Source organism: Mesorhizobium sp. M0058, from assembly GCF_040323095.1.
GTDB lineage: Bacteria > Pseudomonadota > Alphaproteobacteria > Rhizobiales > Rhizobiaceae > Mesorhizobium.
This window is the reverse complement of record NZ_JAMYUQ010000029.1, coordinates 1-55,820: the sequence shown is the minus strand read 5'-3', so window position 1 is coordinate 55,820 and position 55,820 is coordinate 1. Positions and strand designations below refer to the sequence as shown.

At 62.6% G+C, this 55,820-nt stretch carries 56 protein-coding genes; 32 read left to right on the top strand and 24 right to left on the bottom strand.

The window, feature by feature from the left end; all coding sequences use genetic code 11:
* The first annotated feature begins 229 nt into the window (after positions 1-229).
* The 3 genes from NKJ75_RS31145 to NKJ75_RS31135 all read left to right on the top strand — a co-directional run bounded on the left by NKJ75_RS31145 (position 230) and on the right by NKJ75_RS31135 (position 4,159).
* Complete coding sequence (locus NKJ75_RS31145) at positions 230-1,546, top strand: sugar ABC transporter permease (RefSeq protein ID WP_023835000.1); 1,317 nt, start codon at positions 230-232, stop codon at positions 1,544-1,546.
* Positions 1,547-1,558: 12 nt separating this feature from the next.
* The gene (locus tag NKJ75_RS31140) at positions 1,559-2,356 is read left to right on the top strand and encodes an ATP-binding cassette domain-containing protein (protein WP_023693682.1); all 798 of its coding nucleotides are present in this window, start codon (positions 1,559-1,561) and stop codon (positions 2,354-2,356) included.
* A gap of 156 nt (positions 2,357-2,512) precedes the next feature.
* Positions 2,513-4,159, top strand: a complete 1,647-nt coding sequence (locus NKJ75_RS31135; RefSeq protein WP_023670103.1) for a CHASE domain-containing protein — start codon at positions 2,513-2,515, stop codon at positions 4,157-4,159.
* 39 nt (positions 4,160-4,198) lie between these two features.
* On the opposite strand, the gene NKJ75_RS31130 is transcribed toward NKJ75_RS31135, so the two are convergent.
* From NKJ75_RS31130 to NKJ75_RS31105, 6 genes are all read right to left on the bottom strand, one after another.
* A complete protein-coding gene (locus NKJ75_RS31130; RefSeq protein WP_023670102.1) occupies positions 4,199-4,441 on the bottom strand; it encodes a YMGG-like glycine zipper-containing protein in 243 nt (80 codons plus the stop codon).
* Positions 4,442-4,524: 83 nt separating this feature from the next.
* A complete protein-coding gene (locus tag NKJ75_RS31125; RefSeq protein ID WP_023670101.1) occupies positions 4,525-4,851 on the bottom strand; it encodes a hypothetical protein in 327 nt (108 codons plus the stop codon).
* A 142-nt stretch (positions 4,852-4,993) separates the two neighbouring features.
* Complete coding sequence (locus NKJ75_RS31120) at positions 4,994-5,170, bottom strand: hypothetical protein (RefSeq protein WP_023690108.1); 177 nt, start codon at positions 5,168-5,170, stop codon at positions 4,994-4,996.
* A 128-nt stretch (positions 5,171-5,298) separates the two neighbouring features.
* Complete coding sequence (locus tag NKJ75_RS31115) at positions 5,299-6,333, bottom strand: sensor histidine kinase (protein ID WP_023670099.1); 1,035 nt, start codon at positions 6,331-6,333, stop codon at positions 5,299-5,301.
* A 160-nt stretch (positions 6,334-6,493) separates the two neighbouring features.
* Positions 6,494-6,661 (bottom strand): DUF1328 domain-containing protein, encoded by a 168-nt coding sequence (locus tag NKJ75_RS31110; protein WP_023670098.1) that lies wholly within the window; start codon positions 6,659-6,661, stop codon positions 6,494-6,496.
* A gap of 220 nt (positions 6,662-6,881) precedes the next feature.
* Positions 6,882-7,676, bottom strand: coding sequence for a response regulator (locus NKJ75_RS31105; protein ID WP_352500616.1), 795 nt, complete (start codon positions 7,674-7,676; stop codon positions 6,882-6,884).
* 212 nt (positions 7,677-7,888) lie between these two features.
* On the opposite strand from NKJ75_RS31105, the gene NKJ75_RS31100 reads away from it, so the two are divergent.
* Both NKJ75_RS31100 and NKJ75_RS31095 read left to right on the top strand, forming a co-directional pair.
* Positions 7,889-8,092, top strand: coding sequence for a NepR family anti-sigma factor (locus tag NKJ75_RS31100; RefSeq protein WP_023670096.1), 204 nt, complete (start codon positions 7,889-7,891; stop codon positions 8,090-8,092).
* 3 nt (positions 8,093-8,095) lie between these two features.
* Positions 8,096-8,647, top strand: coding sequence for a sigma-70 family RNA polymerase sigma factor (locus tag NKJ75_RS31095; protein WP_023670095.1), 552 nt, complete (start codon positions 8,096-8,098; stop codon positions 8,645-8,647).
* Between the two features lie 56 nt (positions 8,648-8,703).
* On the opposite strand, the gene NKJ75_RS31090 is transcribed toward NKJ75_RS31095, so the two are convergent.
* Positions 8,704-9,021, bottom strand: coding sequence for a response regulator (locus NKJ75_RS31090; RefSeq protein WP_050485906.1), 318 nt, complete (start codon positions 9,019-9,021; stop codon positions 8,704-8,706).
* Between the two features lie 338 nt (positions 9,022-9,359).
* Here NKJ75_RS31090 and NKJ75_RS31085 point away from each other — a divergent pair, with 338 nt between their 5' ends.
* The 3 genes from NKJ75_RS31085 to NKJ75_RS31075 all read left to right on the top strand — a co-directional run bounded on the left by NKJ75_RS31085 (position 9,360) and on the right by NKJ75_RS31075 (position 11,045).
* On the top strand, positions 9,360-10,121 hold the full coding sequence (locus NKJ75_RS31085; RefSeq protein ID WP_023670093.1) for a Crp/Fnr family transcriptional regulator: 762 nt from the start codon (positions 9,360-9,362) through the stop codon (positions 10,119-10,121).
* Positions 10,122-10,245: 124 nt separating this feature from the next.
* The gene (locus tag NKJ75_RS31080; RefSeq protein ID WP_023670092.1) at positions 10,246-10,572 is read left to right on the top strand and encodes an ElaB/YgaM/YqjD family protein; all 327 of its coding nucleotides are present in this window, start codon (positions 10,246-10,248) and stop codon (positions 10,570-10,572) included.
* 11 nt (positions 10,573-10,583) lie between these two features.
* Positions 10,584-11,045 (top strand): hypothetical protein, encoded by a 462-nt coding sequence (locus NKJ75_RS31075; RefSeq protein ID WP_023806538.1) that lies wholly within the window; start codon positions 10,584-10,586, stop codon positions 11,043-11,045.
* Between the two features lie 57 nt (positions 11,046-11,102).
* On the opposite strand, the gene NKJ75_RS31070 is transcribed toward NKJ75_RS31075, so the two are convergent.
* The gene (locus tag NKJ75_RS31070; protein ID WP_084013071.1) at positions 11,103-12,677 is read right to left on the bottom strand and encodes a sensor histidine kinase; all 1,575 of its coding nucleotides are present in this window, start codon (positions 12,675-12,677) and stop codon (positions 11,103-11,105) included.
* A gap of 112 nt (positions 12,678-12,789) precedes the next feature.
* Here NKJ75_RS31070 and NKJ75_RS31065 point away from each other — a divergent pair, with 112 nt between their 5' ends.
* Positions 12,790-13,017, top strand: coding sequence for a hypothetical protein (locus NKJ75_RS31065; RefSeq protein ID WP_023670089.1), 228 nt, complete (start codon positions 12,790-12,792; stop codon positions 13,015-13,017).
* 26 nt (positions 13,018-13,043) lie between these two features.
* On the opposite strand, the gene NKJ75_RS31060 is transcribed toward NKJ75_RS31065, so the two are convergent.
* Positions 13,044-13,964, bottom strand: a complete 921-nt coding sequence (locus tag NKJ75_RS31060) for a diacylglycerol/lipid kinase family protein (RefSeq protein WP_023670088.1) — start codon at positions 13,962-13,964, stop codon at positions 13,044-13,046.
* A 258-nt stretch (positions 13,965-14,222) separates the two neighbouring features.
* Here NKJ75_RS31060 and NKJ75_RS31055 point away from each other — a divergent pair, with 258 nt between their 5' ends.
* Positions 14,223-15,527, top strand: coding sequence for a PRC-barrel domain-containing protein (locus NKJ75_RS31055; protein WP_352500615.1), 1,305 nt, complete (start codon positions 14,223-14,225; stop codon positions 15,525-15,527).
* Between the two features lie 113 nt (positions 15,528-15,640).
* Here NKJ75_RS31055 and NKJ75_RS31050 read toward each other — a convergent pair whose 3' ends face one another.
* Complete coding sequence (locus tag NKJ75_RS31050; RefSeq protein WP_352500614.1) at positions 15,641-17,188, bottom strand: alkaline phosphatase family protein; 1,548 nt, start codon at positions 17,186-17,188, stop codon at positions 15,641-15,643.
* Positions 17,189-17,405: 217 nt separating this feature from the next.
* On the opposite strand from NKJ75_RS31050, the gene NKJ75_RS31045 reads away from it, so the two are divergent.
* The 4 genes from NKJ75_RS31045 to NKJ75_RS31030 all read left to right on the top strand — a co-directional run bounded on the left by NKJ75_RS31045 (position 17,406) and on the right by NKJ75_RS31030 (position 20,575).
* Complete coding sequence (locus NKJ75_RS31045) at positions 17,406-18,338, top strand: VOC family protein (protein ID WP_023715016.1); 933 nt, start codon at positions 17,406-17,408, stop codon at positions 18,336-18,338.
* A 4-nt stretch (positions 18,339-18,342) separates the two neighbouring features.
* Positions 18,343-18,975: an alpha/beta hydrolase gene (locus tag NKJ75_RS31040; protein ID WP_352500613.1), complete on the top strand. Its 633-nt coding sequence runs from the start codon at positions 18,343-18,345 to the stop codon at positions 18,973-18,975.
* Positions 18,968-19,267 carry a GNAT family N-acetyltransferase gene (locus NKJ75_RS31035; protein WP_023715014.1) on the top strand — a complete coding sequence of 100 codons (300 nt, stop codon included), beginning with the start codon at positions 18,968-18,970 and terminating at the stop codon, positions 19,265-19,267. Before NKJ75_RS31040 ends, NKJ75_RS31035 begins: the two co-directional genes overlap by 8 nt.
* 249 nt (positions 19,268-19,516) lie before the next feature.
* Positions 19,517-20,575, top strand: a complete 1,059-nt coding sequence (locus tag NKJ75_RS31030; RefSeq protein ID WP_023818443.1) for a dipeptidase — start codon at positions 19,517-19,519, stop codon at positions 20,573-20,575.
* A gap of 3 nt (positions 20,576-20,578) precedes the next feature.
* Here the strand turns inward: NKJ75_RS31030 and NKJ75_RS31025 are convergent, their stop codons facing one another.
* From NKJ75_RS31025 to NKJ75_RS31010, 4 genes are read right to left on the bottom strand one after another with little or no spacing between them, the layout of a single operon-like run.
* Positions 20,579-20,824, bottom strand: coding sequence for a hypothetical protein (locus NKJ75_RS31025; RefSeq protein ID WP_023818444.1), 246 nt, complete (start codon positions 20,822-20,824; stop codon positions 20,579-20,581).
* A 2-nt stretch (positions 20,825-20,826) separates the two neighbouring features.
* Positions 20,827-22,053, bottom strand: a complete 1,227-nt coding sequence (locus tag NKJ75_RS31020; protein ID WP_352500612.1) for an aminomethyl transferase family protein — start codon at positions 22,051-22,053, stop codon at positions 20,827-20,829.
* Positions 22,054-22,104: 51 nt separating this feature from the next.
* Entirely contained in the window at positions 22,105-23,670 is a 1,566-nt protein-coding gene (locus NKJ75_RS31015; protein WP_023835003.1) for a phytoene desaturase family protein, read from the bottom strand.
* Complete coding sequence (locus NKJ75_RS31010; RefSeq protein WP_023835004.1) at positions 23,657-25,276, bottom strand: phytoene desaturase family protein; 1,620 nt, start codon at positions 25,274-25,276, stop codon at positions 23,657-23,659. The genes NKJ75_RS31015 and NKJ75_RS31010 overlap by 14 nt, the downstream gene beginning before the upstream one ends.
* A gap of 201 nt (positions 25,277-25,477) precedes the next feature.
* Here NKJ75_RS31010 and NKJ75_RS31005 point away from each other — a divergent pair, with 201 nt between their 5' ends.
* The 5 genes from NKJ75_RS31005 to NKJ75_RS30985 all read left to right on the top strand — a co-directional run bounded on the left by NKJ75_RS31005 (position 25,478) and on the right by NKJ75_RS30985 (position 30,587).
* Positions 25,478-26,218 carry a class I SAM-dependent methyltransferase gene (locus tag NKJ75_RS31005; RefSeq protein ID WP_245274204.1) on the top strand — a complete coding sequence of 247 codons (741 nt, stop codon included), beginning with the start codon at positions 25,478-25,480 and terminating at the stop codon, positions 26,216-26,218.
* Positions 26,219-26,303: 85 nt separating this feature from the next.
* Positions 26,304-26,966 (top strand): transcriptional regulator BetI, encoded by a 663-nt coding sequence (gene betI / locus NKJ75_RS31000; RefSeq protein WP_023711681.1) that lies wholly within the window; start codon positions 26,304-26,306, stop codon positions 26,964-26,966.
* Positions 26,967-27,019: 53 nt separating this feature from the next.
* Complete coding sequence (locus tag NKJ75_RS30995) at positions 27,020-28,102, top strand: ABC transporter substrate-binding protein (RefSeq protein ID WP_023748364.1); 1,083 nt, start codon at positions 27,020-27,022, stop codon at positions 28,100-28,102.
* 116 nt (positions 28,103-28,218) lie between these two features.
* The gene (locus tag NKJ75_RS30990; protein WP_023835005.1) at positions 28,219-29,295 is read left to right on the top strand and encodes an extracellular solute-binding protein; all 1,077 of its coding nucleotides are present in this window, start codon (positions 28,219-28,221) and stop codon (positions 29,293-29,295) included.
* Positions 29,292-30,587, top strand: coding sequence for a flavin monoamine oxidase family protein (locus tag NKJ75_RS30985; RefSeq protein ID WP_352500611.1), 1,296 nt, complete (start codon positions 29,292-29,294; stop codon positions 30,585-30,587). Before NKJ75_RS30990 ends, NKJ75_RS30985 begins: the two co-directional genes overlap by 4 nt.
* A gap of 40 nt (positions 30,588-30,627) precedes the next feature.
* Here the strand turns inward: NKJ75_RS30985 and NKJ75_RS30980 are convergent, their stop codons facing one another.
* The 3 genes from NKJ75_RS30980 to NKJ75_RS30970 all read right to left on the bottom strand — a co-directional run bounded on the left by NKJ75_RS30980 (position 30,628) and on the right by NKJ75_RS30970 (position 33,531).
* On the bottom strand, positions 30,628-31,701 hold the full coding sequence (locus NKJ75_RS30980; RefSeq protein ID WP_023696411.1) for an ABC transporter ATP-binding protein: 1,074 nt from the start codon (positions 31,699-31,701) through the stop codon (positions 30,628-30,630).
* A gap of 91 nt (positions 31,702-31,792) precedes the next feature.
* Positions 31,793-32,617 (bottom strand): ABC transporter permease, encoded by an 825-nt coding sequence (locus NKJ75_RS30975; protein ID WP_023670071.1) that lies wholly within the window; start codon positions 32,615-32,617, stop codon positions 31,793-31,795.
* Complete coding sequence (locus NKJ75_RS30970) at positions 32,614-33,531, bottom strand: ABC transporter permease (RefSeq protein WP_023701363.1); 918 nt, start codon at positions 33,529-33,531, stop codon at positions 32,614-32,616. Before NKJ75_RS30970 ends, NKJ75_RS30975 begins: the two co-directional genes overlap by 4 nt.
* 292 nt (positions 33,532-33,823) lie before the next feature.
* Here NKJ75_RS30970 and NKJ75_RS30965 point away from each other — a divergent pair, with 292 nt between their 5' ends.
* On the top strand, positions 33,824-35,236 hold the full coding sequence (locus tag NKJ75_RS30965; RefSeq protein WP_352500610.1) for an aminotransferase: 1,413 nt from the start codon (positions 33,824-33,826) through the stop codon (positions 35,234-35,236).
* 15 nt (positions 35,237-35,251) lie between these two features.
* Here the strand turns inward: NKJ75_RS30965 and NKJ75_RS30960 are convergent, their stop codons facing one another.
* Positions 35,252-36,454 (bottom strand): aromatic ring-hydroxylating oxygenase subunit alpha, encoded by a 1,203-nt coding sequence (locus NKJ75_RS30960; protein WP_023696407.1) that lies wholly within the window; start codon positions 36,452-36,454, stop codon positions 35,252-35,254.
* Between the two features lie 503 nt (positions 36,455-36,957).
* Here NKJ75_RS30960 and NKJ75_RS30955 point away from each other — a divergent pair.
* Positions 36,958-37,338, top strand: a complete 381-nt coding sequence (locus tag NKJ75_RS30955) for a hypothetical protein (protein ID WP_352500609.1) — start codon at positions 36,958-36,960, stop codon at positions 37,336-37,338.
* Positions 37,339-37,573: 235 nt separating this feature from the next.
* Here NKJ75_RS30955 and NKJ75_RS30950 read toward each other — a convergent pair whose 3' ends face one another.
* Complete coding sequence (locus tag NKJ75_RS30950; RefSeq protein WP_023670065.1) at positions 37,574-39,664, bottom strand: hybrid sensor histidine kinase/response regulator; 2,091 nt, start codon at positions 39,662-39,664, stop codon at positions 37,574-37,576.
* A 222-nt stretch (positions 39,665-39,886) separates the two neighbouring features.
* Entirely contained in the window at positions 39,887-40,615 is a 729-nt protein-coding gene (locus NKJ75_RS30945; RefSeq protein WP_023670064.1) for a response regulator, read from the bottom strand.
* A gap of 94 nt (positions 40,616-40,709) precedes the next feature.
* Here NKJ75_RS30945 and NKJ75_RS30940 point away from each other — a divergent pair, with 94 nt between their 5' ends.
* A complete protein-coding gene (locus NKJ75_RS30940) occupies positions 40,710-41,414 on the top strand; it encodes a response regulator transcription factor (protein WP_023670063.1) in 705 nt (234 codons plus the stop codon).
* Positions 41,415-41,485: 71 nt separating this feature from the next.
* On the opposite strand, the gene NKJ75_RS30935 is transcribed toward NKJ75_RS30940, so the two are convergent.
* Together NKJ75_RS30935 and NKJ75_RS30930 are read right to left on the bottom strand one after the other, a co-directional pair.
* Complete coding sequence (locus NKJ75_RS30935; protein ID WP_023670062.1) at positions 41,486-41,656, bottom strand: hypothetical protein; 171 nt, start codon at positions 41,654-41,656, stop codon at positions 41,486-41,488.
* A gap of 32 nt (positions 41,657-41,688) precedes the next feature.
* On the bottom strand, positions 41,689-42,021 hold the full coding sequence (locus NKJ75_RS30930; RefSeq protein WP_023670061.1) for a hypothetical protein: 333 nt from the start codon (positions 42,019-42,021) through the stop codon (positions 41,689-41,691).
* Between the two features lie 330 nt (positions 42,022-42,351).
* On the opposite strand from NKJ75_RS30930, the gene NKJ75_RS30925 reads away from it, so the two are divergent.
* A complete protein-coding gene (locus NKJ75_RS30925; RefSeq protein WP_023670060.1) occupies positions 42,352-42,813 on the top strand; it encodes a L,D-transpeptidase in 462 nt (153 codons plus the stop codon).
* 165 nt (positions 42,814-42,978) lie between these two features.
* Here the strand turns inward: NKJ75_RS30925 and NKJ75_RS30920 are convergent, their stop codons facing one another.
* Entirely contained in the window at positions 42,979-46,062 is a 3,084-nt protein-coding gene (locus tag NKJ75_RS30920) for an efflux RND transporter permease subunit (protein ID WP_023696405.1), read from the bottom strand.
* The gene (locus NKJ75_RS30915) at positions 46,059-47,363 is read right to left on the bottom strand and encodes an efflux RND transporter periplasmic adaptor subunit (RefSeq protein ID WP_023670058.1); all 1,305 of its coding nucleotides are present in this window, start codon (positions 47,361-47,363) and stop codon (positions 46,059-46,061) included. The genes NKJ75_RS30920 and NKJ75_RS30915 overlap by 4 nt, the downstream gene beginning before the upstream one ends.
* Positions 47,364-47,512: 149 nt before the next feature.
* On the opposite strand from NKJ75_RS30915, the gene NKJ75_RS30910 reads away from it, so the two are divergent.
* From NKJ75_RS30910 to NKJ75_RS30870, 9 genes are all read left to right on the top strand, one after another.
* Complete coding sequence (locus NKJ75_RS30910) at positions 47,513-48,049, top strand: TetR/AcrR family transcriptional regulator (RefSeq protein ID WP_023693712.1); 537 nt, start codon at positions 47,513-47,515, stop codon at positions 48,047-48,049.
* Between the two features lie 347 nt (positions 48,050-48,396).
* Complete coding sequence (locus NKJ75_RS30905) at positions 48,397-49,185, top strand: 3-hydroxybutyrate dehydrogenase (protein WP_023806556.1); 789 nt, start codon at positions 48,397-48,399, stop codon at positions 49,183-49,185.
* A 75-nt stretch (positions 49,186-49,260) separates the two neighbouring features.
* Entirely contained in the window at positions 49,261-49,527 is a 267-nt protein-coding gene (locus NKJ75_RS30900) for a metal-sensing transcriptional repressor (protein WP_023806557.1), read from the top strand.
* On the top strand, positions 49,524-50,561 hold the full coding sequence (locus NKJ75_RS30895; protein WP_023806558.1) for a cation diffusion facilitator family transporter: 1,038 nt from the start codon (positions 49,524-49,526) through the stop codon (positions 50,559-50,561). The genes NKJ75_RS30900 and NKJ75_RS30895 overlap by 4 nt, the downstream gene beginning before the upstream one ends.
* 39 nt (positions 50,562-50,600) lie before the next feature.
* A complete protein-coding gene (locus NKJ75_RS30890; RefSeq protein ID WP_023831991.1) occupies positions 50,601-51,314 on the top strand; it encodes a nickel/cobalt transporter in 714 nt (237 codons plus the stop codon).
* Between the two features lie 144 nt (positions 51,315-51,458).
* Complete coding sequence (locus NKJ75_RS30885) at positions 51,459-52,277, top strand: chromate resistance protein ChrB domain-containing protein (RefSeq protein WP_023806560.1); 819 nt, start codon at positions 51,459-51,461, stop codon at positions 52,275-52,277.
* A complete protein-coding gene (chrA, locus tag NKJ75_RS30880; protein ID WP_352500608.1) occupies positions 52,274-53,659 on the top strand; it encodes a chromate efflux transporter in 1,386 nt (461 codons plus the stop codon). Before NKJ75_RS30885 ends, chrA begins: the two co-directional genes overlap by 4 nt.
* Before the next feature lie 237 nt (positions 53,660-53,896).
* Positions 53,897-54,883: a methyltransferase gene (locus NKJ75_RS30875; protein ID WP_023727273.1), complete on the top strand. Its 987-nt coding sequence runs from the start codon at positions 53,897-53,899 to the stop codon at positions 54,881-54,883.
* A gap of 381 nt (positions 54,884-55,264) precedes the next feature.
* On the top strand, positions 55,265-55,820 hold a 556-nt coding region (locus NKJ75_RS30870), incomplete at its 3' end, for a pilus assembly protein TadG-related protein (protein ID WP_352500607.1).

The following is a 55,820-nucleotide window of genomic DNA, read 5'->3' as shown; positions in this document are numbered from 1 at the left end:
CACGGGCGTCTTCCCGGCGGGCTGCTTAATCATGTCCTACGTCGGCACGGGCGGCGCCGCCGGCTGCGGCGGGGCTTGAAACTTTTCTCCACCATTTCAATAATTGCGGCGCCGCGGGTGTCACGCCGGGGCGTTTTCTCTACGAGAATTGTGTGTTTCCGCCATCGGCGGCAAACTTCTAGGCTGTGGTCCGGCATCCGCGCCAGACGGCAAGCCGCTGGAGGACATCATGACCGACACGACCTCAAATCCGCAGGCCGATACGGCACGAGCGTCTGAACTCGGCGCGGTCGCCCGGTTCCTGAAAGCGACCGAGCTCGACACGCGCATGCTCGGCATGGTCGGCGCGCTGCTGGTCATCTGGGTCGGCATACATATGCTGTCGGGTGGGCTTTTCCTGACGCCGCGCAATCTTTGGAACCTGTCGGTGCAGACGTCCTCGGTCGCGATCATGGCGACCGGCATGGTACTGGTCATCGTCATGCGCAACATCGACCTTTCGGTGGGCTCCGTCGAAGGCGTGATCGGCATGATCATGGGCGTGGCACAGGCCGAATTCCTGATTCGCGTCATCGGCTTCCAGCTTGGAAACCCCTGGCTCTGGGTCGTCGCGCTTGCCGCCGGCGTGGTGCTTGGTCTGCTGATCGGCGCGTTCCAGGGCTTCATCATCGCCTATATGCAGGTTCCGGCCTTCATCGTGACGCTTGGTGGCCTGCTGGTCTGGCGTGGCATGGCATGGCTCATCACCAGCGGGCGCACGGTCGCGCCACTCGACGCCACCTTCCAGCTGATGGGCGGCGGACCACGCGGCTCGATTGGCGCCGCTGCCAGCTGGATCGTCGGCATCGTCGCCTGCGCGGCGGTCGCCTTCGCGCTGCTCAACGGTCGCTCACAGCGCAAGCGCTTCAGCTTTCCACTGCGCCCCGTCTGGGCCGAGACCTTGCTTGGCGTGGTCGCTTGCGCGGCCATCCTCGGCGCCGTGTGGATCGCCAATTCCTATCCATGGCCGATCGGCATCGTGCGCCTGTACGCACAGCAGAACGGCATCACCGTTCCCGAAGGCGGGCTGTTCATCGCGCATGGCATCGCCATACCGGTGCTGATGGCGGTGATTGTCGGCATCATCATGACGTTCATCACCAAGCGCACGCGTTTCGGCCGCTATGTCTTCGCCATCGGGGGCAATCCGGAGGCAGCGGAACTCGCCGGCATCAACACGCGCTGGGTGACCATGAAGGTGTTCATGATCATGGGTGTGCTGGCTGCAATCAGCGCGGCGATCTCGTCGGCCCGTCTCAATGCGTCAACCAATGCGCTGGGCACGCTGGACGAGCTTTTGGTGATCGCGGCCGCTGTCATCGGCGGCACGTCGCTCGCGGGCGGCGCCGGAACGGTGATGGGCGCCATGCTCGGCGCGCTACTGATGCAGTCGCTGCAATCCGGCATGGTGCTGCTCGGCATCGACTCGCCGCTGCAGAGCATTGTCGTTGGCGCTGTCCTGGTCATCGCCGTCTGGCTCGACACCGTCTACCGCCAGCGCGTCTAGGGAGGAACGATTATGGAAAAAACTGCTCCCACCGGTACGCCACTGATCGACATGCGCAACATCTCGATCGCGTTCGGTGGCATTCGCGCCGTCGACGATGCGTCCATCGATCTTTTCCCGGGCGAAGTGGTGGCGCTGCTTGGCCACAACGGCGCCGGTAAGTCGACGCTGATCAAGATCCTGTCGGGCGCCTACAAGCGCGATGCCGGCCAGATCTTGGTCAACGGCCAGGAGGCCTCGATCTCCAATCCGCGCGACGCCAAGAAATACGGCATCGAAACGATCTACCAGACGCTTGCGCTGGCCGACAATGTCGACGCTGCCGCCAACCTCTTCCTCGGCCGCGAACTGATGACCGCGTGGGGGACACTCGACGATGTCGCCATGGAGGCCGAGGCGCGCAAGGTGATGGGCCGGCTCAATCCGCGCTTCCAGCGGTTCAAGGAGCCGGTAATCAAGCTCTCGGGCGGCCAGCGCCAGTCGGTGGCGATCGCACGCGCCATCCTGTTCAACGCCCGCATCCTGATCATGGACGAACCGACGGCCGCGCTTGGGCCGCAGGAGACGGCGCAGGTCGGCGAACTGGTCAAGCAGCTCAAGGCCGACGGCATCGGCATTTTCCTGATCAGCCACGACATTCACGACGTGTTCGAGCTTGCCGACCGAGTCTGCGTAATGAAGAACGGCCAGGTCGTCGGCACCGCGCGCACCACCGATGTGACCCAGGACGAAGTGCTCGGCATGATCATCCTGGGAAAGTGCCCGCCCGGCGCCATTCCCGGTCCGGGTGCGCTGAAGATCGCGGCCTGAGACCACGCTATCGTCAGCTGTCATGTTCACTGATGCTCGAGATCGATAAGCCGGCTAAATATGCATGATATGCCAGCTGTCATTATGGCTTGGCCGCGCCATTGTCTTGCCGCGGCGACTTGCCCATAAAGGTCCCGAACCGTCCATGGGCCTGCGTTGAAGAAGTTTTTCCCGATCCTTGCCTTCATTGCCGTTGCACTGATCAGCCTGACGATGGCGGGCTTCGCCTATTTCGCGACCCAGGAAGCGGCGCGCATCAAGTTCGAGGCGACGGCCGACGACGCGCTCAACCGCATCGAAAGCCGTATCGATCTGCATCTGTCACTGCTGCGCTCGACGCAGGCGCTGTTCGACGCCCGCAATGGCGAGATTTCAGGTAGCGAATTCAAGGCCTTCTTCAGCGCCCTCGATGTCGATAACAATTTCGCCGGCCTGCGCGGCATCGGCTATCTCAGGCTGGCCAAGACCGGTGACGAAGCGGCGGTCGAGCGCGACATGTTGCGCGACCGCGGCGCCGCCCACACGGTCTATCCGGACACGACACAGCCATGGCGCACGCCCGTCGTGCTGTTCGAGCCGCTCGACCCTGCCAACGAATCCACCATCGGCTACGACATGTTCACCGAGCCGGTGCGGCGCGAGGCGATCGAAAAAGCGATGGCCGATGACGCACAGCACGCAAGCGGTCTGGTCCAGCTCGGCCAGGACACTGGCGCGGCGCAGACCTTTACCGGTTTCCTGGTCTTCGTCAGGCTCAATGTCGAAACCGCGCCGGATGGTATCAATGCGTCCAGATCATCGACATCAGGCCTTCTCTACGCGGCCTTCCGCGCCCGCGACCTGTTCCAGACCGCGCTCAGCCGCACGCCTTTGCTGCCGGTCAACACCGCGGTCTATGACGGCACGGCCGACGCCGACAATCTTCTGTTCCAGTCGGAAACGCCGCCGGTTGCGAGCTTTGGCGACAGGCTGTTGGTGACGCGCAAGATCATCGTCGCCGGTCGGCCGTGGACGGTGCTGTTTCGGCCGACAAGTGCATTTTCGCAACCGTCCTCGCGCGCCATTCCGGTCATGCTCGGGCTGTTCGGCCTGCTTCTGGCTGGGGCCATCGCGTTGGTGGCGCGCTATCAGGAGCGCGCCTACGACGCCAAGTCGCTGCTGCATGAAACGACGGAAAAAAGCCTGCTCGAAAAGGATTTGATGCTGCAGGAGATGAAGCATCGGATCAAGAATTCGATCACGCGGGTGCTGGCGATTGCGCGCCAGACGGCAGCGCAAGCAACCGACGTGAAGGAGTTCTCAACTTCCTTCTCAGCCCGCCTGCAGGCAATGGCGGCTTCCCAGGATATGCTGACGCGTTCGCGCTGGCAGAAGGCCGATCTTGGCGACCTGCTGCGCATCGAGCTCGGCCAGGTGTTCGGCAAGGAGCTTCCGGAAGGGATATTGTCAGGGCCTCAGGTGCTGCTCGACGAGAGGACGACGCAGGCGCTTGGCCTGACCTTTCACGAACTGGCGACGAATGCGCTGAAATATGGCGAGGCCGGCAATTCCGTGGGTGCGCTCAAGGTCGACTGGTCGTTCGAGGGGCGCGGGTCCGAGCGGATGCTGGTTCTGAACTGGCGCGAGGCCGGGCAGAAGGAACTCGAAGCGCCGGCGAAGACCGGCTTCGGCACCAAGCTGATCGACCTCAATGTCACGCGCGAATTGCGCGGCACGATTGCCCGAGATTTTCGCATCGATGGGCTTACGGTGGAAATCAGGATCCCGCAGCCTGATGCAGTCAAACAAACGGAGACCGGCTGACCGGTCTCCGTCGCGATTGTCTGATGCTTTTGAAGCGGATCAGCAGCGAGCGGTGTAGAGCCGGCCGCGATTGTCGCGATACTGGCAATAGCCGTTGCGCAGGTTGCGCACCAGCAGGCCGGAACCGGCGCCAACGGCTGCGCCGATCAGCGCACCCTTGCCGCCGCCGATCAGTCCGCCGGCCAAAGCACCGACACCGGCGCCGACACCGACATCCTGCTCGGTCGTGCTGCAGCCGCTGACGGCGACCACCGCAACCATGGCAATAATCAATTTCCGCATAGAATCTCTCCTCACTTTTGTCCTCACTTTAGTAAGCTCCAGCCGCTATTTAGCACGAAACAGCAGCCTTTGCCCGCTCGATCTTATTGTTGGCTAAGAGAGTCTTTTTCGCGGCGCGTGGCGTTCGACGCGACCACGACACTGGAAATCTGCAAAGACGCGTCGAGGGTGCCGTCCGGGCGCACGTTCCAGACGATCTGGTCGTAATCATCCTCCAGCGCGGGGTCCACCGTAAGACATTTGGCAACGACGTGCTCGGCCTGACCCTGCACGTCGCCGGCAGCGAATGGACGTTCTGCCGTGCATGCTTCGGCGGTTTCGAAAACACTGACCGGCACCGGCAGTTCACGGCATTCGGTCATGTTGTTCGAACAGCCAATTACCAAAAGCAAAGCGGCGATGTGTTCCACGGTGACACGTCCTCTCGCCATAAGAACGGTCCACAGCCGTCAAAGTTCCTGTGCCGAAAGGGGCGTTAATAATTGGTCGGCTACGAGCTGGACAGCTTCTGAGCCAGGCTGCTTGGGAGCAGCGTGAACCTGAGCATCTGGCTCAGGCCAATTGCGACGCCACGATCAGCACAACAGCGGCGACGAGCGCGACAGCGGCGAAGCGAAGCAAGGGGTGCCAGGCGTGCTGCAAAGGCGAGGCTGAAGCATCAGGATCCTGAAAGCCGCTCATCGAGACCCGCGCGGCCTGCTCCAGCCTGTTCATATCGGCCACCGTCATGATCATTCCTCCCATACTTGCGTTGCAGGCCGCGGCCGAACATCGGTTGAATCGGTCAAGATCCAGCAATCTCTGGGAACCACAGCATCGGATTTTATGGTGAACAGCCGGTTAAGGAATCCCGCCGCTCATTCGGTTTCGAAATTGCCGTGCGGAACCACCAGGCGATATTCGAGGCGGTCACTGGTGATCTCCAGCGTCGCCGTGCCGTTCAGCGATGCCGGCACGACACGTTCGAGGGCAACGCTGCCGAAGCGTTTCTCGGTGCGTCTGTTATCATTGGCGACAATGGCCTCGACCCAAGTCAGCGACAAAGCTGGCTTGTCGGCGGCCTCTGCGACGTTCGACAGATCGGCGGTTACCTCGACAAAGCCGTCCGGCCGCGCCAGGGCGCCGTAGCTGAATGAATTGACGGCGAGTTCGTGCATTGCCAGTCCGATATGAATGGCGGCGTTGGGATTGAGGTAGGGGTTGACGCCATTGAAGCGCAGGCTCTGCGCGGGATCGGCGCCGTAGCGAACGACCTGGCCGCGGATAAGCTCGCGAAGTGCTGCACCCCGCCAGTTCGACGACGTTACCAGATCCTGGGAGGAAGCCAGTGACTGCAGGCGGCCGCGAAAGCGCTTCAGGAAATCGTCGGGTGTCTCGGAATAGCGGCCGGTCTGGGTGGCAATACTCTGGATGATGGCCAACAGGTTCTTGGAGCGGTGGCTGACTTCGCGCAACAGCGTCTTCAGCGTCTGTTCGCGGCGTTTCTGCTCGGTGGTTTCCACCATCGTGGTGACGACGCCCTGCACGTCGCCGCGATGGCCCCGATCGGCATCGACCCATACCTGGAACCAGCGCATGCCATCACCGGTGGGAACACTCAGTTCAAGGCGTTCCGGATTGCCGGAAGCGATCACATTGCTTTTGGCGGCGGCGATTTGCTCAGCTTGCGCCGGTGGCAACGCGCCGTTGCTGTCGGCTGTGTCGGAAACCCACGGCGCACGCATGTTGCGGGCCCATACAGTCTTCAATTCACGATCCTGATAGAGGACGGAAATGCCGGCATTGTGCAGAGCGTGAAGCAAGGCCCGGCCAAGCTGCATTCCGCTTTCAGCCGGGTGCAGTGCGATCACCTCGTCGCCCTGTCCGCTCTCGCCTCCGCCAATGGAACGCATCAATCACCTGTCCACCTGATCAGGACCGAACGATTCACTTGGACTCAGTTCCTGAGTAGGTCCCCAGAAAAGGTCCGCCGGACGATGTCCCGTTGGAGGACATCGCCCGGCGGTGGCTGGAAACCGTTTGAGGGGTGCGGCTTCCAGTGTTCGCCCGCTCCTACGATGCCCGTCTGAACAGGCCGGCCAGAAGCGAGATGACGAGGAAGGCGAGAAAGATGAAGAACAATATTTGCGCGATACCGGCCGAGGTACCGGCGATGCCGCCGAAACCAAGCGCGCCGGCGATGATCGCCACGACGAGAAATACGAGCGCCCAGTAGAGCATGATCTGTCTCCTTCCGATACTGGATCAAGAACGTGAGTGATTGCTGTTTGTTCCACCATTTGCCGAAAAAGAAGGTCTTTGGAAGAGGCCCGGACGCGAATTGATTCGCGCGCGTGAGCGCCATACGGCGCGACGGGCAGCCGCCGATCGCCGGGTTAGGCGATCGCCAGTGCCGCCAACGCTGCGAGGCGGCGAAAAGTTGGAGATTGAAGGCCCTACTTCACGCGGCGGCCTTGGCCTGCCGGTCGAAGAACAGCGCTTGGCTGATCAGCGCCTTGACCATGTCGGGATTGAACGGCTTGGTGACGAGGAAGGCCGGTTCAGGCCGCTCGCCGGTCAGCAGACGTTCGGGGAAGGCGGTGATGAAGATTACCGGCACCGAAGTCGACGACAGGATTTCGTTGACCGCATCGATACCCGAGCTGCCATCGGCAAGCTGAATGTCGGCCAGCACCATCTTCGGCCTTGTCTTGGCGAACATCGCCACCGCCTCGGTATGGGTGCGCGCGGTTCCGACCACGTGGTGGCCGAGGCTCTCGACCATTTCCTCGATGTCCATGGCGATCAGCGGCTCGTCCTCGATGATCAGCACATCGGTCGCCACCTGGCGAGAGATCTCGTTGCTCGCCTGGGCAAGCAGTTCGGAAAATTCCCTGGCGTCGACATCGAGAATTTCAGCTGCCTCGTCTTCGCCGAAGCCTTCGACCGCGACCAGCAGGAAAGCCTGGCGTGGCCGTGGCGCAATGGCGTTCAGATTGGCGGCGGCGCGCTGCTCCCATGCCGATTGCGCCTGCTCCTGCGGAACGCGGATGGCAATGGAGGTGAACAGTTTGGCGAATACCTTATAGAGCGCGATGCGGTCGCTTGACGCTTGCGGGAAGATGTCGACGTCGGCGATGATGGCTTCGAGCATCGCGGCTACCAGCGCATCGCCACTCTCCTGCGATCCGGATACGGCGCGTGAAAAGCGGCGCAGGAACGGCAGGTGCGGAGCGATGGTTGCGGAAAGGCTCATGGTAGACGTCTCCCTCAGATGACGTGATTGCATAGATTGCAGGTCAAGCTGATTGCAAGCCCCAACATCCAAACGCGGGTTTTGCGAAAAAGTTCCGACACTTGTGGAACGAAACTGCACGGGCGACGTTTGTGGTGCGATGGGCAACCAGACGAGGGGGCCGCTTTGCGTTGTGTAATGGGGCGGCTCGGGGCGCTGGATTTAAGGGCGAAATGAAGGACATGAATAAAGAAACGCTGGCTGGCGCCGCTGACAGGCGCCGGGCCAATTCCGGCGACCCGCTCGGGGCGAATTCGGAAATTGGCCGTAAACTCAAACAGTATTATGACGAGCTGGTCTCGGACAATGTGCCGGATCGCTTTGCCCAGTTGCTCAGCCAACTGGAAAAGGCCGAACCCGCACAGAAGAAGGACTGAGGCATGGCAGCTGTCTCACAAGGGTTCAAGACCGACCTGCTCGGCTCGATCCCGAGCCTGCGGGCCTTTGCCGTGTCGCTGACGCAGAATGCCGACAAGGCCGACGATCTGGTGCAGGAGACGCTGGTCAAGGCTTGGGACAAGCATGAGAGCTTTCAGCCCGGCACAAATCTCAAGGCATGGCTGTTCACCATCCTGCGCAACGAGTTCTATTCCCAGATGCGCAAGCGCGGCCGCGAGGTGCAGGACAGCGACGGCATCATGACGGCCAGGCTTGCCGTTCATCCGGCTCAGCACGGCCAGCTTGACCTCAAGGATTTTCGCGGCGCGCTCGAGCAACTCCCCGAGGACCAGCGCGAAGCCATCATCCTCATCGGCGCTTCAGGCTTTTCCTATGAAGAGGCCGCCGAAATCTGCGGCTGTGCGGTCGGAACGATCAAGAGCCGGGTCAGCCGGGCCCGCACACGGTTGCAGGAGATCCTCAAAATCTCCGGCGAAGACGAATACGGGCCGGACGCGATCTCGTCCCAGGTGACGGGTTCAAACGCTGCCTGACGGCGGAGGCCCCGTTTGCGGGCCTGGGCTCTCTACACATACGCATCGAAGATATCTCAGACTGGCGCGCGGCCGCAGGCCGCCGCCAGAGCCTCGACGAGATCGGTCCCCGAATAAGGCTTGGTGACCAGGCGGATGCCGGGAAAAGACCCTTTGATCTCATCGGGGTCCGAATAGCCGGAGGCAAAGACAAACGGCAGGCCCGATTGGCGCAACCGCGCGGCGAAATCGAGTGTGGACGTTCCGCCCAGCATGAGGTCCACGATAGCGGCGTCGAACTCGCCAACGACCTTCTGCTCATCGATCTCGGCCAGAGCGCGGGCAATCACTACGTCGTTCGCGCCATGGTCGCGGCAAAGCTGCTCGACATCCATGGCGATCAGGAATTCATCCTCCAAGACAAGAATTCGCAATCCCTCAAGCAATGGCGGCACTTGGCAATCTCTCCTCAATTCTTGCAGCATCGGGTACAGTGACTCCAGTCAACCGCATCGCGGACCTTGGGGGATCGGTCAGGCCTTAATCCGAAAAGTTCGCCCACCGGCTCTACTCCACAAGCGAGCTTCGAATTCGCCTCAGTGGAGTGTAGCGAGTCATGATCGCTATTTGCCATCCTGTCATTTAAAAAAGACATGCCGTCGGCAGCGGAACCGCGGCCTTACAAGGCGTAGCACTCAGTCTCTGGCAAGAGACTTTCGAAAGAGGGATCGAAATGTCTGGCCAGAATGGTCGTTCGTTTTCCAGCCGTCAGTACCCATGCGAGATCTGCCCGCTTCGGCCATTGCCGGTGTTCCGGGAATTCGAGAAGCAGGAGCTTGCCTATGTCAGCATGTTCAAGAAGGGCGAACTGGCCGTCGACAAGGGCGCCACAGTGCTGGTCGAAGGCAGCCAAAGTGCTCATCTCTACACCGTGCTTTCGGGCTGGGCCTTCCGCTACAAACTGTTGTCGGACGGCAGGCGCCAGATCCTGAACTACTCCATGCCCGGCGATCTTATCGGGCTGCAGGGCAGCCTGATGGGCGAAATGCAGCACTCGGTCGAGGCGCTGTCGCCCATGCTGTTGTGCGTCTTCGAGCGTGAAAACCTGCACGAGCTCTACCGCAACCATCCGGGCCTTGCCTACGACATTACCTGGCTGGCGTCGCGCGAGGAGCGCATGCTGGACGAGAACCTGCTCAGCGTCGGCCGGCGTACGGCGGTCGAGCGCACCGCCTATCTCATTGCCTTCATCGCCAGCCGCGCGGCGGCAGTCGGGCTCAACGGCAAGGCGCCGGTGCAAATCCCGATTACCCAGCAGCATGTCGCCGATACGCTCGGCCTGTCGCTGGTCCACACCAACAAGACGATCCGCAAGCTCATCGATCGCAAGCTGATCGCCTGGCGCGACGGCGGTTGCGAAGTGATCGATGGGGAGGGGCTGAAGGATCTCGCGCGCTGGGAGGGCCTAAGCGAAGGCCGTCGGCCGCTGATCTGACAGGCAGGCCTCCATCTGGGGCTGGACTCGCACTTGCAAACACCCTTTCATGGATACGGTCTCCGATTTCGGAACCATGACGTGTGTCGGGCGTTTGAAGCCAAGCAAACGCAAGGAGTTTAGAATGGCAACTGCCGCAGGAAAAACCGCCAACGAAAGTCAGACGAACGCCGACCTCGAAGCCGACATTCGGCAGTTGAAGGCGGATATCGAAAAGTTGACCAAGCAATTGGCCAAGACCGGCGAACATGGTTACGGCACGGCGCGGCGCGCTGCTGCCGAAGGCGTCGACCAGTTGCGCGCCCAGGGTGAAGCCGTCTTCGACAGCCTGCGTGGCAACGCCAAGGATCTTGAGGCCCAGATCACGGCCAATGTGCGCGAGAAGCCAGTTACTTCACTGGCGATCGCGGCCGGCGTCGGCTTCCTGTTTGCGCTTCTTGCCCGGCGCTAGTTTCGACAGAGATGGGCATGCTGGCACCGCTTATCTCGGCCTTGGCCTCGGGTGAAGCCATTGCCGCCATGCGCCGCGCGCGCACGGCGGCAATCGTCTACGGGTTCGCCGCCGTCGCTGCCCTGTGCGGCCTCGGGTTTCTCCTGGGGGCGGCCTACATCTGGGCGGCTGACCGTTATGGCTCGATGGCCGCCTGTCTCGGCTTCGCGGCTGGTTTCCTGGTACTGGCCGGGCTTATCGTGCTCATTCATCAACTTGCGGCTGGAACGCGTGCGCGCCGACGTGCGCGAAGGCGCAATGCCGACCTGAAGGCGCTCGGTATCACCGCGGCGCTTGCCGTGCTGCCGGCCTTGCTCAAGGGGAAAGGCGGGAAGGGCGTCATTCTCGGCCCGATGATCGCGCTCGCGGCCTATGCCATCTACCGTGAGAACGTCAAGCCGGACCGGGGCGATCCGGACAGCGAAGCCGACTAAAGCGCGCGCGCTGATACGCTGTTCCCGGGAAAACCGCTTCGCACTTCTGAAATTGCTTTAAGCCGGCAGATCTTCAAGCGGCATCGATATTTCGGCGAACACGCCTTCGCTGCGGAATTCGTGGGTCACTTCGCTCGATAAAACCTTGGCGAGGCTGCGGCGGATCAGGATAGAGCCGAAGCCCTGGCGTTCCGGCGGGTCGACTTTCGGCCCGCCGCTTTCGCTCCAGGTCAGCACAAGGCGGCGCGCGCCTTTCTTGCCCGCCGCCTTCCAGTCGACATCGACCTTCCCCGAGCCAACCGACAGCGATCCGTATTGCAGCGCGTTGCTGGCCAGTTCGTGCATGATCAGGCCGAGCCCCACCGCCTGGTCAGGCGAAAGCAGCAGCTCCGGACCGGAGATCACGATGCGCGGCCGTTCTGCCGAATCGAACGGCTTGACCTCGATCTGCATCAGTTCGCGAATACCGATGCCGCGCCATTCGCGATCCGACAGCAGGTTATGGGCAGCGCCCAGCGCCTGCAGCCTGGCGCCGAAGGCTTCCAGGAATTCGCTTGGGCGGCGAGCGTGGCGAACGGTCTGCGTCGCCAGCGCCTGCACCGTCGCCAGCGTGTTCTTGACCCGATGGTTGAGTTCGCGCAGCAGCAGCCTTTGCCGGTCCTCGCCGAGCTTGCGTTCCGAGATGTCGTAGTTGACGCCAAAGATAAGCGTCGGCTTGCCTTCGCCGTCGCGCTCGATGACGCGGCCGCGGGTGACTATCCAGCGCGGCGGATCGAAGCCTTTGACACGGTATTCGCCGAAATAGTCGTCGCTGCCGGTCAGGGCATCGCGAAAGCGCGTCTCGGTCTGGTAGACGTCGCGCGGGTCGATGGCGGCCAGAATGTCGCGCGCCCGCAGCCGGTTCGAACGCGGCAGGTTGAACAGCTCCGACAAACGCACGTCGCATTCGATCATGTCGGTGCGGATATCCCAGGCCCAACTGGCGAGCGAGGCGGCGTCGAGCGCTATGGCTCGGCGCTTTTCCTCCTGCGCCAAAGCAGCCGTGGCAATGGCGCCGCTGCGGGTGGCGTCCTTGAGGGTAAACAGGCTGGCGGCGAGGCTGGCCAGCGATTTCAAATGATCGAGCGCGGCAGCGGACGGAAATTCATGCGGCTCCCGGTCGAGTACGCACACCGTGCCGACGCGCGCGCCGGCGACCACCATCGGCGCGCCGACATAAAAGCGGACATGGTGTTCGCCGGTGACCAGCGGATTGCGGGAGAAGCGAGGGTCGATGCTGGCATCCGGCACCACCATCGGCTCGTCGCCGGCGGCAATGGTATGGGCGCAGAACGATATGTCGGTCGCGGTTTCGGTCTCGTTGAAGCCGACACAGGATTTGAACCACTGTCGTTCGGTGTCGAGCAGCGTGACGAGCGCGATCGGCGCCTGCATCACGGCTGCGGCAAGGTCGGTGATGTGATCGAAGTCGGGATCGGAGTCGGTGTCGATCGCGTCAAGCCCGTGCAGTACGGCAAGCCGCTCCGGCGCCGCCACGGCGCGGCGGACCTCAACCGGCAAACCAGCCTGCTTCGCCACCTTGCTATCCACCAAGCCCCCTCGCTTGCAGGCCCCACCCGCGGTGGCGCGCATCTTGCGCGGCCGTCGCGCGCCGGAACTTTTGTAGCAAGCAATCGTTACCCCACCATGTTTCGCCGGCGATGGTTTCATCGACCATGCCGGTTGCACGATAGGAACGCCGCCAATGACCAAGATCGCCCCTGAAAACAAAGCCCGTCAGGGGCGCTGGGGTTGGCACGGCCTGCGCATATTGGTCGCCGCGTTGCTCCTGGCTTTTATTGCTTGGGGAGCGGCCGAGATTTATGGCCAAAAGATAGATCCAGATACCCCTGAAAGCCAAGGGCAGCCCACCGGCCAGACCGCGCCGGCCAACCAGAGCTCGCCAGCCGGCGAGGGGCAGTCGGGCGGCTAGGGTTTTCCGCGTCATTCGTAATCGCATCAGGCGGCCTTCGCCTGGGCGGCTTGCGCCGGAACCAGGACGTTCAGTGCTCCAGGGTGGATCTGGATTGTCGTTTCGCGCTCCAGCTTGACCAGTTCGCCGTCGATGACGGCGCCGAATTTCTTGCTCCCGGTATGGATCTTCACGATTGCCTTGTCGGCCTGATGAGTTTCGACATGATCGCTGTCGCGCCACCTGCCTCGAGCCATGTCGAAGAGCGCCCTGACCAGCTCGCCACGCTGCCGCGCCACGGTGACATAGATGCCGAGCACGCCGCCGGCAGGATTGTCGGCATAAGGCAGATGGCCTTCGCCAAACAGATTGTTGGAAATGCCGATGCCGCTGATGCGGGTCACGATCTCGGCTTCGCCGACCGTCAATGTCACCTTCATGGCGGGAGGATTGTTGATCGTCGTCCAAGCGGCCTTGGCCGAAGCGCGAATCTTTCCCAAGCGCGAGGCGAATTCCATATTGTCGCGCAGCTTCACCATCCTGGCGTGCAGGCCGATCGAGAACTGATGCACGAACGGCCGGCCATTCGCGCTCGCGATATCGACCGCCATGATCTCGCCGTCGGCAAAGGACTTCAGCGCGCCATCGATGGTCTGCGGAATTCCAAGGCCGCGGGCGAACAGGTTCATTGTTCCTGCAGGCAGGACGGCCAGCGCCTTCTTGCCATTCATCAGCCGCCCCGCGGCGGCCGAAATGGTGCCGTCGCCGCCACCCGCCAGCACGACGTCGATGTCGCGCCGCGCGGCGACCTTGTCGAGCGCCGCGACAATCTCCTTGCCGGCGACGATGTCGATCTCGATGGAGTGACCAGCCGCCTCGAGCGTCTGGCGCATCCGGTCGGTTAGCGCTGAAAGATCGGTGGTCCGCAAGGTGCCGCCGTCCCGGTTCAGCACCGCTGCAAATCGCATGCCCCACTCCGTATTCTTTTTAGCGGCCGGAATGCCAGCCGCAGGCTGAAACGGGCAAGCTTGGCAAAGGTTCCATCGGCCGGGCGGGAATGTCGGGCGATTCCGCGGACTTGCCCAGGGTATTTCGATGCTCCCGTTTTTTCGGAACAAGCGCCTTGTCACAACGTTGTGATCCCATTGGATGCGCCGCCTTCGGTCTCCCGGCAAGTGGTTTGCCGATTGCGGCGCGCATGAGATCACGCAAGAGGAGACTTAATCATGATCCGCACACTGTTCGCGACGACTGCACTCGCAACGCTGATCGCTACCGGTGCGTTTGCGCAGTCAACGACGGCCCCGGCGACGACCCCAGCGCCGGCTGAAGCCCCTGCTACCATCGCGCCGGCGCCGCAACAGGCCGACGGCGCGCTGATGACCAATATCATCGGCGAGTCCGTGTACAATGGCACTGGCGACGATGCGCAGAAGATCGGTGACGTCAGCGACGTCGTCCTCGATGAAAACGGCCAGGCGAAATCCGCCATTATCGGCGTTGGCGGCTTCCTCGGCATAGGCAGCAAGAACGTCGCCTTCGACTACGGCAAGTTGCAATGGGTCGAGAGGAATGGTGACCGCTGGCTCGTCGCCGAGACGACGAAAGAAGCGTTGACGGCGCTGCCCGACTTCGACCGTAAGCCCTACGATCCGGCCTCGGTGCCTGCTTCCACGGCGCAGAACGACCCGCAGAAGCCCGTTGATCTCAACGCCGCGCCGTCAGAACCGGCGGTGAAACGCGCTGACGGCAATCTCGCAACCAACATCATCGGCGAGAATGTCTACAATGGCACTGGCGACGATGCCCAGAATATCGGCGACGTCAACGACATCGTGCTGACCAAGGATGGCAAGGCGCAGTCGCTGGTGATCGGCGTCGGCGGCTTCCTCGGCATGGGTGAAAAGAACGTCACCTATGATTTCGCCAAGGCGCGGTGGGCCGAAAAGAACGGCGATCGCTGGCTGGTGGCGCAGACGACCAAGGAGGAACTGCAGGCGCAGCCTGATTTCGACCGGAAGCCCTATGATCCGGCGCCCGTGACGACAACCTCCGACGCGACGCAGCCGACTGCTCCGGCTGCCCCGACGGCCGTTGCACCGGCTGACAATGCTCAGCCAGCGGACAAGACCGCGGAAGCTCCGGCCGGGACAAAGGCTACCGATCCGACGCAAACGGCAGCGATCGACAAGTCCACACTGACCGAAATGCCGGTCGGTAACATCAGAGGCGACGACCTGAAGGGCACCACCGTCTATGGCGCCAACGACGCCAAGGTCGGCGAGATCGGCGACGTCGTGCTCACGCCCGACAGCAAGCCAGATGCCGTCATCATCGATGTCGGCGGCTTTCTGGGCATCGGCGCCAAGGAGGTCGCGGTCGGCATGGACAAGCTCAAATTCATGACCGACAAGGACGGCAACAAATATCTCTACACCAACTTCACCAAGGAGCAGCTGCAGGCGCAGGCCGCCTATGACAAGGGCAGCTATGCTGAGAAGCGCGACCAGCAGCGGATGATGGTACAGTAAGGGAATAGGCAGTAGGGATTAGGCAGTAGGCGAAAAACCAAGCGACTAGGCATCAGGCCGCCGGAAACATTCTGCTGCCTGCTGCCTGCTGCCTGCTGCCTGCTGCCTGCTGCCTACTGCCTGCCCACATACCCCACCACCCCCTGGCCCGTCAGCTCTGCAAGCGCCAGCGACTGGTCGAGATGCTCGGCGCGCCAGGCAAGCAGTCGCTCGGCAAATTCAAGCCGCACGCTGAGATAGGCCGGGTCGGCGGCAACGTTGGCCAGTTCGCCCGGATCCTTCTGCATGTCGAAGAGCAGCGGCGGCAGGCCGCCGCCGAAATGCACGTATTTGAATTTTTCCCTACGGATGACGGCGAGGTTGCACTGGCGCGAGCCGATGCCGAAATGCCGTTCGGCTTCACGATCGGCGATTGAGCGGAAGTCGAACTCCCAATGCGCTGCGTCGCGCCAATCTTTCGGCGGTTCATCTCGCAGGAACGGTTTTAGCGAGCGGCCGTCGAGATCTGGCTGGGCGTCGGCGTCCAGCAGATCCAGCAAGGTCGGGAAGATGTCGACGGCCTCGGTGAAGTGGTTGACGGTCGAGCCGGCTGCATTGCCGGGTCGTGGGTCGCGCACGATCAATGGGATGTGATAGCTGCCGTCGAGGAAGCCGCCTTTGCCCAGCATGAAATGGTCGCCCATCATCTCGGCGTGGTCCGAAGTCAGCACGATGATGGTGTCATCCCATGCATTCGCCTTCTTGACCGCTTGCCAGATGCGGCCAAGCTGCGCGTCGACCTCCGAGATCATGCCGTAATAGATCGCGCGGATGGCCCGGATGTTGTCCTCGCCCCAGTCGCGCACGTGGCCGTCGGTGCCGGGGCGGAAGCTTCTCCGCTTCTGGCGACCAAGGTCGTAAGCCAGATAGGGATGGCTCTCAGCTTCCACCTGCCAACTTTCCTGGCGGCGGAAGGCAGGACCATCGGCTGGATCATACAGAGTGTTGTAGGGCTGCGGTACGACAAAGGGCGGATGCGGGCTGATGAAGGAGACATGCGCGAACCATGGCGCATCCTGTTCGTCCAGCCAGCGAATGAATTCGCCGGCAAGAAAAGCGGTCGGCGTCTCGTCCCTGGAATAAACAGGCGGCGCATTGGTCACGGCGCCGCCCGCTTCCCCGCCCACGGGACGGTGAATGCCGGGAGAGCCCGCGCTGGTGTCGACGCCACGTGCCTTCAGCCATGACAGCCATGGTTTCTGATGCTCAGGCAGGAACTGGCGCACGCTGAAGCCGGGCAGCACGCCCTCATAGCTTTTCAGCCGGGGATCGCCCGGCGCCATCGTGCGCGGATCGGGCGAGACGTCGGTGTAGCCGAACAAAGTCGGATCATAGCCGAGGGCGCGGGCCGAAAGCGCGATGTTGCCGTGGCGGGCGTCGAGCGGCGTGCCGTTGCGGCAGACGCGATTGTTCATCTGGTAAAGGCCGGTGTAGAGGCACGCGCGGGCCGGCGAGCAGGGCGCCGCGCCGCCGTAATGCCGTTTGAAAAGGACGCCTTCGGCGGCGAGCGCATCGGCATTCGGCGTCTTCACCACGGGATGGCCAGCAGCCGACAGGCAATCGCCCCGCCATTGGTCGCAGGAGATCAATAGGATGTTCGGGCGTCTGCTTTTCGCGGCCAATGCTCTATCCTGTCACGTCGGGAAGACGTTCAATGAACCGGAATTTGGCTGCGGCGCAAGCCTGTCGGTCTTGCTTAAATGGTGAACGAAAATTTCCTGCTGTTCACTATTAGGATACAGTCCATTCTGAGTTTGCCGCCTTTGCCATTGCCGGGCGGCCCCTCATATAGGCGTGGACAGCGGCAAGGGCCGCGAACCCAAGGGAAGGAGCAAGACAATGCTCGACCAGATCAAGGGCCTGCATCACGTGACCTCAATGGCCGGCGATGCGCGCCAGAACAATGATTTCTTCACGCACAAGCTCGGCCTGCGCCGGGTCAAGAAGACCGTCAACTTCGACGCGCCAGATGTCTATCACCTCTATTATGGCGACGAGCACGGTACGCCCGGCTCGGTGATGACCTATTTTCCGTTCCCCGACATTGCCAGGGGCCGCCACGGCGTCGGCGAGGTCGGTACCACGGCCTATTCGGTGCCGGCCGGCACGCTCGGCTATTGGGAAAAGCGCTTCGCCGATGAAGGCGTTGCCGGTGTCTCCCGCGAAGAGACGTTCGGCGAGAAGCGGCTGGCCTTCGCCGGTCCCGACGGCGACGGTTTCGCGCTGGTCGAAGACAAAGCGGACAGCCGCGCGCCATGGTTGAAAGGCGGCATTCCTGCTGATGAGGCGATACGCGGCTTCCACTCGGTCTCGCTCAGATTGAAGGATGGTGGCGCCACGGAAGAGCTGTTGAAGTTCATGGGCTATGAGCAAGTGGACAAGTCCGGCAGTGTCAGCCGGCTCGCCATCAAGAACGGCAACGGCGCTGATGTCGTCGATATCGAATCGCTGCCTACCGCGGCCTTTGCCAATCTCGGCGCCGGCTCGGTCCACCATGTCGCCTTCTCGGTGGAGAACCGCGCCCAGCAGCTCGAAGTGCGCAAGGCGCTGATCGATACGGGTTATGGCGTAACGCCGGTGATCGACCGCGACTATTTCTGGGCGATCTACTTCCGAACGCCGGGCGGCGTGCTGTTCGAAGTCGCCACCAATGAGCCGGGCTTCGACCGCGACGAGGACACCGCCCATCTCGGCGAGGCGCTGAAACTGCCGACGCAGCACCAGCATCTGCGGCCCTATCTTGAAGAACATCTGCAGAAGCTGGAAGGCTGAGACGATGAGCAAGGAAGCTTACATCCATAAGGCGCTGCCGGGTTCGCCCGGCGGCCCGCTGCTCTTCGGCTTTCACGGCACCGGCGCGGACGAGAGCCAGCTGCTGTCGCTCGGGCGCGACCTCGCGCCACAGGCGACGATCGTATCGCCGCGCGGCGATGTTTCCGAGCATGGTGCGGCGCGTTTCTTCCGCCGCACCGGCGAGGGCGTCTACGACATGGACGACCTCGCGCGGGCGACCGCCAAGATGGCCGGTTTCATCAAGGCGCAGGTGGCGGCGGCAAGACCATCTTCGGTCTTGGGTCTCGGCTATTCCAACGGCGCCAACATCCTGGCGTCGGTAATGTTCGCCGCGCCCGAGCTGTTCGATGCGGCGGTGCTGATGCACCCGCTGATCCCGTTCGAACCGCAGGTGCAGGGCAGCCTTGCCGGACGCCGCATCCTGGTCACCGCCGGCAAACGCGATCCGATTTGCCCGCCCAACCTGACGTCGCGGCTGGAAGCCTGTTTGCGTGCCGATGGCGCCGATGTCACAGTGGAGTGGCACGATGGCGGCCACGAAATTCGGCCCAACGAGATCGAAGCGGCGAAGCGGCTTTTTGCCGATGCGCCGGTTGAAGGAGCAAGCGATGCCTGACCAGTTACCTGAGATCGAACTCGAGGACCGCGGCTCGAAGGGACGTTATGTCCTGCGCGGGCCCGGTGGCGCCGAGGCGGAAATGACCTTCACCAAGATCGGCGAGCACCAGATCATCATCGATCACACCGAAGTGCCGGACGTGTTTCGCGGCCAGGGCGCCGGCCTTCGGCTTGTCACACGCGCCGTCGAGGACGCGCGGGCAGTGGGCAAGAAGATCATCCCGCTCTGCCCCTTCGCCAACGCCCAGTTCCGCCGCCATCCGGAATGGGCGGATGTGCTGAAGCAATAGACCTTTTTCCCTTCTCCCCTTGTGGGGTGAGTTGCCGGTCGCCGAAGGCGAATTCATCGTGCCGGTGGCACGATGAAAGGCCGGCGAACGCCGGGACGCTGCGAAGCAGCGGGGACCCGGCAGGTGGTCGGAGTCGCTCAGCCACAAGAGCGAACACCTCTCTGGCATTTGCGCAGTTCGGCCTTCTTGCCTAAGTACACAGTTCGCTGCGGTTTGTCCGCTCCTGCCAACTGACCGAATGGCTTCCTGATGACCGAATCCGATCTCGTCCCCGTCTTCGACGGCCACAACGACACGCTGCTGCGACTGTACCAGTCGAAAGACACCGACGTCGAAAAGCTGTTCATCGAGGGGACGCAGGGCGGTCATATAGATCTGCCGCGCGCCAAGAAGGGCGGCTTTGCCGGCGGCATGTTCGCGATCTTCCCGCCGCCGGTAGAGAAGAGCAAACGCTCTGCGGTGCCGCCGGCGCCGAGCGACAATGAGCCATTGCCGCCGGAACTGCCACGCGCTGATGCGCTCAATTCCACCATCGGCATGGCCTCGATCCTGTTTCGGCTGGAGCGAGCGGGGGCGCTGACCGTCTGCCGCAGTGCCGGTGACATTCGCGAGGCGATGGCGAAAGGTTCGATCGCGGCGGTGTTTCACATCGAAGGCGTCGAGGCGATCGATCCCGAACTTACCTTGCTCGACGTGCTCTACGAAGCCGGCCTGCGCTCGCTCGGCATTGTCTGGAGCCGACCCAACGCCTTCGGCCATGGCGTCCCGTTCCGCTTTCCGTCGTCGCCCGATACCGGACCGGGGCTGACCGATGCCGGCAAGGCGCTGGTCAAGGCCTGCAATCAGCTCAAGATCATGGTCGACCTGTCACATCTCAACGAAAAGGGCTTTCGCGATGTCGCCGCGCTCAGCGATGCGCCGCTGGTCGCCACTCATTCCAACGTGCATGCGCTGTGCACCCATTCGCGCAACCTGACGGACTGGCAGCTCAGCGCCATCCGCGAGACCGGCGGCATGGTCGGGCTCAACTTCGCAACCGGCTTCCTGCGTGAAGACGGACGGATGAACTCGGACACCAGCCTCGACATCATGGTGCGCCATGTCGATTCGCTGCTGCAGGCGCTGGGCGAGGACGGCGTCGGTCTCGGCTCCGATTTCGACGGCGCCATGATCCCGGCGGTCATCGGCGACGTTGCCGGCTTGCCAAAGCTGGTAGATGCGCTGGCCGCGCGCGGCTTCGGACGCGCGCTGATCGAGAAGATCGCCTATCGCAACTGGCTGAACGTTCTCGAAAGAACCATAGGCTGAGACTTAAGCGCCCATGCGCTTCAGCCAATCCTGGCCGCCGCGATCCCTGATCATCGGCAGCGGGTTCTCCCAGTCCAGCCGCGCGCAGATGCGGTAGGCTTCGAGCGTCTCGGCGCTCATTTCGCCGCGCTTGTAGAAGTACATGGCGGCGGCATAGCGGGTACGACCCGACCATTTTTCGCCGAGCGGCGTGTTGACCAGCTGCCACTGTTCGGCGGCTTCCGCCTCATCATCCGGTTCGTCGGCCATGATCAGAAATCCGCCGGCGGATCGGCGGTGCGGCGGTCGAGCTTGATGAAGGGACGGGCCACCACCTTGGCCCGCTTCATCAGCTTCTGGTACTGCAACTCGCGCATGGCGTAGATCTCGACCCAGAGGTCTTCCACCATCGTATCACCATAGGGACGCGTCAGCGAGGCGATGGCGATATTGCGCTTGGCCATCGGCGACCAGATGGCGGCGCTGACCAGCCCGACCTCCTGATGCTTCTTGTGGTAGACGATGGTGTGCTCGGCCGGGATGTTGCCTTCGATCTCCAGCCCGACCAGCACGTGGCGCAGCTTGCGTTTGGCACGGGCTTCGAGGATGGCGCCTCGGCCGTTGAAATGGCCTTTTTCCAAATCGATCATGAAGCCGAGACCGATCTCGTCCGGCATGCGCAGACGGTCGGCGCGAATGGCATGCTCGGCGGTGGTGAAGTCGGCATTGGCGACGATGAGGCCGGCTTCCAGCCGGGCGCGGTTGAGGGCGGCGTAGCCGATGGCGCGGATGCCGCGCAGTTCGCCTGCCGTCATCAGGCGGTCCCAGAGGCTGAGCGCTTTTTCGGCCGGCACGAACAGTTCGTAGCCGAGATCGCCGGTGAAGCCGGTGCGTGAGATGGTGACGGTGCTACCGTCATGCGGGAACTCGGCGAGATCGAACACTTTGAGTTTTTCAACGCCGGCAAAGCCGGCCTCGCGCAGCACGGCGAAGGAGGTTGGGCCTTGCAGAGCGAGACCAGCGACGCTTTCAGTCTCTTCTTCGACGGTCACTTCGAAACCGATGGCGCTGTCGAGCAGCCAGGGCAGGTGCCGCTCCTGCGAACACAGGCGGAAGCGGGTCGGCGACAGCCGGAACAGCGTGCCGTCATCGAGGACAAAACCTTCGTCGTCGCACCATGCGGTGTAGTGGACGCGGCCCGGTTTCAGCTTGGTGACATCGCGCAGCGTGACGCGATCGAGGAAGGCTTCGGCATCCGGCGCCTCGATGCGGTATTTGGTCATCGGCGAGATGTCGAACAAAGCCGCCTGGCTGCGGATGGCGAAATATTCGAGTTCCTCGTCCCACAGCGAATGCGGCGCGCGATAGCCGGCCCAATTGTACCAGTCCTGAGTTTTGGCCAGCGCATCGATGCGCGGCTGGAACGGCGTGCCGAGACGCAGTGTGCGGAAATGCGACTGCGCTGTGGTGCGGGCGGCGTTGTTGATCGGACTCGTCATGACGGCATTCCTTCGCCGTAAAGTGCGGCGTTGACTGGCTGAAACATCCGATCATCCCTTCATCGCGATGATGCGCCGCGCCGCATTCAAACCGGGAGCACCCGAAACGCCGCCGCCTGGATGCGAACCGGCGCCGGCCAGGAACAGCCCCTCGATCGGCGTGTCGTAGCCCGACCAGCCGGAGACCGGCCGCGACATCAACATCTGGTCGGCCTGCAATTCGCCGTGGTGCCAATGGCCCCCCGGCATGCGGTAGTTGGCTTCGATATCGGCTGGCGTCAAAAGCTCGGCATGCAGCACGGACTTGCCGATACCGGGGGCGTAGGCTTCGAGCTGCGCCATAACAGCTCTGAGGAATTTCGGCTTGCCGGCGTCCCAACCCTCTTTCAGCGCATAAGGCGCGTATTGCACGACAGCCGACAGTACACAGGCGCCGCTTGGCGCGAGCGACGGGTCGGAGAGCGACGGCAGTGTGATCTCCATCACCGGTTCGGCTGAGAACTCGCCATATTTCGACGGGTTGAAGGCGCGCTCGACATGGTCGGGCGAGGGCGCGATAACCAGACGGCCCTTGTGATTATCGGCGTCGACGCCGGAAAATTGCGGTGGCCGATCGAGCGCCAGATGGAGCTTCGCCGCGTCGCCCCTCATGCGGATGTTCTTTACCTTGCGCACGAAACCCGTGTCGATCTCGCGCGGGCCGACGAGATCGAGCATTGTGGTCGCCGGGTTGATGGCGGAAACGATCGTTCTGGCGTGCAGCACCTCGCCGCCGTCGAGGGTCACGCCGAGGGCGCGCCCTTTCTCGACGACTATCCTGGCCGCGGGCGCTGCCGTGCGGACGGTGACGCCGGCTTTCTCCGCCGCCGCGCGGATCGTGGCGACGACTGCACCCATCCCACCTTTCGGCAGCATCTGCGCGCCGGTTTTGCCGCCGGTCTCGCCGGCCAGCCGATAGTAGAGGCCGAGCAGGGAGGTCGGCGAACGCGGGCCGAGGTGGCTACCAAGCGTGGCGTCGAAGGCAAGCAGGCCCTTCAGCCTGATATCGGCAAGCTGCTCGTCGAGCAGGTCGGCGACGTTCATCAGGAGAACGCGCAGGAAGTCGCGCATGTCTTCCTTGCCGAGCTTTTTCAGCGCCACGGCCGTCTGGCCGAGCGCTGCGGTTTCAAGCAGCGACATGCCACCGAGATCGGGCGGGCGCCGCGACAGGAACGGTTTCAGGATGCCGGCATAGCGCATGAGTTGCGCGCGCAATTCCTTCCAGGCGGACTGCTCGGACGGAGTGGAGCCGGTCAGCACTTCGCCATAGGCGCCATGCAGGACAAGCGGCGGGCCGTCCTTCGCCAAGGCGACTGACGGCATGAAGTCTGTACGGGTGACCTGCAGCCCGTGTTTCTCCAGCTCCAATGTCTTCACCACGTCGGGGTGCAGGCGGTTCAGCACATGCGCGATCGAGGAGACCCGAAAACCCGGCGCAAACTCTTCGGTGCGCGCCGCGCCGCCGACATCGCCGGCCGCTTCCAGCACCAGCACCTTGCGGCCGGCTTTCGCTAGAGTGGCGGCAGCGACAAGGCCGTTGTGGCCACCGCCAATGATAATGGCATCAAATGACGTCATGGGCCGGGCTCATATGGGAGGTCGATTTGGCGAGGTCGCGCAGGATCTCGGCTGCCGCATTGCGGCCGGGTGCGCCCATGACGCCGCCGCCGGGATGTGTCGAGGAGCCGCACATATAGAGCCCGCCGACCGGCGAGCGGTATTGTGCGTAGCCCGGCACCGGCCGGTTGAACAGCAACTGGTCGAAGGTCAGCTCGCCCTGAAAGATGTTGCCTTCGGTGAGGCCGACCTCGGCTTCGATCTCGCGCGGCGTGCGCACCTCCATATGGACGATGCGGTCGCGGAAGCCTGGCGAGTATTCCGCGATCTGCGCAACCACGCTTTCAGCGAAACCGTCGCGGTCGGCATCGGTCCAGTCCCGGCCCTTCACCTTGGGCGGTGCGTACTGCACGAAGCAGCTCATGAAATGCTTGCCCGGCGGCGCCATGGTCGGGTCGAGCGTCGTTGGGATGACCATGTCGAGGAATGGGTCGGCCGACCAGCGACCGACCTTCCAGTCGTCATAGGCGCGCTCCATGCGCTCCATGGAATCGGTGAAATGCATGTCGCCGCGATAAACGGGTGAATCCTTCGGCAGTGCCGGGAATTCCGGCAGAGAATCCAGCGCGATGTTGACCTTGCCGGAGGAGCCGCGGATCTTGAAGTTCCTGACCCGCCGCAGGAAAATGTCGGGCAGTTCCTTCTCCTCGACCAGTTTCAGGAATGTGCGTTTGACGTCGGCGTTGGAGACGACGAGCTTGCCGTAGACCTCCTCGCCGCCGGCCAGCACCACGCCCTTGGCCTTGCCTCGGCTCACCAGCACATGGTCGACCTCGGCGCCGGTGCGGATAGCGCCGCCGGACGCCTTGAAGGAAGCGGCGAGCGCCTTGGTGACGGCGCCCATGCCGCCGCGCGCATAGCCCCAGGCGCCGACCGAGCCGTCGACCTCACCCATATAATGGTGCAGCAGCACGTAGGCTGTGCCGGGCGACATCGGCCCGAGCGCGGTACCGATAATGCCGGACAAAGCGAAGTTCGCCTTGATGACATCGGTCTCAAAATATTCGTCGAGGAATTCCGAGATCGACATGGTCCAGAAGCGCAGCGTCAGCGCCATTTCTTCTGATGACAGGCCGACGAATTTCTTGCCGAGATAGAGAAGCTCTCCGAGGTCGCGCGGCTTGAGACTGGCCGGGTCCGGTGCGGTGCGCATCAGCAGCGGCTGGATGAAACGGCACTGCCGCGTCACGTCGCGCGAATAGCGGTCATAGGCCTCCGCGTCGCGCCTGGAGAAGCGGGCGAATTCGCGCCGGTGCGCATCGTGGTCACGGTAGTTGGCGAGGTAGTCGCCGTCGCGGGTGAACACGGCGCCGCCCTCATAGGAAATAACCTGCAAGCCGAAACGCGGCAGTTCGAGGTCGCGCATGATCTCGGGGCGAAACAGCGAGCAGACATAGGAGCAGTTGGAGTAGAGGAAGCCCGGCGTCAGCTCGCGGCTGGTGGCGGCGCCGCCGACCCAGTCGTTCTTTTCCACCACCAGCACGTCGAGCCCGGCGCGTTGCAAATAGCAGGCGTTGACCAGGCCGTTGTGTCCGCCGCCGATGACGATCGCATCCCAAGCTTTCATTCGCGCCCAGCCTTCATGGTGCTCGACCCTTCATTTTCGCGTGATTTGTCGCCGAATGCGCGGAATTTGGCACGGCAGCGGCTATTCTGTCCAGCCATTCTGAATGAATGTTCAACAAATGATATTGCGTTTTCCTGTTAATACGCTACGCTTTGCCGGCATTCGAACCTGCGCAATTCGGCTGACGGGACTTAAGGTCTGATGATCGAAACGGCAGATGGCGAGCCGGAATATGACGACGCCGCGATCCGCTTCCTCGAGGCGCTGTGGGGCGAGGGCTATCTGTCGCCGGGCGGACCAGACGAGGTCGACCGGGTGGTCGAAGGGCTGTCGCTCAGGGGCAAGACGATCCTCGACATCGGCTGCGGCTCCGGCGGCATCGCGCTGCATCTGGTGGAGCGCCACGGTGCTGCTCATGCCACCGGCTTCGACATCGAGCGGCCGGTGATCGAGGCGGCCAGAAAGCGGGCTGCTGTACGAGGGCTTTCAGACCGCGCCAGCTTCGTCCAGGCGCCGCCCGGAGCGCTGCCTTTCACCGATGGCGCCTTCGATGTTGTGTTCTCCAAGGACGCGCTTTTGCATGTGCCCGACAAGGACGCGCTGTTTGCCGAAATCTTCCGCGTGCTGAAACCGGGCGGCGTCTTTGCCGCCTCCGACTGGCTGATCGGCCATGACGGCGAGCCGTCATCTGAGATGAAGGCCTATGTCGCGGCCGAAGGCCTGTCCTTCGCCATGGCCTCGCCGGCACGCTATGCGCAAGCGATGCGCAGCGCCGGCTTTGCCGATCGCCGTCAGAGACCGCAATTCTTGGTATCGCAAGGTCGCGCGCGGCGAGCTGGAAAGGCTGAAAGGCCCGCTCTACGAGACGGCGGCAGCCGCGGTCGGAGCGGCCTATATCGACAAGAACATCAAGACCTGGGAGGCCATGAAGAAGGTGCTTGACAGTGGCGAGCACCGTCCCACTCATCTTCGCGGGTGGAAGCCGGCTGTCGTGGGATAGCCGGCAATGTGGAGCATGACGGCACCGATGAAAGCTGCGCGCGAAGAGCGATCCTCCGACACGTCTGGAGAAACCGAACCGGAAAAACGCGGCCGCAAGGCGTCGAAGGAGGTCAGGCAACAGCAGCTGATCGAAGCGACCATCGATTCGCTGGCCAAGCGCGGCTACGCGGAGACGACGATGGCCGATGTCGCCGATGGCGCCGGCCTGTCGCGCGGCATCGTCAACTTTCATTTCGAGAGCAAAGAGAAGCTGCTGATCGCCACCCTGCAGTATATGTATGACGAGTATTCGGCACATTGGCGTGCTGCCCTGCGGAAAGCCGGTGATGACCCAGCCCGCCAATTGCAGATTCTGGTTTGGGCCGACTTCGACCGCTCGATCTGCAACAAGCGCAAGCTCGCCGCTTGGCTCGCTTTCTGGGGCGAGGCCAAGTCGCGGCCGGTCTATCAGGCGCTGAGCAGTTCCCGCGACGCATATTACCAGCAGGTCTTCATCGACCTCTGCGCGACGCTCAAGCAGAGCGGCGGCTATGCCTATGAGCCGCAGGTGATGGCGCTGGCGCTGTCAGCCATGTTGGAAGGCCTGTGGCTGCGGTTGATGATGGGAACCGAAGACACCACGCGCGAAACCGCGCTGCAAGCGGCCAACGCGTTCCTCGCAGCCGCCTTTCCCAAGCACTACGGATAACCAGAAGCCGGCCAGTCGAGTCGGCAATGCAATGACAAAGAGGATGGAACAGCATGAAAAGAATAACCCGACGCCTGACACTGACATTGGCGCTGACGGCGACGCTGGCTGGTTCGGCTGCGGCGATTGCGGTCGCCGCCGACAAGGACCTGATCGTGTTCGACTGGTCCGGCTATGAGGACCCGAGCTTCCACCCCAAATATGTCGAGAAGAACGGCGACTCGCCGACCTTCGCCTTCTTCGGCGACGAGGACGAAGCCTTCGAGAAAGTGCGCTCCGGTTTCAAGGCCGATCTTGGCCATCCCTGCTCGCAGAGCGTGACAAAGTGGCGTGAGGCGGGGCTGCTGCAGCCGCTCGACACCTCGAAGATCACCGGCTGGAAGGATCTCAATCCCGGCATCATGGCGATGAAGGATCTGGCCACCACTTCGGACGGCAAGGCCTGGTTCATGCCGTGGGACTGGGGCAACACCCAGCTCACCTACAACTCCGACAAGATCGACGCGAAGGATGTGCAGTCGCTGAAGGCCTTCGCCGATCCCAAGTTCAAGGGGCGGGTCTCAATCGGCGACAATGTCGACGACGCCTATGCGCTGGCCAGCCTTGCCATCGGGCTTAAGGACTGGACCAAGATGACGGACAACCAGTTCAAGCAGGCTTCCGACTTCCTGCGTCAGGTGCACAAAAATGTCCGCTCCTACTGGACCGATACCACCGACGTCGTGCAGTTGCTGAGCGGCGGCGAGGTCGATCTCGCCTGGGCATGGAACGATGCCACGGTACAATCCGTCGCTGCCGGTGTGCCGATCAAGTCCAAGAAGGATACGGACGAAGGCATCTCGACCTGGGTCTGCGGCTACGTGCTGTTCAAGGACGCACCCGGCAATGTCGACAAGGCCTATGACTACCTCAACGCGATCAACGATCCCGAGACCGCCAAGGTGCTGGTCAAGGACTGGGGTTATGGCCAGGCCAACGCCAAGGGCATGGCCGGCGTCGACCCGGCGATCCTGAAAGAAAAGGGCTATGACGACGTGCAGAAATTCGTCGACAAGACCCTGTTCCAATCGCCCGTGCCGTCGTCGCTCAAGCTCAAGATGATCGCCGAATTCGAGAAGATCAAGGCAGGCTACTAAAGCTCTGTCCGGCCTCCTCCGTCTGCCTGTCAGTGCGCCGGGCAGACGGTCTCGCCAAGGCCGCTGAAATTCCGTAACGTCGCCCGGCCGCTTTTCGCGATGAGGAGTTTCGCGCCATGAATTCCATGCTTCGCCGCCTCGCCCTTGCCGCTGCTCTTACAGTCGGCGCTGGCGCCGTGCTTGCTTATGCCGAAGGCGGCGGCGACCTCGTCGTGTTCGACTGGTCAGGCTATGAAGATCCGTTGCTGCACCCCGACTACACCGCCAAATACGGCGCCGAGCCGACCTTTGCTTTCTTCGGCGACGAGGAGGAAGCGTTCCAGAAGATGCGCGCCGGCTTCAAGGCCGACATCGCCCACCCCTGCTCGCAAAGCGTGACCAAGTGGCGCGCGGCCGGCATTCTGCAACCGCTCGACACCTCGCGGATCGCCGGCTGGAAGGATCTCAATCCCGGCATCATGGCGATGAAGGATCTCGCCGTCACCGCCGACGGCAAGGCCTGGTTCATGCCGTTCGACTGGGGCAACACTTCGCTGCTCTACCGCACCGACAAGGTCACCGCGGAGGAAGCGCAGTCGCTGAAGATTTTCGCCGATCCCAAATTCAAGGGCCGCGTCACCATCGGCGACAATGTCGATGACGCCTATGCGCTGGCCAGCCTGGTCATCGGCCTCAAGGACTGGACCAAGATGACCGACGCGCAGTTCCAGGAGGCGTCCGCCTTCCTGCGTGACGTCCACAAGAACATCCGCTTTTACTGGACCGACGACACCGACCTCAACCAGGCCTTTACCGGCAATGAGGTCGACCTCGTCTGGGGCTGGAATGAGACCTTCGTGACGCTCAAGGGCCAAGGCATGCCGATCGCCATGAACCGCGACACCAGGGAAGGCATATCCACCTGGGTGTGCGGCTATGTGCTGATGAAGGATGCGCCGGGCAAGCTCGATCAGGCCTATGATTTCCTCAGTGCGGTCAACGCGCATGCCGTGTCCGATTACTTGGTCAAGACCTTCGGCTACGGCCACGGCAACAGCGCCGGGATGGCCGCGATCGACCATCAGGTGCTGAGCGACCGTGGCTTCGACAATCTCGACAAGTTCTTGGACAGGACGCTGTTCCAGCAGCCGGTGCCGCCTGAGCTCAAGCAGCGCATGGTCACGGAATTCGAGAAGATCAAGGCCGGCTATTGAGCGACAGGATTGAAAGAACCGATGTCGTCATCGTCGGCGCCGGTTTCACCGGCCTGTCGGCTGCGCTTGAGCTGAGAAAGGCCGGCATCGATGTCGTGCTGCTCGAAGCACGCGACCGCGTCGGCGGCAGGGTCGAGGCTATTCGCAACGGGCTTGGCGAGCGCATCGACAGCGGCGGCCAGTTTTTCTGCGAAGACATGCCGGAGGTGACGGCGCTGGCCGCGTCCCGTGGCAAGGCCTTCGTCGAAACCTATGTGAATGGCGATTTCATCACCCATCCATCGCTGTCGGTCGAAGAGGCCGAACGGACCTATCATGGCGCGATCGCAATCCGCGAGCGGATGAATGCGATCGAGCCGGACGATCCCTCGATCGCCGGCATGAGCGCTGCCGCCTGGCTCGAACGCCAGCCTGATCCCACTGACGCCAAGACGGCTTTCCGCTCGATGATCGAAGGCCTGTGGTGTCTGGCGATGGACAAGGTGCCGCTGTGGTACCTCATCGACAATGACCGCCGCATCACCAACGAGGTGCCCGAGCTGCAATATTCGCTGCTCGAAACCATGCAGTCGCTGGCCGAGGACATGGCGGGAGATCTCGGCGACAGGGTTTGGCTGAACGAGCCGGTTACGCGCATCGAGCACGGGCCGCAAGGGGTTCGTGCCGTCTCGGCAGGCAGCGCCATCGAAGCGCGAAGAGTGCTGGTCGCGCTGCCGCCGGCGAGGGCCGCGAAGCTGGATTTCGCGCCCGCTCTGCCGCCAGCTCTCGCAAAGGCGCTCGGCGTCTGGGAAAGCGGTGCGGTGATCAAGATCCTGGTGCGCTATCCCACGCCGTTCTGGCGCGAGCGCGACCTGTGCGGCATGGTGATGTGGCGCGACCTGCCGGGCCTGTTCGCCTGTGACGCCAGCAAGGATGCGCAACATGCTGCGCTGGTCGTCTTCGTCGGCGGACCGCTGGCCTTGCATTGGCGTCCGCTCGCGGACGCGGCGTTGCGTGCGGAGGTCACGGCAAGGCTCGTTGATGCCCTTGGCCCGGAGGCGGCCGATATTATCGATTTCAGCCAGCGCGACTGGATCGATGACCGCTGGAGCGGCGGCGCCTTCAGCGACCTTATTGTCGATGTGACGGCACGGGATGCCGAGCGCACGATCCGTGCCGGCGCAGATCCTGTTCATTTCGCATCGTCGGAACTGTCGCCGTCATTCCCGGGCTATGTCGAAGGCGCCATCGTGATGGGGCGGATCGCAGCCAAACAGATCGCGACGGAACTTAAAATTCTTAGTGGAGCATGATCTTATTCCGAAAACCGGTTTCCACTTTTCGGGATCATGCTCAGTCCGCCATTGCCACCAAGGCCTCCGGATCGTAGCCGAGGCGGATCGAAGTGCCGACGGGGATATCGTCGGCGCCGAAGTCGTTGGTCTCGGTGACCGACAGTGGCTTTTCCAATCCGGGTATCTCGACGATGAGATGGGTGATCTCGCCAAAATAGTGGCGTTCGACCACCTTGCCGGCCACTTCGAATTTCGCCGTCGCGTTGTCCCACAGCACGCGCAATCGCTCCGGCCTGATGCCCAGCGTGGCGCCGCCGCCATTGCGCACGAAGGCCTTCGGCTTGTCGGTCCTGACCCGGCCGAAGCCCAGCGTGTCGACGACCAGCGAGGCGCTGCTCTCCTCGACGATCTGCGCTTTTACGAAATTCATGCCGCCGAGGAAATCGGCGACCTGGCGGTTGACCGGCCGCTGGTAGATTTCCTTGGGCGAGGCGACCTGGGCGATCTTGCCGCCGAACATTACGGCGATGCGGTCGGACATAGCGAGCGCCTCATACTGGTCATGGGTGACCAGCACGAAGGTGATGCCGACCGCCTGCTGCAGGCGGCGCAGTTCGACCTGCATCTGCTCGCGCAATTTCTTGTCGAGAGCCGACAGCGGCTCGTCGAGCAGCAGCACCTTGGGCCGCATCACCAAGGCGCGGGCGAGCGCCACGCGCTGGCGCTGGCCGCCGGAAAGCTCGGTGGCGAGGCGTTTGCCGAGGCCGGTGAGCGACACCTGCGCCAGCGCTTCCTCGACGCGGCGCTTTTCTTCCGTTCCTCCCAGCCTGAGCCGTTTCAGCCCATAGGCGACATTCTGCTCGACATTGAGATGCGGGAAGATGGCATAACTCTGGAATACCATGTTGGTCGGCCGGCGGTTGGCGGGGATGCCTTCCATCGACTGGCCGCCGACCGAGATCGAGCCGCTGGTCGGGTTGTCGAAACCGGCAATCATGCGCAGCAGCGTGGTCTTGCCGCAGCCGGAAGGGCCGAGCAGCGAAAAGAATTCGCCCTCCTTGATGGTCAGCGAGGCGTCGTCGAGCGCCTTGAACGCCCCATAGCTGCGGGTAACGCTGCGGATTTCGATCATTGCTCTGTCGGTTTGGGGTCGATCAGATTGGGCCCGCTCGGACTTATCTTGCTTGGATGGCTCATCCTGAGGCCGTTCGGCCCGGGACTGCTCAGGCATAGAGGCCTCCCTCGCTCTGGGTGCGTCTGGCCGCATGGCGGCGCAGGATCTCGGCAACGGTCATCAAAACGAAAGAGGCAACCAGCAGCAGCGTGCCCAGCGCCAACACACCCGGCAGCTTGGCGGCAAAGCGCAACTGGCCCCAGATATAGATCGGCAGCGTCGTCTCGGTGCCGGTCAGGAAGAAAGCGATGACGAACTCGTCGAGCGAGATGGTGAAGCAGACCAGGAGGCTGGAAATGATCGCCGGCGCCACCATCGGCAGCGTCACCCGCCGGAAGGTGCCGAAGGCACTCTCGCCGAGATCGGCGGAGGCTTCTTCGAGGCTGCGGTCGAAGCCTTCGAAACCGGCGGTCAGCACCGTCATCGAATAGGGAATGCAGATCAGGACATGGCCGAGTACGACGGTGAACAGCGAAAGGCTTAAGCCCAGTTGCAGCATGACCAGCAGCATGGAGATGGCGAGGATGATTTCCGGCAGCACCAGCGGCGCCATGATCAGGCCATTGATTGTGCGGCGGCCGGGATAGCGGTAGCGGGTGATCGAGCGGGCGGCGAGGATGCCGAGCAGCGTCGCCAGCACCGATGCCGAGATACCGACGATCAGGCTGTTCCAGGCGGCGTCAAGCAGCGCCGGCGTCTTCGGCAGGTCTTGGTACCATTTCAGCGTATAGCCGGTGAGAGGAAATTTTGGCGTCGGCGCGGTGTTGATCGAGAAGATCGGCAGGAAGATCACCGGCAGATAGAGAAAGACGACGTAGAGGAAGGCGTAGGCGGACAGCCAGCCGCCGGGAAAAAGGCGCCGCCTCGCCGTCATCGCGCCAGCCTCTGCAGCGCGCGGATGATGAGCACGGTGGCGCCCGCCATCAGCGTCACGACCAGCATGGTGGTCACGGACAATGCCGCGCCGAGTGGCCAGTTGGAGGCCTTATGGAACTGCGACTCGATGGCATTGGCGATCATCACGCCATCCTTGCCGCCGACCAGCCTTGGGGTGACGTAGTCGCCGACGGTGGGGATCATGACGATGAGAGCGGCCGAGATGACGCCCGGCGCCGACAGCGGCAGCGTCACGCGCAGGAAGGAGCGCAGCGGGCCGTCGCCAAGATCGGTGGCAGCCTCGACCAAGGTGCGGTCGACCTTCTCGAGCGAAACGAAGATCGGCAGGATGGCGAAGGCCGCCCAGGCGTGTGTGAGCGTGATGATGACGGCGCTGGAATTGTAGAGTAGCGCGGTCGATGGTTCGTCGATGATGCCGAGGCCCATCAGGCCGGAATTCAGCACGCCATTATAGCCGAGGATGACTTTCCATGACATCACGCGCAGGAGATAGCTGGTCCAGAACGGGATGGTAATCAGGAACAGCCACAGGCTCTTGTGGCGACCGCCATGGAACGAGATGAAATAGGCGATCGGATAGGCGAGGATGACGGTGAAAAAGCTCACCGTCAGGGAAATGTAGAGCGAGCGCCACAGAAGATCGCGGTAGATCGGCTCGGTCAGCGCGATGCGATAATTCTCCAGCGTGAATGTATGGTCGATGGTGAGGTAGTTCTGCGTCCAGAAGGAGTGGGCGAAGACCACCAGGATCGGCACCAGCAGCAGGATCAAAGCGTAGACCAAGGTCGGGCTGATCAGGGCAAGGCCCTGGACGGATTCGGACTGCAGAAGGGCGTTTCGCCTTGCTCGCGTCATGCGTCGCGTGGGCACCCCTTCGGCAGCTACCGTCATTGCAGCGACCCGGGCGTGATCTCGGTTGCTGGCTCGAACTGTTCCGCCATGATGCTTCCATTGACCGGGCCGGCTGCCTGTTCCCAATTTTTGCGGAGCGCGCTTTGCTGGTTGCGCTCCAAGCTTGCCGGCTTTCTTTCATCATGAGCGCATCCGTGCATTGAAATCAAGCGCTATTTCTGTAATATTGATTGAACGAACATTCAAAATGAAGTGAAGAAAGCCGGCTTTCCTGCCCTTGGCGCTTCGCTTTGTGTCCGGTGAAATTACGCTCAGACGATGCGAGGCAATGATGGCGGCTGCAAGAGACCTAAGAGCGATGGAAATGGCTGACGGTGGCGATGCGGTCGAGCTGGCCAAGCGCCATCTCATCCAGCCCTGGCCTTATGCCGGCTCGGTCGGCAATGAAGCGCGTGCGCTGATTGGCGAGGGCGATGGCATCTACATCACCGATGTAACAGGCAAGCGACTGATCGACGGGCCGGCCGGCATGTGGTGCATCAATGTCGGCCACCGCCGCGAGGAGCTGGCCAGGGTGATGTACGACCAGGCGATGATGCTGTCCTACAACACGCCCTGGTATACGATGAATGCGCCGTCGGCCGAGCTCGCCAAGCGCCTCGCCGATCATGCGCCGGGCGATCTCAGCCATACTTTCTTCACCACCGGCGGATCGTCGGCTGTCGAGACGGCACTGCGCTTCATGCAGTTCTACAACAATGTGCGCGGGCGGCCGGAAAAGAAGCTGATCCTCAGCCGCGGCGGCGCCTATCACGGCTCGACCTATCTGTCGGCCTCGCTCAACGGCCGGCCGCGCGACCGCGACTGGATGGACGGCGCCGACGATCTGGTCGTCAAACTGTCCTCGCCAGACCCGTTCCGGCGGCAGAAAGGCATTGACATCGCCGCCTTCTGCGATTTCCTGGTCGATCAGTTTCGCGATACGGTCGCCCGCGTCGGCGCAGAGAAGATCGGAGCTTTCGTCGGCGAACCGGTGCAGGCATCCGGCGGCGTCGTCGTGCCGCCGGATGGCTATCTCAAGCGCATTCGCGAAATCTGCAGGGACAACGACATCCTCTATATCTCCGATGAGGTGGTGACCGGCTTCGGGCGGCTCGGCCATGTCTTTGCCTCCGGCGACGTGTTCGGTATCGACCCCGACATGATCACCTTCGCGAAGGGCGTTACATCAGGCTATTTCCCGCTTGGCGGCGTCACCATCTCGGAGCGGCTGCTTCAGGAAATGCGCCGTTCCAACCATCCCGATGCGATGTTCGGCCATGGCCTGACCTATACCAGTCATCCCATCGGCTGCGCGGTGGCGCTGAAGAACCTCGATATCCTGGAAGACAGCGTGCTGGCCCACACGCGCGATGTCGCGCCCTATTTCCAGGCGCAGTTGAAGACGCTGGAGGAACTGCCGCTGGTTGGCGAAGTCCGCGGCATGGGCCTGATGGGCTGCGTCGAGTGCGTAGCCGACCGCGAAAGCAAGGATCCGCTGCAGCTCGACAAGGATGTCGGCAAGCGCATCGACGCGCATTGCCACGAACTCGGCCTCCTGGTCCGGCCGCTGATCAACATGTGCGTGATGTCGCCGCCGCTGATCATCACGCGAGAGCAGATCGACGACATGGTGGCGATCCTGCGCGAAGGCATTTCGCGGACCATGGATGATCTGCGCAAAGAGGGCGTGTGGCAGGGGTGACTGGCAGTTCCGCCCCTACACCTGCGAGCGCATAGCCTCATTGAGGTTCCACATGTCCTTCTCCTCCGGCGCCGTCTCCAAGCCCAGCACCGGGATCTGCTTGCGCAGATGGTCGTGGTGGGTGCGCACACCGTATTCGAGGTCGGAGAGATAAAAACCCTCGAAGGCCTCCGAGATCATGGACTCGTTCGACCACACGGAAAGCTGCACGTCCTCGTTCATGGTATCGCGGTCGATGCGGTAGGCGAGATAGCGGGCGGCCGCCTGTTCCCGGGTCTCGTCGGGGTAGCGGTAGATGGCGCCGCGCAGCAGCGTCTCGCCGGTCGACAGCGGGAACTCCTGATAGAACTGCACCGATTCCGGCATGATCGACAGCGCGTTGTTGGGGAAGATGCCGTAATAGATCCAGGCCCTGCGCAGATGCTCCGGCAGGTGTGAGGCATCGGGCGTGAGCTTGATGTATTCGCGCACGCTCCAGCGCCGGCCGGCATGCGGATTGTAGGTGGCAAACGAGCGCGACACGCCGTTGATGAACGGCTCGTCGAAATAGGTCGAGCCGTAGAGATCCTGCAGCGCCGGATGCGCCATGGCGACGTGGTAGCCTTCATTGTCGACGTCGCGCACCGACTTCCAGTTGACCGGCGTTTTCTGTGTCCAGATGCCCCAGGACGGCACCATCTCGGCCACGTTGTAGTGTGCCATCTCGGCCTCGATCGGCTTCAACAGTTCGGCCACCGAAGGCTGCGGGCCGCCCTTGCGAAAGCGGACAAAGATGAAGCCCATCCATATCTCAAGGTCGAGCGGCATCAGGCCGAATTCGGTCTTGTCGAGCTCGGGGAAGGAGCGCGGCCGGGCGGCGCCGCGCAGCGTGCCGTCGAGATTGTAGACCCAGCCATGGAACGGGCAGACCAGCGCGTTCTTGCAGGTGCCCTGGCTGTCGGCGACGACGCGGCTGCCGCGATGCCGGCACATGTTGTTGAAGGCGCGCACGACGCCGTCCTTGCCGCGCACGATGAGCGCCCGCTCGCCGACCACGTCCATAGTCAGATAGTCGCCGGCATTCGGCACGTCGCAGACATGGCCGGCGATCTGCCAATGGTTGCGGAAGACGTATTCCTTCTCAAGTTCGAGAAGCGCGTCGGAGTGATAACTCCAGCCCGGCAGACCCCGCCGGTCCCAATCATTGGGGATCGCCACGTCACGGAGATGCGGGTTCATAAAAAAGCTCTTCTTTTATTGAATACTCATTCAATAAAACCATATTTTACATTGAAATGCAATGGCTTGTAGAAATCTCAACTTTTCAAGTCGGCACAACAGGACCAGCTGAAAGCCAGAAAATCCCGGAATATCCGGGCGTTAACCGGGGGCGTGAAATAGCTGTCCGGCATGCGGATTTGGCCGTGCCGAGCTTGAAAACACGGCCCGCTCCGAGACGAAAATACCTGGCGTCCGCAAATTCGATCCGCAGTGTGAGCTTGTTCATAGTGCGGCCGACAGGAAGCGGGCTTGGTGCGTTCGCGGCCCGCCTGTCGTCAACATTTGATTGCCCGCATGAAACAGCTTCGCAAACGCATCTTGCCGTCGGCACATGACCGGATCTGTCCGGATATGCCCGAATTTCTTGTTTCAAACCTGTTACGCGGGCAAGCCAAGCGCATCATTCGCCCGTTACCAGGCGCGCTTAGGTTCGTTTCATAAGAAAACGAAGGGAAGCAGCAATGCATACGAAAGTCGAGATCACCAGCGACGAACGACGCGCCAAACTGGCACTGCGTCAGCGCGCCAGCGACCATCCGGTTGCGATGTTCTCCATGCTGGGCGCCTGCGCTCTGGCCGTCATGTTCCTGACACCGGCTTCCGGTCCGGCTTTTGCTTCGCTCAACCCGCCGGCCAATGTCGTCCAGGGCGCGCCGACCACCATCAAGACCGCCCGGCTGCCGGAGCCGGAAATCGATTTTGCCTGCCAGGGCCAGGCCTGGGGCGCCGAGAGCGCGGAGTGCCTGCGCGTCATCGCCGCCCAGTCCGGCGTGCACAAGGCGCGTTCCGTCCGCATGATCGCCAACGCAGCGCCGCTGACCACGACACCCAACGTTTTCTGAACCTCCCGAGCGCTTCCTCCCGCGCTCGTTCTTGGCTCCCGCCGCTTCCCTCGGTCGGGAGCCTCTTTTTTAGGGCCTATCGATACTCGGGTGAGGCCGGCCTGCGCATGGAGGTTCCCTGCGCTTCCGGTGCTCGCGTACTTCAAGTACGCTCCGCTCCGGTTCTCGGGAACCACCATTCTCTACTCGGCCTGACCCGAATCTCGATAGACCCTACGTGGGTGCTTCGGAAAACTTAGCCGGCGGCGGCGACCTGGTCGGCTATTGCCGAGAGTACGCCGCGGACGTCCAGCGTCGAGAACGGCTTTTCCAGGATTTGCGGGCGCTGCGGCGCCGGCAAGGCTTCGATCTCGGCCTTGGCGCCGATCAGGTCGCCGGTTACCAACACGAAGCGTTTGGCCAGCGCCAGGTTGTCGGCGAGCAATTCGCGGTAGATGGCAATGCCGCTGGTGCCGGGCATGCGCAAGTCGGAAAAGACGATGTCTGGCGGCATGTGGCCGGTCAAGGTCGCCGCCGCCGACGTCCAGGCCGGCACGACCCGCGACTTGATACCCATCAGTTCCAGGATGTCGGAGAGGGAGCCGGCGACGTCGGGTTCGTCGTCGATGATCAGCGCATGGCGCAAGCCGCTGGAACGAGCCGGGCTGTCGCCGGCTGCTGCCGCGCCGCCGGTGATTACCGGCAGCTGGACGACGAAGCGCGCGCCACGCGGCAGCACCTCCTCGAACCAGATATTGCCGTTGTGGCGCTCGACGATCGATTTCGAGATCGACAGGCCGATGCCGGTGCCGACGCCGACCGGCTTGGTGGTGAAATAGGATTCGAAGATGCGGCTGCGGATCGCCTCGGGAATGCCCGGTCCGTTGTCCTCGACCGAAAACCCGGGGTTGCCGCGATCGCTGCGGAATGTCCGCACCTTGATCAGGCGGTCGCCGCCGATACCGGCCAGAGCGTGTTGGCTGTTGATCAGGAAATTGGCGGCCACCTGCGTGACGTGGTCGGCATCGGCCATCGCCAGCAGCGGGCCGGGCGCGAAATCGGTGTCGATGATGATGCCGCTCGAGCGTGCGCCATAGGCGGTTACTTCGAGTGCGGCGCGGATCACCTGGTTGAGATCGGTCTCGGCCTGCGCCGCCGGATGCAGGCGCACCATCGACAGGAAGCTTTTGACGATGCGGCCGCAGCGCTCGGCAGCGGCGCGCACTTTCTCGGCGCGAACCTTGGTCTGCGGGTCGGTGGCGAATTCATGCAGCAGCGTCGACTGCGCAACGACCACGGCGAGCGGGTTGTTGAGCTCGTGCGAAACACCGGCCAGCAGTGAACCCATCGCCGCCATCTTCTCGTTCTGGTGCAGTTTTTCGCGCTGGCGGTTGATCTCTTCTTCGGCGCGCAGCTTATCGCGCAGATCGCGGATCGAACCGAAGATGAGCTGACGGTCAGCCACCCGCATCTCGGTCGCCGTCAATTCGATGGGAAACACCTCGCCGGCCGCATTCTGTGTCACGGTCTCAAGCCGTTGGCCAACCATCGGCGCGCCGCGGCCAGACATGTATTCGGCGCCCGAGACATAGCCCTTGCGGTAATATTCCGGCACCACGGTATCGAGCAGGTCCTTGCCGAGGATGTCGCTGCGCTGATAGCCGAACATCTTTTCGGCGGCCGGATTGAATTCGATGATCGAGCCGGTCTCGTCGATGACGATGATGGCGTCGAGCGACGCCTGCAGCATGGTGCGGCGGATGACTTCGCTGGCATGGGCGTCGGACGGCGAGTGCTCGATGGCGTCGCCGATGGCGAGCGCGATGATGTGCATCGTCGCCTCTTCCTCTTCGGTCCATTCGCGCTCGTTTAGGCAGTCATTGACCGCGAACGTGCCCCACAGATGACCGTGCGCGAACACCGATACCGACAGGAACGACTTGATGTGCTGCTTTTCGAAATCGGCCCTGAGGAACCCGTCGAGATCGCGCGTATGGCCGGCGAAGATCTTGCCTTGCCGCTCGTCCTCTCCAATCCGCTCCAGCAGCGGATCGGTATCGACGATCGACTGCATGATCACCGTCGGCGAAGCCAGTTCGCCGCCGAAGCGAGGATCGATCCAGTAGGCGGCGACCGATTGGGCGAAGCCCTGGCCGGGCAATTCGCGCAGCCTGAACAGGATGCCGCGCTGGCAATTCATGGCGCTGCAGAGCGTTTCGAGGATGGTTTCCATCTCGCGCTGCCAGTCGCCGGCATCGCGCAACCGGCGGACGACGCGCACAGCCGCCATCGCGGCGCTCTGGCGAGCGCCTTGCGGGTCCATACGTGGTGCTGGTTCAGCGGTCATGTCAGCCATCAGTAAAGGGCCGTCGAATTAGGCAGCTATGGAGCATTTCACGAAAAAGGTGAAACGCTCCATGTTTCAATGCAATCCCGAACGGAAATCGCTACGCACTGTTCCTGGAATTGCTAGAGCGTTTCACCGTTTCACGGAAACGGAGAAGCCTCTATCTCTTTGTTTTTACGCAATTCCGGGCGGAAAACCGCGTACACCTTTCCTGTAATTGCTCTAGTGCCCGTCACCGGTCGGCAGCGAGAAGATATAGCCTTCGCCGCGCACTGTGCGCAAAAATTTCGGATTGGCCGGATCGGTTTCGATCTTCTTGCGCAGCCGCATGATGCGAATGTCGACGGCGCGCGACGATTCAGGATCCTCAACAAAACCAATCGCCTCGGAGATCGCCGATCGCGTCAACAGCCGGTTGGCGCGGGTCAGGAAAACCTCCAGCACATCGAACTCGCTCTTGGCCATGTCGATGACGGCGCCGTTGGCGCCGGTGACAAGCCTGCCGTCGAGGTCGGCCTGGAACGGGCCGAAGGTCAGGCGGCGGCCGCCATCGGCTTGTGTCTTCGCCGCCTGGGGCGGGCTCGGCTGCGGAACGCGGCGCAGCACGCTGCGCACACGAGCCAGCACCTCACGCAACTCGTAGGGCTTGACGATGTAGTCGTCGGCGCCAAGCTCCAGCCCGACAATGCGGTCGAGTGCGGTGCCGGCAGCCGTGGCATAGATGATGCCGACCGGTATTTTCGAGCGCAGCCAGCGGCCGAGCGACAGTCCGTCCTCGCCCGGCATGGCGATGTCGAGAATGGCCAAATGAAACGATTCCGTCTCCAGCAAGGCGCGCGCCTCGGCCGCGCTTCCGGCCTGGGTCACATCGTAGCCGTTGGCGCCGAGATACTCGGCGACCGCGTCCCGGAGATCGGGCTCGTCCTCGACGATGACAATCCGTGCCCGCACTATGGCCTCGCTCCCGCTTTCAGCGGAAAGTAGATTGGGTATAAACATGATGTCCAGCACTCATATCCGGTTGCGGGGGAACGGGAAGAAAAACATGGCTGCACGATCCGTCATCGCGCTGGTTTCCGTCGCCGATGTGGTGGCCGGCGATCTTGCCGATCATCTCGACCGGCGCGGCCATGACGTGCGCGAGGCGCGGCAGCCCTGGGAAGCTGAATCCCTGCTTTCGGCCGGAGGCATCGATATCGTCATCGTCGGCGACAGCCTCAGCCAGGCGGAAGGGCGGGACCTGCTCAGGCGTTATGGCGGCGGCCAGAGCGCGGACGGGAAGGCGGGGCCGGATTTCATCCTGATCTGCCGGCCGGCCGATCTGGTCGACAAGGTGCTGGCGCTCGAGCTTGGCGCCGCAGATGTCGTCGAAAGTCCGCTCAATGTCAGGGAGCTTGCCGCGCGCATCGGCGGCCTGCTGACGCGGCGCGGCAGGTCCGCCCAGGAACTGATCGTGCTGGAAAATGCCACCGTCGATTTGCGGTCGGCCATCGTCATGCACCGTTCGGGTACGGAAGAACAGCTGTCGCCGGGCCAGGTGGCGCTGCTCAGGCTGTTTCTGGCCAGCCCGCGCAAGGTGCTGACGCGCGACGACATCATTGCGGCGGCGCCCGCCGAAAATGCCGATGCCTTCGACCGCTCGATCGATTCGCGCATCGTGCGGCTGCGCCGCAAGCTCGACACCGAAACCATCACAACTATACGCGGCGCAGGCTACCGGTTCGACCCGCCGACGCAGCGCGCCGACTGAGGGTCGGGAGGCTGGATTGTTCCTCGGCTCGCCCAAAAAAGCTGCGCAATCTCGGGCGCCATGCATAGGCGTCAGCGCACCACCAGAAGCGATGGTCCCGACGGCAATTCGCTGGCGACTACGATTTCGCTGGCGGCATGCGCGCGGTCCTTCAGGAGAACCGTGGCGAGACCGGCAAAGCCGAGCAGGCCTTGTGCATAGAGCAGTACCGAAAGCACGGAGGCTGCAGATTTCGTCTTCATCGGTGTCCCCAAAAATCAGAACCGCGGGTGCTTCAGGATAAACCCGAAGTGCCCGCGTCGCCCACGGAGCCCCCCGTTGCGACGCGGGCCTTCGGTCCTCTCGGCAGCAAGTTGCCGGAGGGGCCGCGCATCCACTTCAACCCGAGGCCGACCCGCCAGAGGGCCCTGAGACGGTTGATGCGCAGACTGGAGACAATCCAGACCAAGGCTATGAACAGCGCGGCATGCAGCGTCGAAATCTCACCCGAATTCATCACCGCCAGTTTCGTCATCGGGGTGCCGGCTACTGTGCCGATGCCGCCGACGACAAATGCGGCGATGCTTATCCTGAAGAGCCAGGACAGGGTGGTCGATTTGATGCTCATTTTCGTTGGCGCCGGCTGTTCTCGTTGGGATGACTGTGCCGCGAGCCTGTAACCAGATCATGCCGCCCAGGCCGCGCTTTGTTGCAAGTCGGTTTCGAGCGAAGCCAAACTTCTTTCATATAAAGAGATCAGCACTTTCGTTTGGCGGCCCGGTCGTGATCGGGAATGCGCAGCACAGGCGGAGCACGCTTCCCTTGTCCACCTTGCTTGTTAACCAGAGGAAACAGATTCGATACACAAACGAGCCTCAGCGAAGTCAGTCTGAAACATGGCGCGGGGATAAGGCGGCCACCGAATTGACGCCGGCACGACCGGCAAAGGGGAGCCATCATGTACAAAGCCATTTCCGCCAAACTCATCAATGTCACCGCCGCAGCCGGCGGCGCCGCGCTTCTGCTTGGCGCCGCCAACAGCACCGCCCATGCCGCGGCAAACCAGATCGTCGCGCGTGTTTCGCTGTCGCAGCAGACCATGGAAGTGCTGGTCGATGGCAGGCCGACTTTCGCCTGGAAGGTCTCGACCGGCGACAGTGCGCATGTCACGCCGACCGGCTCGTTCAAGCCGACTCGCATGCACGAGATGTGGCATTCGAAGAAATACGACAACGCGCCGATGCCGCATTCGGTCTTCTTCAGCGGCGGCTACGCCGTGCATGCGACCAACGCCATCAAGCGGCTGGGACGGCCGGCGTCGCATGGCTGCGTGCGGCTGCATCCCGACAATGCCGCCGACTTCTACCAGTTGGTCGAAACCTTCGGCCCGACCAACACCAGCATCGTCATCGTCAAGTAGCAGACTGCGTTTGGAGCGATGGTGCAGCGCAGCCGGACAGGTCATGCCGCACCGCAAGTTCCCGCCTTGGAGCTCCATCGGGGCTTCGCGGTAAATCAATCCAGTCAAAAAAAGAGGCCGGAAATTTCCGGCCTCTTTTCGTTTGTTCGCTGACGCCGTTCGCGCTCAGTCCGCGTGCACCGGCATCAGCTTCGGGTCTGGCTTTTCGGCGTGGTGCGGCAGGTCCTTGCTGGCGATGAAGGTGTAGAACATCGGCACCACGAACAGGGTGAACATGGTTCCGACCAGGATGCCGGTGAAGATCACGAGGCCCATCGAATAGCGCGCCGCCGCACCAGCACCACTGGACACGATCAGCGGCACGACGCCGAGCGCCATCGCCGCTGTCGTCATCAGGATCGGCCGCAAGCGCACCTTGGCCGAGGCGACGATCGCATCGCGCCGCCTCATGCCATGCAGCTCGCGCTGCTGGTTGGCGAACTCGACCAGAAGAATGCCATGCTTGGTGATCAGACCTATCAGTGTGATCAGGCCGACCTGCGTGTAGATATTGAGCGTTCCAAGCCCCAGATTGAGCGGCACGATGGCGCCAAAGATCGACAGTGGCACCGCCATCATGATGATCAGCGGGTCGCGGAAGCTTTCGAACTGCGCCGCCAGCACCAGATAGATGACGATTACGGCGGCTGCGAACGCGATAAGGATCGTGTTGCCCTGCTCCTTCTCCTGCCGGGACTGGCCGGAATAATCGATGAAGAAGGTATCGGGCAGGCTCTCCTTGGCAAGGTTCTCCAGGGTCTGCAGCCCGTCGCCCGTGGTGACGCCGGGAAGCGGCAGCGCTGATATCGTCGCCGAGTTCAGCTGGTTGAACTGCTCGATCGCGGCCGGCGCGGCGTTGGTCGAAATCTTCACCACCGCTGAAAGCGGCACCATTTCGCCGGTCACGCTACGCACGAAATATTCGCCGAGCTTCTCGGGATTGTCGCGGAATTCCTTCGGCACCTGCGGGATGATGTCGTAGCTGTTGGAGTCGCGGTCGAACTGAGCCACTTCGGCGCCGCCGACCAGCAGCGTCAGCGTCTGGCCGATGTCGGCGATCGGCAGGTTGAGAGCCGCCGCGCGGTCGCGGTCGATGGTCACCGTCACCTGCGGAGCGTCAAAGGACATCGAGTTTTGCACGACGATGAAGCGGCCGGAGGCCTGCGCCTTGTTCTTAATCTGCTCGGCCGCCTCGTAGACCTCGGCGGAACCACCGGTCGAGCGCACCACCATGGAGATCGGCAGGCCGCCGCCGGAGCCCGGCAGCGTCGGCGGCGCGAAGACGAAGGCCTCGACGCCGGCCACCTTGCCGAGGCGTCCCTGGATATCGGCTTGAAGCTCCTTTGAGTTGCGCTGGCGCTCGGCCCAATCCTTGAAGGCGAAGCCGACAAAGGCGCCGTTGGTGGCGCCGCCAAAGGCAACGGCGGAGAATTGCGCCCTGGTTTCGGGAATGTCCTTCACCAGGCCGAGGATCTGGTTGACGTAGGTCTCGGTGTAGTCCGAGGTCGCGTAGCGCGGTGCCGTCACGATAGACAAGAGGAAGCCCTGGTCCTCTTCCGGCGCCAGTTCGCTCGAGGTCTTGGTGAACATGAAGCCGGTGAGCGCAACCAGCGCCACGACCATCAGCAGCGTCACCGGTCGATTTCTCAAGGAGGCGGTGACCGCCCGCTCATAGACATGCTCGACACGGCTGAAGGTTCCGTCGACGACGCGCTGGAAGCGACTGTGCGATCCCGCCTTGAGCAGACGCGCCGCCATCATCGGCGTGATGGTGACGGCTATGAGGCCGGACAGCACCACCGAACCGGCGAGCGTCACCGCGAACTCGCGGAACAGCGCGCCGGTCAGGCCGCCGGTGAAGGCCAGCGGCGCGAACACGGCGGCGAGCGTGATGGTCATGGCCACGATGGCGGAGAAAATCTCGCGCATGCCGTTGAAGGCCGCCTGCATCGGCGACATGTGGTCCTCCTCCATGTGGCGATGAATGTTCTCCACCACCACGATAGCGTCGTCGACGACAAGGCCGATGGCCAGCACCATGGCCAGCAGCGACAGAAGGTTGATCGAATAGCCGACCGCAAACAAAAGGAAGCAGACGCCGACCAGCGACAGCGGGATGGTCACGATCGGCATCATCACCGAGCGGAATGAGCCGAGGAACAACAGGATGACCACGACGACGATGGCGACGGCTTCGGCGATGGTCTTGAACACTTCATCGATCGAGGCGCTGATCTGTTCGGTGGAATCGTAGACGATTTCGATGGTCATGCCTTTCGGCAGCGTCTCTTGAATCAAAGGCACGATCTTGTGGATCGCCTCCGCCGTTGTCAGCGGGTTGGCGGCCGGCGTCGGGAAAATGGCGAGGAAGGTGCCGGGCTTGCCATTGAAGCTCACCCTCGTGTCGGTGCTCTCGGCGGCAAGCTCGACTCGCGCCACGTCGCGCAAGCGCACCACCTGGCCGTCCGTCGAGCGCAGCGGAAGCTCGGCAAAGGCCTCAGGCGTCTGCAGCGTCGAGCGAACCGTGATCGAGGAGACGACATATTCGTTCTCGGTGTTGCCGGGCGCCGACAGGAAGTTGGAGTTGTTGATCGCCGCCAGCACTTCGGCGGCGGTGACGCCACGCGCAGCAAGCTTGACCGGGTCGATCCAGACCCGCATCGAATATTCCTCGGCGCCGAAGATCTGCACGTCGGCGACACCTTCGACCGTCGACATGCGGGGCCGCACGACGCGCTCGATATATTCGGTGAGCTGCTCCTTGCTCATGTTCGGATTCTGCATCGAGATGTACATCATCGCGAACTCTTGGCCGGTGCCCTTGACGATGACCGGGTCCTTGGATGCATCCGGCAAGGTGCCGCGTACGCCCTGCACCTTCGACAGGACCTCGGTGAGCGCGACATCCGGATTGGAGCCGAGCTTCATCTGGACGACCACAGTGCTCGAAGACGGCCGGCTGGACGAGGTGACGTAGTCGATGTTCTCGGTCGAGGCGACGGCCCGCGCGATCGGGGCGGAGATAAAGCCCTGGATCAGGTCGGCGCTGGCGCCGGGATAGGCGGTGGTGATGGTGATCGCCGTCTCGTCAACCTTGGGATACTGCCGGATCGACAGGTTGAAGATGCCCTGGAAACCCAGGAGCAGGATCATGCAGGCGAGGACGGTGGAGAGGACCGGCCGGCGAATGAAGATGTCGGAAAAGTTCATTGCTGAGCCTGCTGGTTCGCCGACTTGCTGGGGTCAATGGTGTTGTCGACAGCGACGGACATGCCGTTGAAGAGACGGTTCTGACCGGCGGTGACGACCTCGTCACCGGCCTTGATGCCCTCGATGATCTCGACCATGCCGTCGTTGCGGCGGCCGGGCTTCACGAACACCTGCGACAGCACGAGCGCCGGCTTTTCCGGTTCTGCCGCGGGCTTCGCGGGGTCGACAGCCGGCTTGTCCGCGGGCTTCGCCGCGGCGTCTTCGGCAGCCGGTTTCGCGTCTGCCGGCTTTGCATCTGCCGCCGGCTTTGCTGCGTCGGCCCCCGCGGCAGGCTTTTCCTCGGGTTTCGCGGCTGGGGCGCCTTCCGCCGGCTTCGCCGGAACGACGACGAAGACGAAGTCGCCATAGAGGCTCGACGTCAATGCCGTCTGCGGCAAGGACAGAATGTTTTTCTCCTGCGGCAGCTCGACGCGAACCTGGACGAACTGGCCGGGCGTCAGCTTGCCGTCAGGGTTGGCGACCTCGCCGCGGACGGACACCAGGCGGCTTGAAGCGTCGATCTTGGGATCGATGCCGCGAATGGAGCCGGCAAACGGCATGTCGGCGCCGCCGCCGGTGCCGCCGAGGCCGAGCCGCACCGCCTGGCCTATCTTGAGCAGCGGCAGCTGCTGTTCGGGTACCGAGAAATCGACCCGCATGGTGTCCAGATCCTGCAAGGTCACCACTGCGTTGCCGGGCGAGAGATATTGGCCGAGGTCGATCTTGGGGATGCCCACGGTGCCGGCGAACGGCGCCGTCAGCTGCTTCTGATCGAGCACGGCCTGCAGCTTGTTGACCTGCGCGGCGGAGGCCGATGCAGCGGCTTGAGCGGTGTCGAGCGTGGCATCCGTTCCGACGCCGCGCCGCTGCAGCTCCAGCGCGCGTTCGAGCGCCGTCTTGTCGGACACGGACTGCGCCTTGGCCGCGACCAGATCCGCGCGTTCGACGGCATCGTCGAGCTGCAGCAGGACCGAATCGACCGGCACCTTCTGGTTGGCATGGAAAAGGATGTCCTTGACGATGCCGCTGGTCTCGACGGTAAGGTCGACACCGCGCACGGCGCGTACCGTGCCGATCGCCTCGACCCCCGGCGTCCAGTCGGAAGGCTTGACGACAACCGTCGACACGGTCGTCGCCGGCGGCTTCATGGTGGCGAAATACTGTTTGATAGCGTTGTCGCGGAACAGGTTGAAGCCGACAACGCCGACGCACACCAGAGCGAGCAGAAGCAGAATTGCGGTGATAGAGATGAAGCGCTTCACGAACTGTCCCCTCGGCCGATGTCCGGCAAAATAGCCGAATAGCGGGACACTTATCGACGCCAGGTCCCGATTACAAATGACGGCGAACTTACTGTACCGTCTGGACGGTCTTGTCAATTCCGCCTAGGCTGGTGCGGGGGAAGGGATCGATGAAGACCCAAAGGGCAAATTCGCGCGACAAGATACTCGCCGCCGCCGCCGATGTCGCACGCGAGACCGGTCCCGGCAGCCTGTCGCTTGACGCCGTCGCCAGCCGCGCCGGCGTGTCGAAAGGCGGCCTGTTATATAACTTTCCGACCAAGGCCAAACTGATGCAGGGCCTGGTGGAGAATTACCTGCGCGCCTTCGAACTGGCGCTGGAATCGGGCCGTGTCGCCGGCGCCAGCGGCGAGAGCCTGCTCGCCACCTATATCCGGCTCTCGGCGGATGATTGCGAGGAGCCGAAGCCGACGGCTTCGTGGATATTCTCGGCGATCGCCGAGGATCCGGATTTCCTGACGCCGATAAAAGCCTTCAAGTCGCAGCTGCTGCAGCGGCTGAAGAGCGAGACGCCGGACCTGAAGACGCTGCTGGTCTGCTTTCTGGCCATCGAAGGGCTGCGCAGCATGAACCTCTTCGATTCCGACGTGCTTTCCGCCGACGAACGCCGCTTGCTGGTATCGGCCCTGCTGGAGATTGCGGGATAGCTCAAGGCGTCGGATCGAAGAAGCGATACGGGCCGGGCGGAAAGGACGGTTGGTGAGCGGCATGGCATAGGCACGCATCACGACATCGGCGATTTCAAGCTACAGCCCCCTGATTCGTTGGATCAATGGTTCAGGAATGACTGCGCGAATGCGCGGCCGACTATGTTGCGCCGCACCATAACACTGCCGTGTCAGCCTTGACGTGTCAGCCTTGAGACGGCGCTCGGCGAGGCCGGCAAAGCGCGTTTTAGTGCTGTAACAGCGCCGACATATGGTTATGGCGTTGTCATGTTGCGGCGCACAAACTATGTGCCTTTGTAGTCCCTCCCAACAGTCGCGAGATCTCCATGGGTTCCCTTTCTTCGAAGAATGCGCTCGTCACCGGATCGACCAGCGGCATTGGCCTGGCCATTGCCCGCGCCCTTGCCGCCGAGGGCGCCAACGTCACGATCAACGGCCTTGGCGAAGCCGCGGCGATCGAACAGGAGCGCGCCGGCATCGAGAAGGATTTCGGCGTCCAGTGCCGCTACTCCGGCGCCAACATGATGGACGGCGCAGCGGTGACCGCCATGGTGCGCGAAGCCGAGCAGGCCTTGGGCAGCCTCGACATTCTGGTCAACAATGCCGGGATACAGCATGTCGCGCCAATCGAGGAGTTTCCCGACGACAAGTGGGAAGCCATCATCCGCATCAATCTGCTTGCCGCCTTTTACGCGATCAAGGCCGTGGTGCCCGGCATGAAGGCGCGCAAATGGGGCCGCATCATCAACACCGCGTCGGCGCATGCACTGGTCGCCTCGCCGTTCAAGTCGGCTTACGTCTCGGCCAAGCACGGCATAGCGGGTCTGACCAAGACGGTAGCGCTGGAAGTCGCGCAGGACGGCATCACCGTCAACGCCATCGCGCCCGGCTATGTCTGGACGTCACTGGTCGAAAGGCAGATCCCCGACACGATGAAGGCGCGCGGCATGACCGAGGAACAGGTCAAGCGCGACGTGCTCCTGGCGGCACAGCCGACGAAGCAATTCGTCACCGTGGAGGAGCTCGCCGCGCTGACGCTGTTTCTGTGCTCGGACTCGGCCAGGCAGATTACCGGCACGACTTTGCCGATGGATGGCGGCTGGACGGCGCAGTAGGCGCGGTCCCCGAGATCAACTCGCCACCACAGACTGCAGATTGACTCATCCCCCCGGGGAGGATAGTCGACTCGCATGACAGACAATACGCATCGGTCGCATCCCGCTATCGTGAAGCGTCTAAAGCGCGCGCAAGGCCACCTTGCGGCAGTGCTCTCCATGTTCGAAGCTCATCGTTCCTGTGTTGACCTCGCACAGCAACTCCATGCCGTGGAAAGCGCCATAAGCAGCGCCAAGCGCGAACTGATCCACGATCATATCGAACATTGCCTGACCGACACCGCCGAGGGCGGAGCGCACGACTCGCTGACTGAACTCAAGCAGCTGGCCAAGTATCTATGAGCGGTCTCGGCAGGCGCACTCTCGACTGGTTCGGTTTCGGTTCGCATGATCATTCTGGCCACGATCATGACCACCACGGTCCGCATGGCCATACACACGGCGTCATCGATGCAACCATCGCGACGACCGATCGAGGCATCTGGGCTATAAAGTGGTCCTTTGTCATCCTGGCGGTCACCGCAGCAATGCAGATGGTCGTGGTGGTTCTCTCGGGAAGCGTAGCCCTTCTTGCCGACACCATTCACAATATTGGAGACGCAACCACTGCCATTCCCTTGTGGGTCGCCTTTATGCTGGCGAGGCGCAAGCCGTCGTCAACCTTCACCTACGGGCTCGGTCGGGTCGAAGACCTTGCCGGTATCATTATCGTGCTGATCATTCTGTTCAGCGCCATCGTCGCCGGGTACCAGGCTATCGAGCGCCTAATCCATCTGCAGGCAGTGACGCATCTCGGTTGGCTGACGACGGCGGGCATCGTCGGCTTCCTCGGCAATGAGGCCGTCGCGGTGTTTCGCATCCGTGTCGGCAGGGAAATCAACAGCGCGGCGCTCGTCGCTGACGGCTACCATGCCCGCACCGACGGTCTCACGAGCCTTGCCGTGGTCATCGGCGCCATCGGCGTGTGGCTCGGATTTCCGCTGGCCGACCCGATCATCGGGCTTCTCATCACGGTCGCCATTTTCGGTATCGTCTGGCAATCGGCGCGCTCAGTGCTCACCCGTATGCTCGACGGCGTCGAGCCGGGTGTGATGGCCGAAATTCATCATGCTGGCGAGCACGTGCCGGGTGCTCACATCATCGATGCCAAGGCCCGCTGGATCGGCCACAAGTTGCACGCCGACATCGCCATCGCCGCAGACGAAACCTTGCCGCTCTCGGAGGCAAACAAGATCACGGCGGCGCTGGAGAATGAATTGTTCGAACACATGCCGGCCCTCGCCGCTGCCAACATCCGTTTTTCGAGCGAATATGGCGCGCACGAGCATCCACACCCTCACGACCACAATCATGGCGAACACCAAAACCAACACTGACGTGCGCAGAAAACCAACCGCGTCTGCTAGTCTAGGCTGATGCTCCAGACGCTCGTCGAATTCCAGCGCACGATCTACCTGGCGCTCGCCGATCAGATAAAACTGCTCTCGGCTGGCGGTGGCTGGCTGGCGTTCCTTGCCTTTCTGCCGATGGGCGTGCTGTTTGGTGCGGCGCATGCCCTGACGCCTGGACATAGCAAAGCCGTCCTGGCCACGTATCTGGCCGGTTCGGACGCGAAGGTTTCGCGCGGTCTCCTGGTGTCGATAACGCTTTCCTTCACGCATGTGACGATCGCGGTGCTGATCGCGGCGTTCTCGTTACCACTGGTATCGATTGCCTTGGGAAGCGTTGGCCGAGCGCCTCTGCTGGAAGACATCAGCCGTGGGTTGCTTGGCCTGATTGGCGTCTGGATGTTGTGGCGCGCAATGAGCCACGGCCACTATCATAAGCACGAGGGCGAAGCCGTTGGGATCATGGCCGGCCTGATCCCATGCCCGCTGACGCTTTTCGTTATGACCTTCGCGATATCCAGAGGCGTTCCGGTTGCCGGCATTCTGTTCGCAACCACCATGATGATCGGCGTGGCCCTGACGCTGTCCAGCGTGGCGGTACTGTCAATCCTGTTTCGGGAACGGCTGGTGCATTTTTTCGACAGCCGGCCACGCTTGTTCGACATAATATCCAGAAGCATCGAAGGTATCGCCGGCTTCATTCTGGCTGGAGTGGCTGTTTGGCAAATTTCTGCGCGCTGAGGACGTTGAAACGAACAGCTAGGTTATGGATTGACAAGCACGAAGGATCGATCCAGCATCATGGCAAGGGGTTCCTTCGCGACGACCCCGTGAGGCGCCAGCCCAAAGATCGCGTCCAAACTCTCACTTCTGGAGGTGGACGCCATGCCGTCAACAACCGCAATCACCGTAGCGCAACTTTCCCGGATTATCGGCCTGCCCGACGCACCTGTTCTTGTCGATGTCCGCATCGACGAGGACTATGATACCGATCCGCGGCTGCTGCCGGCCTCATGCCGGCGCGATTTCAAGACCGTCTCTACCTGGGCGGCCGAGTTCACCGGAGCTCATGTGATCGTTATTTGCCAGAGAGGGCAGAAGCTTTCGCAAGGCGTCGCTGCATGGCTGCGCCATGACGGTGTCACAGCTGAATCGCTCGAAGGCGGCTTCGAGGCCTGGCTGGCGGCAAAGGGACTTCTGGTCAAGGCCGACAAGATACCGCGCCGCGACGATAAGGGCCGCACGGTCTGGGTGACGCGCGCGCGCCCCAAGGTCGATCGCATCGCCTGCCCCTGGCTGATCCGTCGTTTCATCGATCCTTCGGCGGTGTTCCTGTTCGTCGAACCGGCCGAAGTGCTGGCTGCCGCCGATCGTTTCGCTGCGATCCCCTTCGACATCGACGATGTGTTCTGGAGCCATCGCGGCGAGCGCTGCACCTTCGACACCATGATCGAGGAGTTCGAGTTGCGGTCCGAGGCGCTCGATCGTCTTGCTTTGATCGTGCGTGCAGCCGACACGGCGCGCCTCGATCTGATACCGCAGGCGGCAGGGTTCCTCGCGGCATCGCTCGGCCTGTCACGGATGTTTCGCGACGATCTCGAACAGCTTGAGGCAGGCATGTTGCTCTATGACGCGTTTTTCAGGTGGTGCCGCGATGCCACCGACGAAACCCACAACTGGCCGAGCGGGGGCAAAGCGACATGAACGCTTTTGCCGCCGACGACAGTCCGCTCGCTGCACCAGCCACGCCAACCTTTCGCCAAGCCGCGAAACTGTGGGCCAGGATCGGCCTGCTCTCCTTCGGCGGGCCGGCCGGCCAGATCGCGCTGATGCACAAGGAACTGGTCGAGGAGCGCCGCTGGATCGGCGAGCAGCGGTTCCTGCATGCGCTCAACTACTGCATGCTTTTGCCCGGCCCCGAGGCGCAGCAACTGGCGATCTATATCGGCTGGCTGCTGCACCGAACCGCCGGCGGCCTCGTTGCCGGCATCCTGTTCGTGCTGCCCGGTGCGCTTGTCATGCTGGGCCTCAGCGTCTTCTACGTGCTTTACAATGATGCGCCCGTCATCGAGGCGCTGTTCTTCGGCATCAAGGCGGCGGTGCTGGCCGTCGTCGTCGAGGCGGTCCTCCGCATCGGCAAACGGGCGGTCAAGAACCGGGTGATGATGGCGATCGCGGTGGCCGCGTTCCTTGCCATCTATGTCGTCAGGCTGCCGTTTCCGCTGATCATCCTGGTTGCAGGGCTGACCGGCTGGATCGGCAACCGCTTGGCACCGGCGCGTTTTTCCGGAGCCGCACGCGGCAAGGACAATTTGCCCGATGTCAGGGGCGCCGTCGACGTCATGTTCGAACGCGGCGACCTCGCTCACACCAAGCCGACGAAATGGCACGCGCCGCGCACCATCGCGATCTGGCTGCCGATCTGGCTCGGGCCGGTCGTACTGATCCTGGCGCTGACCGGCCCTGCCAGTGTTTGGGCACAGCTTGGCGGCTTCTTCAGCCTGATGGCGGTGGTCACATTCGGCGGCGCCTACGCTGCGCTCTCCTATGTCGCGCAGGCAGCGGTGACCTCGTTCGGCTGGCTGGCGCCGGGTGAAATGGTCGATGGGCTTGGTCTGGCCGAGACGACGCCGGGACCATTGATCCTGGTGCTGCAGTTCGTCGGCTTCGTCGCCGCCTATCGTCACGCCGGTGCGATGGGACCGCTTGTGGCCGGATCGCTCGGCGCATTGCTGACGCTCTGGGTGACGTTCGTGCCGTGCTTCTTCTGGATCTTTCTGGGTGCCCCCTACATCGAGGCGCTGCGCGGCAACAAGGCGCTGTCGGCGGCGCTGAGTGCGATCACGGCGGCTGTGGTCGGCGTGGTGATGAACCTTGCGCTGTGGTTCGCACTGCATGTCGTCTTCGGCGCGTTGCACCGTTTTGGTCTTGGGATGGAGCTACCGGTGCTGTCGTCGCTGGATTGGCGCGCCGCGCTGCTGGCGGCGGCCGCCATGGTCGCCATGCTGAAACTGAGGATCGGCATGCTGCCGACATTGGCCGGCTCGGCGCTGGCCGGACTGGCGCTGCTGGCCTTGCCTGCGTAGCGTCCGAAGGCGCGACCAGCCATTATCACAGCCGGATTTTTGAGGTATGCCGGGCCGGCGCACAACGGTCGCGGGCGCTGGTAGGATCAGCGCTGGCCCCGGAGATACGCTTTACGTCGAACCCGATACCGCCAAGCTGAACCTGCTCGACGCGGAGAGCGGCGCGCTGGCGAACTGATTTGACGAGGTTGGCCGAGCTGTTCAAAGTCGATCCTGGATCGCACAACGGGATATGACATGGTGGATTCCGATCGGATCGACAAGCTGATCGCAGGGGTGCCCCCCGCCTTGGCGCTTCGTGCCGGGCTGGACCTTGGCATCTTCACCTGGCTCGGCGGCGATGCTGCGACTGCCGACAGCCTTGGGGCAGCGCTCAAAGTCGAGCCCGCTCGTCTGTCGCGGCTCCTCTACGCGCTCGCCAGCATCGGTCTCCTCGACGTCGAGGATGGTCAGTTTCGCAACGGAGCCGAAGCGTCGGAGTTTCTTGACGCGTCCAAGCCGACCTATCGCGGCGGCGATCATGTGCTGCTGCGCGAACTCTGGGGAGCCGACCTTTTGACCGCAGAGTCGCTGCGGCAGAATCGGCCGGCCGCGCTGCACGACTTTTCCGAAGCGGGGCCAGAATCCGCAGCGGCCTTCAGCCGCATGCTCGCACCGGGAGGGGTGATTTTCGGCCGAAATCTCGCCCGTGAACTGGACTTCTCGGCGGTCAGTTCGGTGATCGACATCGGCGGCGGCGCCGGGACCATTCTGGTCGGACTTCGCGAGCGATGGCCGCATATTGCGGCGACTTTGATGGAACTCCCGACGGTCGCAGCGGTCGCACCAGCGATCCTGTCGGAATACGGTGCCGGCGATGTGGTTGTCGAAGAAGGCGACATAACGGTCGCTCCATCGACCGGCCGGCATGACTTGGCAATCCTGAAGGCTGTCGTCCAGGTCCTGCCGCCGGACCAGGCGCGCAGTTCGATCCTGAACGCGGCGCGTTGCCTCACCCAAGGAGGCGAGATCGCAATTGCGGGGTGGGGTGTCGTCGATGACGACCGTCTCGGCCCGCCTGAGGGTGTCTTTCTCAATCTCACCTTCCTGAATCTTTACCGCGCAGGCGAATCGTACACGGAAGGTCAGTATCGCGGGTGGATGGCCGGGGCTGGGTTCCGGGATATCTCCAGGTCGCAGCTGACCGACGGCACCACGTTGTTTCGTGGGCGCCTCACGGACTGATCGTGGCTGGAGTGGTTGGTTTCGGGCGTGTGTGGCCCTCAGAGCCAGCCCCGGACGGATTGCACAAAGTTCCTGAGGCGGCGTGAGCCGATCTTTCCCCTTACCGGGCAGCGCGGTGTCCCCTGTCTTCTCGATAGCTTCTTCGCAGAGGGGGCATTTAAATGTCACTTGGTCGACAACAAAGTTCGGGATAGCGGCATATTTCGCATTCGTCGATTGGGGCGGAACCTCCGACAGGATGTTGCGCGGTCGCTGCAACTTGCGCCTAGACTAGCCCGTTCGACTACGTCGAATCGGAATGGAGTTTTTAGACATTCGTTTATCTATTCGTGGTTTCTAATACATATGGCATCCAACGCGTTCACCCGGATTTGGTTTGCTTTGAGCCGCCTAAGGCGCGCCACGAACGGTAACGTTGCCGTCATCGTTGCCTTCACCTTGCCGGTCGTGGTTGGCGGCGCCGGCCTCGGTGTGGAGACATCCTTCTGGTATTACAGCAGCCTTAAGCTGCAGGCCGTTGCCGATGCCGCGGCCTATGCCGGCGCGCTCGAGAAAGTCGCGGGTTCCGATAACCCGACCATCATCGCCGCCGCCACGCAGTCCGCGACCTCGAACAATTTTGCCACGCCGGGCACGATCCAGGTCAACACGCCGCCATTGTCCGGCCCGAACACCGCGAAGAAGGCAGTGGAGGTCATCGTCAAGCAGAACCTCGACCGCTACTTCACGGCGATTTTCAACCAGGCGCCCGTTGCCGAACAGGCAAGGGCGGTGGCGCTGATCAATGACGCCTCCAAAGCTTGCGTGCTGGCGCTCAGTCCGTCGGCCTCCCAGGCTGCGCTCTTTTCCGGTAACACCACCGTCAACCTCACCGGCTGTTCGGTCATGTCGGACTCGATTGCCTCGGACGCCATAAAGACGCAGGGCTCGGCGGTGC

Bases quoted from the DNA above. Each gene is read 5' to 3' on its own strand.
- NKJ75_RS31145 (WP_023835000.1), top strand. From the start codon at position 230: ATGACCGACACGACCTCAAATCCGCAGGCCGATACGGCACGAGCGTCT.
- NKJ75_RS31140 (WP_023693682.1), top strand. From the start codon at position 1,559: ATGGAAAAAACTGCTCCCACCGGTACGCCACTGATCGACATGCGCAAC.
- NKJ75_RS31130 (WP_023670102.1), bottom strand. From the start codon at position 4,441: ATGCGGAAATTGATTATTGCCATGGTTGCGGTGGTCGCCGTCAGCGGC.
- NKJ75_RS31120 (WP_023690108.1), bottom strand. From the start codon at position 5,170: ATGACGGTGGCCGATATGAACAGGCTGGAGCAGGCCGCGCGGGTCTCG.
- NKJ75_RS31115 (WP_023670099.1), bottom strand. From the start codon at position 6,333: ATGCGTTCCATTGGCGGAGGCGAGAGCGGACAGGGCGACGAGGTGATC.
- NKJ75_RS31110 (WP_023670098.1), bottom strand. From the start codon at position 6,661: ATGCTCTACTGGGCGCTCGTATTTCTCGTCGTGGCGATCATCGCCGGC.
- NKJ75_RS31105 (WP_352500616.1), bottom strand. From the start codon at position 7,676: ATGAGCCTTTCCGCAACCATCGCTCCGCACCTGCCGTTCCTGCGCCGC.
- NKJ75_RS31100 (WP_023670096.1), top strand. From the start codon at position 7,889: ATGAAGGACATGAATAAAGAAACGCTGGCTGGCGCCGCTGACAGGCGC.
- NKJ75_RS31095 (WP_023670095.1), top strand. From the start codon at position 8,096: ATGGCAGCTGTCTCACAAGGGTTCAAGACCGACCTGCTCGGCTCGATC.
- NKJ75_RS31090 (WP_050485906.1), bottom strand. From the start codon at position 9,021: ATGGATGTCGAGCAGCTTTGCCGCGACCATGGCGCGAACGACGTAGTG.
- NKJ75_RS31085 (WP_023670093.1), top strand. From the start codon at position 9,360: ATGTCTGGCCAGAATGGTCGTTCGTTTTCCAGCCGTCAGTACCCATGC.
- NKJ75_RS31080 (WP_023670092.1), top strand. From the start codon at position 10,246: ATGGCAACTGCCGCAGGAAAAACCGCCAACGAAAGTCAGACGAACGCC.
- NKJ75_RS31075 (WP_023806538.1), top strand. From the start codon at position 10,584: ATGGGCATGCTGGCACCGCTTATCTCGGCCTTGGCCTCGGGTGAAGCC.
- NKJ75_RS31070 (WP_084013071.1), bottom strand. From the start codon at position 12,677: ATGCGCGCCACCGCGGGTGGGGCCTGCAAGCGAGGGGGCTTGGTGGAT.
- NKJ75_RS31065 (WP_023670089.1), top strand. From the start codon at position 12,790: ATGACCAAGATCGCCCCTGAAAACAAAGCCCGTCAGGGGCGCTGGGGT.
- NKJ75_RS31060 (WP_023670088.1), bottom strand. From the start codon at position 13,964: ATGCGATTTGCAGCGGTGCTGAACCGGGACGGCGGCACCTTGCGGACC.
- NKJ75_RS31055 (WP_352500615.1), top strand. From the start codon at position 14,223: ATGATCCGCACACTGTTCGCGACGACTGCACTCGCAACGCTGATCGCT.
- NKJ75_RS31045 (WP_023715016.1), top strand. From the start codon at position 17,406: ATGCTCGACCAGATCAAGGGCCTGCATCACGTGACCTCAATGGCCGGC.
- NKJ75_RS31040 (WP_352500613.1), top strand. From the start codon at position 18,343: ATGAGCAAGGAAGCTTACATCCATAAGGCGCTGCCGGGTTCGCCCGGC.
- NKJ75_RS31035 (WP_023715014.1), top strand. From the start codon at position 18,968: ATGCCTGACCAGTTACCTGAGATCGAACTCGAGGACCGCGGCTCGAAG.
- NKJ75_RS31030 (WP_023818443.1), top strand. From the start codon at position 19,517: ATGACCGAATCCGATCTCGTCCCCGTCTTCGACGGCCACAACGACACG.
- NKJ75_RS31025 (WP_023818444.1), bottom strand. From the start codon at position 20,824: ATGGCCGACGAACCGGATGATGAGGCGGAAGCCGCCGAACAGTGGCAG.
- NKJ75_RS31020 (WP_352500612.1), bottom strand. From the start codon at position 22,053: ATGACGAGTCCGATCAACAACGCCGCCCGCACCACAGCGCAGTCGCAT.
- NKJ75_RS31015 (WP_023835003.1), bottom strand. From the start codon at position 23,670: ATGACGTCATTTGATGCCATTATCATTGGCGGTGGCCACAACGGCCTT.
- NKJ75_RS31010 (WP_023835004.1), bottom strand. From the start codon at position 25,276: ATGAAAGCTTGGGATGCGATCGTCATCGGCGGCGGACACAACGGCCTG.
- NKJ75_RS31005 (WP_245274204.1), top strand. From the start codon at position 25,478: ATGATCGAAACGGCAGATGGCGAGCCGGAATATGACGACGCCGCGATC.
- betI (WP_023711681.1), top strand. From the start codon at position 26,304: ATGAAAGCTGCGCGCGAAGAGCGATCCTCCGACACGTCTGGAGAAACC.
- NKJ75_RS30995 (WP_023748364.1), top strand. From the start codon at position 27,020: ATGAAAAGAATAACCCGACGCCTGACACTGACATTGGCGCTGACGGCG.
- NKJ75_RS30990 (WP_023835005.1), top strand. From the start codon at position 28,219: ATGAATTCCATGCTTCGCCGCCTCGCCCTTGCCGCTGCTCTTACAGTC.
- NKJ75_RS30980 (WP_023696411.1), bottom strand. From the start codon at position 31,701: ATGATCGAAATCCGCAGCGTTACCCGCAGCTATGGGGCGTTCAAGGCG.
- NKJ75_RS30975 (WP_023670071.1), bottom strand. From the start codon at position 32,617: ATGACGGCGAGGCGGCGCCTTTTTCCCGGCGGCTGGCTGTCCGCCTAC.
- NKJ75_RS30970 (WP_023701363.1), bottom strand. From the start codon at position 33,531: ATGACGGTAGCTGCCGAAGGGGTGCCCACGCGACGCATGACGCGAGCA.
- NKJ75_RS30965 (WP_352500610.1), top strand. From the start codon at position 33,824: ATGGCGGCTGCAAGAGACCTAAGAGCGATGGAAATGGCTGACGGTGGC.
- NKJ75_RS30960 (WP_023696407.1), bottom strand. From the start codon at position 36,454: ATGAACCCGCATCTCCGTGACGTGGCGATCCCCAATGATTGGGACCGG.
- NKJ75_RS30955 (WP_352500609.1), top strand. From the start codon at position 36,958: ATGCATACGAAAGTCGAGATCACCAGCGACGAACGACGCGCCAAACTG.
- NKJ75_RS30950 (WP_023670065.1), bottom strand. From the start codon at position 39,664: ATGACCGCTGAACCAGCACCACGTATGGACCCGCAAGGCGCTCGCCAG.
- NKJ75_RS30940 (WP_023670063.1), top strand. From the start codon at position 40,710: ATGGCTGCACGATCCGTCATCGCGCTGGTTTCCGTCGCCGATGTGGTG.
- NKJ75_RS30935 (WP_023670062.1), bottom strand. From the start codon at position 41,656: ATGAAGACGAAATCTGCAGCCTCCGTGCTTTCGGTACTGCTCTATGCA.
- NKJ75_RS30930 (WP_023670061.1), bottom strand. From the start codon at position 42,021: ATGAGCATCAAATCGACCACCCTGTCCTGGCTCTTCAGGATAAGCATC.
- NKJ75_RS30925 (WP_023670060.1), top strand. From the start codon at position 42,352: ATGTACAAAGCCATTTCCGCCAAACTCATCAATGTCACCGCCGCAGCC.
- NKJ75_RS30920 (WP_023696405.1), bottom strand. From the start codon at position 46,062: ATGAACTTTTCCGACATCTTCATTCGCCGGCCGGTCCTCTCCACCGTC.
- NKJ75_RS30910 (WP_023693712.1), top strand. From the start codon at position 47,513: ATGAAGACCCAAAGGGCAAATTCGCGCGACAAGATACTCGCCGCCGCC.
- NKJ75_RS30905 (WP_023806556.1), top strand. From the start codon at position 48,397: ATGGGTTCCCTTTCTTCGAAGAATGCGCTCGTCACCGGATCGACCAGC.
- NKJ75_RS30900 (WP_023806557.1), top strand. From the start codon at position 49,261: ATGACAGACAATACGCATCGGTCGCATCCCGCTATCGTGAAGCGTCTA.
- NKJ75_RS30895 (WP_023806558.1), top strand. From the start codon at position 49,524: ATGAGCGGTCTCGGCAGGCGCACTCTCGACTGGTTCGGTTTCGGTTCG.
- NKJ75_RS30890 (WP_023831991.1), top strand. From the start codon at position 50,601: ATGCTCCAGACGCTCGTCGAATTCCAGCGCACGATCTACCTGGCGCTC.
- NKJ75_RS30885 (WP_023806560.1), top strand. From the start codon at position 51,459: ATGCCGTCAACAACCGCAATCACCGTAGCGCAACTTTCCCGGATTATC.
- chrA (WP_352500608.1), top strand. From the start codon at position 52,274: ATGAACGCTTTTGCCGCCGACGACAGTCCGCTCGCTGCACCAGCCACG.
- NKJ75_RS30875 (WP_023727273.1), top strand. From the start codon at position 53,897: ATGGTGGATTCCGATCGGATCGACAAGCTGATCGCAGGGGTGCCCCCC.